This window comes from Niastella populi, assembly GCF_002078015.1.
GTDB classification, from domain to species: domain Bacteria; phylum Bacteroidota; class Bacteroidia; order Chitinophagales; family Chitinophagaceae; genus Niastella; species Niastella populi.
Genome location: NZ_LWBP01000197.1, coordinates 1 through 57,671, shown reverse-complemented (window position 1 = coordinate 57,671; position 57,671 = coordinate 1). Strand labels below are relative to the sequence as shown.

General features: G+C 47.9%; 34 protein-coding genes, 4 tRNA genes and 1 pseudogene (1 of these 39 running past the window's edge). 23 read left to right on the top strand and 16 right to left on the bottom strand.

Features of this window, described 5'->3' with window-relative positions:
* The 6 genes from A4R26_RS21475 to A4R26_RS21450 form a co-directional block, all read right to left on the bottom strand.
* Window positions 1-546: the beginning of a vWA domain-containing protein gene (locus A4R26_RS21475; RefSeq protein ID WP_081168282.1), read on the bottom strand. The gene continues 552 nt to the left of window position 1, outside the view; the window shows 546 of its 1,098 coding nt (coding positions 1-546); its start codon is at window positions 544-546; its stop codon lies beyond the left edge, outside the window.
* 244 nt (window positions 547-790) lie between these two features.
* Complete coding sequence (locus tag A4R26_RS21470) at window positions 791-4,189, bottom strand: protein O-mannosyl-transferase family (RefSeq protein WP_081168278.1); 3,399 nt, start codon at window positions 4,187-4,189, stop codon at window positions 791-793.
* 901 nt (window positions 4,190-5,090) lie between these two features.
* Window positions 5,091-5,163 (bottom strand) — tRNA-Lys (locus tag A4R26_RS21465).
* Between the two features lie 135 nt (window positions 5,164-5,298).
* Window positions 5,299-5,371, bottom strand: a tRNA-Lys gene (locus tag A4R26_RS21460).
* Between the two features lie 135 nt (window positions 5,372-5,506).
* Window positions 5,507-5,579: transfer RNA gene (locus A4R26_RS21455), tRNA-Lys, on the bottom strand.
* Window positions 5,580-5,714: 135 nt separating this feature from the next.
* A tRNA-Lys gene (locus A4R26_RS21450) sits at window positions 5,715-5,787 on the bottom strand.
* Between the two features lie 233 nt (window positions 5,788-6,020).
* On the opposite strand from A4R26_RS21450, the gene A4R26_RS21445 reads away from it, so the two are divergent.
* The 3 genes from A4R26_RS21445 to A4R26_RS21435 all read left to right on the top strand — a co-directional run bounded on the left by A4R26_RS21445 (window position 6,021) and on the right by A4R26_RS21435 (window position 9,533).
* Window positions 6,021-6,827: an SDR family oxidoreductase gene (locus A4R26_RS21445; RefSeq protein ID WP_081168274.1), complete on the top strand. Its 807-nt coding sequence runs from the start codon at window positions 6,021-6,023 to the stop codon at window positions 6,825-6,827.
* Between the two features lie 117 nt (window positions 6,828-6,944).
* Window positions 6,945-7,760 (top strand): SAM hydrolase/SAM-dependent halogenase family protein, encoded by an 816-nt coding sequence (locus A4R26_RS21440; protein ID WP_081168271.1) that lies wholly within the window; start codon window positions 6,945-6,947, stop codon window positions 7,758-7,760.
* A gap of 138 nt (window positions 7,761-7,898) precedes the next feature.
* Entirely contained in the window at window positions 7,899-9,533 is a 1,635-nt protein-coding gene (locus A4R26_RS21435) for an NADP-dependent glyceraldehyde-3-phosphate dehydrogenase (protein ID WP_081168268.1), read from the top strand.
* Window positions 9,534-9,582: 49 nt separating this feature from the next.
* On the opposite strand, the gene A4R26_RS21430 is transcribed toward A4R26_RS21435, so the two are convergent.
* Window positions 9,583-10,140: a YdeI/OmpD-associated family protein gene (locus A4R26_RS21430; RefSeq protein ID WP_081168264.1), complete on the bottom strand. Its 558-nt coding sequence runs from the start codon at window positions 10,138-10,140 to the stop codon at window positions 9,583-9,585.
* 257 nt (window positions 10,141-10,397) lie between these two features.
* On the opposite strand from A4R26_RS21430, the gene A4R26_RS21425 reads away from it, so the two are divergent.
* From A4R26_RS21425 to A4R26_RS21415, 3 genes are all read left to right on the top strand, one after another.
* Window positions 10,398-10,841 carry a hypothetical protein gene (locus A4R26_RS21425; RefSeq protein ID WP_207625797.1) on the top strand — a complete coding sequence of 148 codons (444 nt, stop codon included), beginning with the start codon at window positions 10,398-10,400 and terminating at the stop codon, window positions 10,839-10,841.
* Window positions 10,842-10,892: 51 nt separating this feature from the next.
* Window positions 10,893-11,381, top strand: a complete 489-nt coding sequence (locus A4R26_RS21420; RefSeq protein ID WP_081168260.1) for a BON domain-containing protein — start codon at window positions 10,893-10,895, stop codon at window positions 11,379-11,381.
* Between the two features lie 467 nt (window positions 11,382-11,848).
* Complete coding sequence (locus A4R26_RS21415; RefSeq protein ID WP_081168257.1) at window positions 11,849-12,874, top strand: AI-2E family transporter; 1,026 nt, start codon at window positions 11,849-11,851, stop codon at window positions 12,872-12,874.
* A gap of 116 nt (window positions 12,875-12,990) precedes the next feature.
* Here A4R26_RS21415 and A4R26_RS21410 read toward each other — a convergent pair whose 3' ends face one another.
* From A4R26_RS21410 to A4R26_RS21395, 4 genes are all read right to left on the bottom strand, one after another.
* A complete protein-coding gene (locus A4R26_RS21410) occupies window positions 12,991-15,339 on the bottom strand; it encodes an alpha-L-rhamnosidase-related protein (protein WP_081168253.1) in 2,349 nt (782 codons plus the stop codon).
* 43 nt (window positions 15,340-15,382) lie between these two features.
* Window positions 15,383-17,308 carry a DUF5005 domain-containing protein gene (locus A4R26_RS21405; RefSeq protein WP_081168249.1) on the bottom strand — a complete coding sequence of 642 codons (1,926 nt, stop codon included), beginning with the start codon at window positions 17,306-17,308 and terminating at the stop codon, window positions 15,383-15,385.
* Complete coding sequence (lnt, locus tag A4R26_RS21400; protein ID WP_081168246.1) at window positions 17,305-18,762, bottom strand: apolipoprotein N-acyltransferase; 1,458 nt, start codon at window positions 18,760-18,762, stop codon at window positions 17,305-17,307. Before lnt ends, A4R26_RS21405 begins: the two co-directional genes overlap by 4 nt.
* 84 nt (window positions 18,763-18,846) lie before the next feature.
* Complete coding sequence (locus tag A4R26_RS21395) at window positions 18,847-19,890, bottom strand: prolipoprotein diacylglyceryl transferase (protein ID WP_081168242.1); 1,044 nt, start codon at window positions 19,888-19,890, stop codon at window positions 18,847-18,849.
* A 494-nt stretch (window positions 19,891-20,384) separates the two neighbouring features.
* Between A4R26_RS21395 and A4R26_RS21390 the strand changes: the two genes are divergently transcribed.
* The 10 genes and pseudogenes from A4R26_RS21390 to A4R26_RS21350 all read left to right on the top strand — a co-directional run bounded on the left by A4R26_RS21390 (window position 20,385) and on the right by A4R26_RS21350 (window position 39,351).
* On the top strand, window positions 20,385-22,130 hold the full coding sequence (locus A4R26_RS21390) for a RagB/SusD family nutrient uptake outer membrane protein (RefSeq protein ID WP_081168331.1): 1,746 nt from the start codon (window positions 20,385-20,387) through the stop codon (window positions 22,128-22,130).
* Window positions 22,131-22,143: 13 nt separating this feature from the next.
* Window positions 22,144-22,566: a DUF5004 domain-containing protein gene (locus A4R26_RS21385; protein WP_081168239.1), complete on the top strand. Its 423-nt coding sequence runs from the start codon at window positions 22,144-22,146 to the stop codon at window positions 22,564-22,566.
* Window positions 22,567-23,571, top strand: a complete 1,005-nt coding sequence (locus tag A4R26_RS21380; protein ID WP_081168236.1) for a DUF4961 domain-containing protein — start codon at window positions 22,567-22,569, stop codon at window positions 23,569-23,571.
* A gap of 24 nt (window positions 23,572-23,595) precedes the next feature.
* Window positions 23,596-23,877, top strand: a pseudogene (locus tag A4R26_RS36250) (carboxypeptidase-like regulatory domain-containing protein); the annotation flags it as partial.
* A 111-nt stretch (window positions 23,878-23,988) separates the two neighbouring features.
* On the top strand, window positions 23,989-26,790 hold the full coding sequence (locus A4R26_RS21375; protein WP_439330560.1) for a SusC/RagA family TonB-linked outer membrane protein: 2,802 nt from the start codon (window positions 23,989-23,991) through the stop codon (window positions 26,788-26,790).
* Window positions 26,791-26,795: 5 nt separating this feature from the next.
* Window positions 26,796-28,544 (top strand): RagB/SusD family nutrient uptake outer membrane protein, encoded by a 1,749-nt coding sequence (locus A4R26_RS21370; RefSeq protein ID WP_081168231.1) that lies wholly within the window; start codon window positions 26,796-26,798, stop codon window positions 28,542-28,544.
* A gap of 34 nt (window positions 28,545-28,578) precedes the next feature.
* Window positions 28,579-31,665: a SusC/RagA family TonB-linked outer membrane protein gene (locus A4R26_RS21365; protein WP_081168228.1), complete on the top strand. Its 3,087-nt coding sequence runs from the start codon at window positions 28,579-28,581 to the stop codon at window positions 31,663-31,665.
* A 48-nt stretch (window positions 31,666-31,713) separates the two neighbouring features.
* On the top strand, window positions 31,714-35,529 hold the full coding sequence (locus A4R26_RS35685; RefSeq protein ID WP_242674979.1) for a GH92 family glycosyl hydrolase: 3,816 nt from the start codon (window positions 31,714-31,716) through the stop codon (window positions 35,527-35,529).
* Window positions 35,529-37,964 carry a glycoside hydrolase family 38 C-terminal domain-containing protein gene (locus A4R26_RS21355; protein WP_081168225.1) on the top strand — a complete coding sequence of 812 codons (2,436 nt, stop codon included), beginning with the start codon at window positions 35,529-35,531 and terminating at the stop codon, window positions 37,962-37,964. The genes A4R26_RS35685 and A4R26_RS21355 overlap by 1 nt, the downstream gene beginning before the upstream one ends.
* Window positions 37,957-39,351: an SGNH/GDSL hydrolase family protein gene (locus A4R26_RS21350; protein WP_081168221.1), complete on the top strand. Its 1,395-nt coding sequence runs from the start codon at window positions 37,957-37,959 to the stop codon at window positions 39,349-39,351. Before A4R26_RS21355 ends, A4R26_RS21350 begins: the two co-directional genes overlap by 8 nt.
* Here the strand turns inward: A4R26_RS21350 and A4R26_RS21345 are convergent.
* Window positions 39,348-40,232 (bottom strand): helix-turn-helix domain-containing protein, encoded by an 885-nt coding sequence (locus tag A4R26_RS21345; protein ID WP_081168218.1) that lies wholly within the window; start codon window positions 40,230-40,232, stop codon window positions 39,348-39,350. The genes A4R26_RS21350 and A4R26_RS21345 overlap by 4 nt on opposite strands.
* Before the next feature lie 135 nt (window positions 40,233-40,367).
* On the opposite strand from A4R26_RS21345, the gene A4R26_RS21340 reads away from it, so the two are divergent.
* Window positions 40,368-40,649 carry a hypothetical protein gene (locus tag A4R26_RS21340; RefSeq protein ID WP_081168214.1) on the top strand — a complete coding sequence of 94 codons (282 nt, stop codon included), beginning with the start codon at window positions 40,368-40,370 and terminating at the stop codon, window positions 40,647-40,649.
* A 79-nt stretch (window positions 40,650-40,728) separates the two neighbouring features.
* Here A4R26_RS21340 and A4R26_RS21335 read toward each other — a convergent pair whose 3' ends face one another.
* Window positions 40,729-43,521, bottom strand: a complete 2,793-nt coding sequence (locus A4R26_RS21335) for a hybrid sensor histidine kinase/response regulator transcription factor (RefSeq protein ID WP_081168328.1) — start codon at window positions 43,519-43,521, stop codon at window positions 40,729-40,731.
* Between the two features lie 296 nt (window positions 43,522-43,817).
* On the opposite strand from A4R26_RS21335, the gene A4R26_RS21330 reads away from it, so the two are divergent.
* The 5 genes from A4R26_RS21330 to A4R26_RS21310 all read left to right on the top strand — a co-directional run bounded on the left by A4R26_RS21330 (window position 43,818) and on the right by A4R26_RS21310 (window position 52,725).
* On the top strand, window positions 43,818-45,149 hold the full coding sequence (locus A4R26_RS21330; RefSeq protein ID WP_081168210.1) for a sugar porter family MFS transporter: 1,332 nt from the start codon (window positions 43,818-43,820) through the stop codon (window positions 45,147-45,149).
* Between the two features lie 152 nt (window positions 45,150-45,301).
* Complete coding sequence (locus A4R26_RS21325; RefSeq protein ID WP_081168206.1) at window positions 45,302-46,243, top strand: PfkB family carbohydrate kinase; 942 nt, start codon at window positions 45,302-45,304, stop codon at window positions 46,241-46,243.
* A gap of 62 nt (window positions 46,244-46,305) precedes the next feature.
* Entirely contained in the window at window positions 46,306-49,443 is a 3,138-nt protein-coding gene (locus A4R26_RS21320) for a SusC/RagA family TonB-linked outer membrane protein (protein ID WP_081168203.1), read from the top strand.
* Window positions 49,444-49,465: 22 nt separating this feature from the next.
* Complete coding sequence (locus A4R26_RS21315) at window positions 49,466-51,172, top strand: RagB/SusD family nutrient uptake outer membrane protein (RefSeq protein ID WP_081168200.1); 1,707 nt, start codon at window positions 49,466-49,468, stop codon at window positions 51,170-51,172.
* A 41-nt stretch (window positions 51,173-51,213) separates the two neighbouring features.
* Window positions 51,214-52,725 carry a glycoside hydrolase family 32 protein gene (locus A4R26_RS21310; protein WP_081168195.1) on the top strand — a complete coding sequence of 504 codons (1,512 nt, stop codon included), beginning with the start codon at window positions 51,214-51,216 and terminating at the stop codon, window positions 52,723-52,725.
* 46 nt (window positions 52,726-52,771) lie between these two features.
* On the opposite strand, the gene A4R26_RS21305 is transcribed toward A4R26_RS21310, so the two are convergent.
* Window positions 52,772-53,434, bottom strand: a complete 663-nt coding sequence (locus A4R26_RS21305; RefSeq protein ID WP_081168192.1) for a peroxiredoxin family protein — start codon at window positions 53,432-53,434, stop codon at window positions 52,772-52,774.
* Between the two features lie 255 nt (window positions 53,435-53,689).
* Between A4R26_RS21305 and A4R26_RS21300 the strand changes: the two genes are divergently transcribed.
* Complete coding sequence (locus A4R26_RS21300) at window positions 53,690-56,176, top strand: glycoside hydrolase family 95 protein (RefSeq protein WP_081168188.1); 2,487 nt, start codon at window positions 53,690-53,692, stop codon at window positions 56,174-56,176.
* A gap of 77 nt (window positions 56,177-56,253) precedes the next feature.
* On the opposite strand, the gene A4R26_RS21295 is transcribed toward A4R26_RS21300, so the two are convergent.
* Together A4R26_RS21295 and A4R26_RS21290 are read right to left on the bottom strand one after the other, a co-directional pair.
* On the bottom strand, window positions 56,254-56,886 hold the full coding sequence (locus A4R26_RS21295) for an RloB family protein (protein WP_081168185.1): 633 nt from the start codon (window positions 56,884-56,886) through the stop codon (window positions 56,254-56,256).
* On the bottom strand, window positions 56,879-57,671 hold a 793-nt coding region (locus tag A4R26_RS21290), incomplete at its 5' end, for an AAA family ATPase (RefSeq protein ID WP_133054747.1). The genes A4R26_RS21290 and A4R26_RS21295, both read right to left, overlap by 8 nt.

Genomic DNA, 57,671 nt, shown 5'->3' with positions numbered 1-57,671 from the left:
ATCGATCATCAGTACGGTAGAGGTTTGCGATTTGAAATCGGTTTCGCGAATGGCGAGGTCATCCTCCTGCATATTGAAACTTTCAATTCCGTGATTGATCTGTGCATTGAGGATGGAGGTGGTGAAATCGATCTGTTCAAGCGTATCGCCAAACTGGAACGGCCTGGTTTCGGGATTTACTTCATCGCCCGAACCGGGTTTAAAGGTATGGTGATCGCCCTGTTTTGTTTTCTTCAGCTTGCCGAAGATCTCTTCAAGCGAACGTTTGCGAATGCCCTGTTCGGTTTTGCTGGTGATCTTTATTTCACCGCTGATCTGGTTTTCCTGAATGTATCCTTTCTCTTTCAACTCATCAATGAAATCGCCCATGCCATATTCGTTGTTGGTAAGCTCATACTCTTTGTCGAGCTGGTTCATCCAGTTCAGTGCTTCGCTCACATCGCCATTGGTATAGGTAAGCAATTGCATGAAAACATCAAGCAACTGTTCGAATTTCGATTTGCCCTGTTGACGGGGATCGAATTTGGTAAAATGGTGTCCTATCACTGGTTACTTGTTTTATTTGCTGAATAACCGTGCCACAGTTCATTTGAGTCGCCCCAATAACAGCGGCACGCCTTACTTTTTTCGGGGACCTAACCCAATTTAAGCATTAATATTCATTCGGTGAGGTAAGTAATTAATGTTAACACTACAACAAAGAAGGGTAGGAATTGTTGAGTACGCCCTTAAAACAGCAGTGCCACGTCTTTGAGACGTGGCACTGCTGTACTGACTGGTTGATATATACTTATTTATTCACGGTATCTACCGCTTTCTGAGAGTCCGCTGCATTTTGCAGGTTGGCAGGGGCATTCTCAACAGGGCTTTGGCCTGCGCCGCCGCCAAACTGTTTTTCCCAATCGGCCATCTGCATCATCATCTGGTAGGAAGAAACGATGTCCTGTGCGAACACTTCCTGTTTTTCTGACAATATGCCGCCTTTGCCATTCATATAGTTCATGGCGTTCAGTGCCAGTGTTTCATTATTCGCACCTCCATCACCGAGCGAGCGGTAATATTTCATCTGCTGTTCCAGATCGGTTTTAACCGATTTGCCCACTTTTTTAGCCAGTTCCATATCGCCGCTGCGGTAAGCAGCATATAAATACGTCATGGTAACCCGGTTGTGGAAGTTGCCGCGGTTCGACGTCATGCCATAAGGAATATTTTCTTCCCGCACCTGGCTATCGTATTTGCGCAGTTCTTTGCGTGCCGAGTCGGTTTTACCGGCATCAACAAGCGCCATGCCCAGGAAGGCATGCGCCTGGCGAAGGCTGTTCAGGTGGCGGCGGTTCTCTTCGTCGAAGTAAACATTTGGTTTGCCGGCGTTGCCATATGCAAAATTTTCCATCACGTTTTTGTACGATACATCCAGCTGCACGTTGGTGCCTTCAACAGGTACAAGGCGGTAAGCAAGGCCTTCCATACGTACGTATTTCTCGAGGCCCAGGTCTTCCAGCTCCTGTGTAGAGGTGAAGTAAATCGGACGTTTCCATTTATTACCGGCAATAATGGCCAGCACAGCCAGGTCATTCTTTTGCAGGTAGCTTCGTTTAATGTCGAGTTTCAGTTCGCTTACCACGCTGTCGCCGGGATTGAGCGGGATATTCTTTTTCACCCATTCCACATCAACCGGAACGCTCACTTTGTTAACGGGCAGAATGTTCCCAAAATCCTCTTCATTCATTTGCATGGTGTATTTGGGGTCATCGCTGCCGGTAACGTTCTTCAGCAGGTCGTACAGGTCGTAGTATTTATTTTGATCGAACCCGGCCAGCGGAGCGTTATAACCCATGCGGCTGAGGTAAGATGCCGTGAACACCACATTCCTTTTATCGCCCTGAATTTGTTCGGGGGTGAAGATCACATCGGTTGGCGCGCTTTCATTCACTTTGTAACGCAGCTCATTGATGTACCAGTCGGTACCCAACAGGCTGTAGTTGATCACCCGCAGGTCGAGACGGTTTTTTTCCACTTCCTGCGCATACCAGAGGGGGTAGGTGTCGTTATCGCCAAATGAAATAAGGATACCTTCTTTGGCGCAGCTTTGGAGGTAATCTTTACCAATGTCGCGGGCCAGTGTTTTTTTGCTACGGTCATGGTCGTCCCATTCCTGTGAAGCCATCAGTACCGGTACTGCCAGTAAGCAAACGCCCAATGCCAGGTAATCGGTAACAGGCCCTTTGAGGTAACGGCTTAGTTGCTCGCGTACCCAAATTACGCCAAGGCCGATCCAAACGGCAAATGCATAGAACGAGCCCACATACGCATAATCACGTTCACGTGGTTGCTGGCCGCTTTGGTTCAGATAAATGACGATGGCCAAACCGGTAAAGAAGAATAACAGGAAGTTGATAAGCCAGTCGCGTTTGTTGCGGTTCAACTGGAATAAAAATCCTAATACGCCCAATATAAATGGCAGGAAGAATAATTTGTTATTGGCTTTGTTCTTTGAACCGGCCGTTTCGGGCAGTTCGGCAGGCGTGCTATGGCCGAATATGTTTTTATCGATAAAGTTGATGCCGCTGTTCCAGTTACCATCACGGCGGTTGCCAAAGCCCTGCAGGTCGTTTTGTTTACCGGCAAAATTCCACATGAAATAACGCCAGTACATCCAGCGGAACTGGTAATCGAGGAAGTACCGGATGTTGTTCATAAAGCCTGGTTGTTCATCGGCCGACAAACCACCAAAGGTGCGGTATACATACTCCTGGTTGCGCTCGTTGCCATTATCCCACATCCGCGGGAAAATGTGCGGGCCTATTTTATCTACATCCCAGTCGGGGTGTTGTTGTGCCAGCTGTTGTTTATCTTCTTCCGAAGGTTTGGCGCTGAAGTCCTGTTTACGGGTTTTACCGGCTACCACGTATTTGTCTTCTCCTTTTACATACAGGTCGCCGGTAGTTACGAAGGGCGAGCGGTAAACGAAGTCGGGTCCATATGCCACCGGCCAGTCGCCATATTGCTCACGGCTCAGGTAACCAACAAGGCTCACCGGGTTATCAACATTGTACATGTCTACCGAAGGGTTGGCCGATGACCGTACCAGGGTAGTGAAATAGGTTGAATAACCCAGGATGAGGAAGATGGCCGACCAGAGGCCGATCTTCAAAAATGAAATGATATTATCTTTTGAGTAGTAGCAAATAGCGATAAGTACACCCAGGCCCAATACCAGGGCAATAAAGGTGCCGGCTGAGTGAATGAAAGGGAAACAGAACAGCAATACGATGGCCGATAACCAAACAGGGAAGACGGTGAACTTCTTCACCTGGGCTTCGGTGAACCGGAGACCGAATATCAGCAAAATGGTCAGCAGTACAAAGTAGGTACCGAAACCAACAAAGAAGGGGGTACCCAGGCTGTTCACGAAGAAGATATCGAACTGACCGGCGCCCTTAATTGACCATTGAATGATGGCTACCTGTACCAGGCCGGTGATAACGCAGCCAAGTAAGAAGGCGGCAATGATACCCCGGCGGGTAACTTTATAACGTTTGAAATAATATACCATTACAATGGCGGGAATGGTCAACAGGTTCAATAAGTGCACCCCTATCGACAAACCCATCATATAAAATATAAATATCAACCAGCGGTCGGCGCGGGAAAATCTATGGCCGTCGGTTTTGCTTTCCTGGTCAACCTCGTGTTCCCATTTCAAAATGGCCCAGAAAACCACGGCGGTGAACAGGGACGACAGGGCGTACACCTCACCTTCTGCGGCGCTGTACCAGAAAGAATCGGAAAAAGTATAGGCCAGGGCGCCCACGGCGCCGGCACCCATAATGGTGATCAGTTGTTGTTGAGAATAGTCGGTTCCATCTATTTTTACCAGTTTGCGGGCAAAATGGGTGATGGTCCAGAAGAGGAACAATATGGTGAACCCACTGGCGATGGCGTTCATGAAATTCACGCCGAGTGCGGCATTGGCGGGATTGTCGCCAAAAAGGACGATGAAAAAGCGGCCCAGCAGGATAAAGAGCGGGGCGCCGGGCGGGTGGGGGATCTGGAGTTTATAGGCACTGCTGATAAATTCACCGCAGTCCCAGAAACTGCCGGTTGGTTCCATAGTGAGGACGTACACGCTACACGCAATCAGGCACACAATCCAACCCACTATGTTGTTCACTCGGTTAAAATTCATAAAGTGTTGGTTTAAAAGAATGGGCAAATATAAGTTCTATGTTTTAAGTTTCAGGGTCAAAGTTTAAGTTAACTGTTAGATTATTTGGGGGTTATACCCCTTAATACCCTAAAGGGGAGCGTAATTTGGCAGGGTGGAGCCGGAGGGGAAGATATTTTTTGAAGAAAGACGCCCGTGAAGTAGAGGATTATGCCCGTAACGACTACATGGTGAACAGGTTGCATGGTGAAAACAGCGGGGATTGGGGTGCCCTGTTGAGATGGTAAGGGCACCAACCCGGAAGCTGGTGCAATTGCAAAATTTTAATACTTAAGGCAGGTATCCAATTCAGGAATACAGCCTTTTTTAAAAATAGGCAATTACTGTCCTAATGTAATGGCAAAAGCAGTTGCGTTTGTTGTACCGGTGGTCAGCGTAACGGGCGGATTTCATCACGATAAGGTTATTTGGTCTCAGTGTAACGTTTACAGGTACGAGTTACACTTTTTGCAAATGAACGAAAATTAAAGTTGAAAATGGTGTAATTAAAAAATAAGAAATTTTGTGACTTAATTGATGTTGGTAACGACGATGTATAGTTGGATTTATAGGTGAGGAATTATTGGTACGGAAAATTTTCCAGATAATTTCCTTCCGGTGTTTTTTCCTCAATCTGTAAGGGTATTGTTGATGTACTTTTATGATTTGCTATGTTCCGTCTATACCTTCGTACGGTCGAAAACCTTTGGCGATGTAAGAAGGATGGTGGTTCACGATGGGCACAAAGGACCCAAAGAGATTACATTATCATGGTGCGAATACCGGAAGCTGCTAAAAGATCGGCAAAGGAAAGTCAGGAGCAGTTGAAGAGATACCATTTAATGAAAAAAGCTACCATTTCTGATAGCTTTTTAATTTTCTGTGAACCCGCTGGGACTCGAACCCAGGACCCCTACATTAAAAGTGTAATGCTCTACCAACTGAGCTACGAGTTCAATTTTATGAATAACTTACGCCTATCGTTTAAGAACTTTCCGAACCCACGCCCCGATAGCCATCGAAAGGAGCTGCCGGCTATTTTAACTTTAAAAAAAAGAGGCTACCGGTTTTGATAGCCTCTGCATTTTTTGTGAACCCGCTGGGACTCGAACCCAGGACCCCTACATTAAAAGTGTAATGCTCTACCAACTGAGCTACGAGTTCAATTTTATGAATAACTTACGCCTATCGTTTAAGAACTTTCCGAACCCACGCCCCGATAGCCATCGAAAGGAGCTGCCGGCTATTTTAACTTTAAAAAAAAGAGGCTACCGGTTTTGATAGCCTCTGCATTTTTTGTGAACCCGCTGGGACTCGAACCCAGGACCCCTACATTAAAAGTGTAATGCTCTACCAACTGAGCTACGAGTTCAATTTTATGAATAACTTACGCCTATCGTTTAAGAACTTTCCGAACCCACGCCCCGATAGCCATCGAAAGGAGCTGCCGGCTATTTTAACTTTAAAAAAAAGAGGCTACCGGTTTTGATAGCCTCTGCATTTTTTGTGAACCCGCTGGGACTCGAACCCAGGACCCCTACATTAAAAGTGTAATGCTCTACCAACTGAGCTACGAGTTCAACCTTATAAAGTTTTTAAATATTCCAAGAGCTTTTTCCCAAATTTAACCCCCCAACTCCTTCATTCTCTTACTTTTGCCGCTTTCGTAGCGTTGCGTTTATTTTGGGAGTGCAAAAATAGGGGAAATTCAAATCACACCAAATTTTTTGAAAAAAAATCCTGAACTATTTCTTCAACTTGTATTTTTTCAGCGGGTTAACTCCGCTATTTTTGTACCTACAAAAGTAACGCTATGTCATTTTTAAAAGATAAGGTTGTAGCTATAACGGGTGGAAGCGAAGGAATAGGAAAGGCGCTGGTCGACGCATGCATTGCCGCAGGTGCAAAAGTGGCTACCTGCGCTCGTAATTATGACAAACTGTACACACTGCAACTGCAGCACGCCAATGTAATGCTGCATACCATCACCTGCGATGTGAGTAAAGAAGCCGACTGTAAACGCTTTATTGAATCTACCATCAAAACCTTCGGTGGTATCGATATCCTTATCAACAACGCCGGCATCAGCATGCGGGCTTTATTCAACGATGCCGATATAGAGGTGATCAAAAAAGTGATGGATGTAAACTTTTTCGGTTCCGTGTATTGCACCAAATACGCCTTACCTTCCATTCTCGAACGTAAAGGCACCATAGTGGGGGTTTCTTCCATTGCCGGCTACAGGGGATTGCCTGGCCGCGCCGCTTATTCTGCATCAAAATTTGCCCTGCAGGGCTGGCTCGAAGCCATCCGTACCGAATTATTACATTCAGGCGTGCATGTTATGTGGGTTTGTCCGGGCTTTACGGCTTCCAATATCCGCAACGTAGCATTGAATGAACAGGGTAAGCCCCAGGGTGAATCGCCGCTCGATGAAGCCACACTCATGTCTGCTGAAGCATGTTCACGTGAGATCCTGAAAGCCATCGAACATCGTAAGCGTACGCTTGTTCTTACCTTTAATGGTAAAAGAACGATCTTTATGAACAAACTCTTTCCCTCGCTGACAGACAAGCTGGTGTATAAATTCTTTTTTAAAGGAGATCAGCTTTCGAAATAAATGACTAATGAGAAATGAAAAATTAAAAATGAAAAAGGATTTTTCATTTCTCATCTTACTGATTGTACTTTACCTTTCTCATTTCTCATTCTTAATTTTTAATTCTTAATTTCTTAAATGCCTTTACTAACCCTCACTTCTGATTTCGGTATGCAAGACTACCTGGTGGGTGCAGTAAAAGGCCGGCTATTGCAGATCGATCCGTCGTTTAACCTGATAGATGTATCGCATAGCATTTCCCCGTTCAATTATCCGCAGGCAGCCTATATCTGCCGTAATACCATAAAACAGTTCCCTTCCCATACATTTCACCTGCTGCTGATAAACCTGTTTGAAAAAAGGCCCGAGCAGCTATTACTAGCCTGGCACCGCGAACAATATATTTTATGCGCCGATAACGGGTTGCTCACGATGATCCTGGAAGAGAAACCCGAAATGATCATCGGTTTACCGCTCGATCCCAAGGCTATAAAAAATACCCTGTATTTAACCCAGGTGATGGGAGAGGCAGTTCAGCAACTGCATACCGGGGCCGGATTGCAGGATATTGGCATGCCCGATGTTCCTTTTATCGAAAAGAACCATTTACGCCCGCTATTTGGCGAGAACTGGATGGAGGGACAGATCATCTTCATCGATCATTTCGAGAATATAGTGGTCAATATCACCCGCGAACAGTTTGAAGAGCATCGCAAGGGCCGCCGCTTCAGGATCGTGTTTAAGCGAAATGAAGTGATCGATAAAATTGCCGAAACCTATGCCGATGTGCCTGAAGGCGAAAAGCTCGCACTCTTCAACGCCGCCGGCTATCTGGAGATCGCTATCAATAAGGGCAATGCCGCCGGACTGTTCGGCTTGCAGGGCTTCACCGAGCAGGCGCAACAACACCAGAGCCGCCTCTTCTATCAAACGGTGAAGATCCATTTTGGATAAACCGTGAACAATACGTTATACAAAATGTTTCTTCCTTCTTCATGAATACCCTGACAAAAAATAATACACAAATTGTCACTGAGCATCATGGCTTCTTATATTTAAAGTAATTTTATTGCATCAGTAAATCATCATTTCATGCACCAACCGATTTCAAACCGGGGTTCCTTTCCCGTAATATTTAAAGAAGAAACCAGCATACCCGACACTTACAGGATCGCCGAGATCCATCAGCGGGAATATTTATTGAACGGTGCGCTGGTGCCGTGGAACGGACCGGTCACCAATGTTTATTCCCCCGTTTGCATACCCACTCCCAACGGATTGACCAAAAAACTGCTTGGCAGCATACCCAATACTACCGCAAAAGAAACCATGGAAGCGTTGGACGCAGCTGTGGCTGCCTATGATAATGGATTGGGCGAATGGCCTACCATGCCGGTAGAAGCACGAATAAAATGTATGCAACAGTTTGTATACCTTATGATCCAGCAACGCGAGGTGGTGATCAGACTGCTGATGTGGGAAATAGGAAAAACGCTGGCCGATGCCACCAAGGAGTTCGATCGTACGGTTGACTACATCAACGATACTATCGGCGCATTGAAAGACCTCGACCGCGAATCGTCGCGTTTTCAACAGGCGGAAGGCACCATTGCCCAGATCAGAAGAGCACCGCTGGGCGTTGTACTGAGCATGGGACCGTTCAATTACCCGTTGAACGAGATCTTCACCACGCTTATTCCCGCCCTCATTATGGGCAATACCATACTTTTCAAATTACCCAAACACGGCGTGCTGGCGCATTATCCCTTATTGAATGCGTTCAAGGAAGCCTTCCCGAAGGGAACGGTAAATACGTTGTACGGTAAAGGTTCGGAGATCATTTCGCCCATTATGGAAAGCGGCAAAGTGAATGTGCTGGCGTTTATCGGTTCAAGCAAGGTGGCAAACGGGTTGAAAAAACTGCATCCCAAAGTAAACCGCTTACGCGCCATCCTGAGCCTCGATGCTAAAAATGCCGCTATTGTTACAAAACATGCCAATATCGACGTGGCGGTGAACGAATGTATTTTAGGGGCGCTTAGTTTTAACGGACAACGATGCACCGCCCTGAAGCTGATCTTTGTGCAAAAAGAAGTAGCAGCTGAATTTACTGAAAAGCTGTCTGCTGCCGTGGCTGCCCTTAAACCCGGCCTGCCCTGGGAAAACGGGGTAAGAATAACGCCGCTGCCTGAAGATAATAAACCCGCTTATCTGAAAGCATGTATCGATGATGCTGTTTCCAAAGGCGCTAAAGTGCTTAATGAGAACGGTGGTTTTCAGGAAGCGTCCTTCGTATTCCCGGCAGTAGTGTATCCGGTAAATGAACAAATGAAATTGTATCACGAAGAACAATTCGGTCCCATTGTACCGGTAGTGCCGTTTGAATCTATCGACGAACCGATAAACTACCAGGTGAACGCTTCACATGGAATGCAGGTAAGTATTTTCAGTGAGGAACCTGCCGAGGTAGCGAAACTGATCGACTCGTTTGTAAACCTCGTTAGCCGGGTTAACATCAACTGCCAGGCGCAGCGCTCACCCGATGTTTTTCCATTCACGGGAAGAAAGGACAGCGCAGAGGGAACACTTTCCGTATTCGATGCGCTTCGCTCATTCTCCATCCGCTCACTGGTGGCGGCAAAGGTTACAGAATCAACAAAAACCCTGTTCAATACTATTGTGCGCGACCATGAGTCGAATTTCCTGAGCACTGATTATATCTTCTGATACAAACAGGTAAAATGCCGCTTCGGGTTTACAGGAGCGGCATTTTTGTTCACGAACCGGCAAGGTTCACTATTGTTTCAATCCGCTTCGCGCGCGTCTCAGGCCGTTTGGCAAGTACAAGCTGCGCCAGGTAAAACTTTCTTACGGATTTGCTCAGGCTTAAAAAATGTTTTTTGGAACCGGGCCGTAACTTAAATGCTTTCTCCAGGTCCTTCGGTATTAATAATTCTTCCACATCGTCTAGTATAGTCCAGGAGCCATTTCGTTTTGCCCGCTCTATACAATCCAAGCCCGCTTTTGTCATTAGCCCCTTTTCAATCAACTGCTTCACCTTTTCTTTATTGATCTTCGACCAGGTGCTGCCTGGTTTTCGCCGGCTGAACAGCTGTTTGAATTTCTCATTTTCGAGCGGTCTTCTCGTACTGTCAATCCAGCCAAAACACAAAGCCTCATCTACCGCTTCACTCCAACTGATCGTGGGCATGTTACTTTCTTTTTTATACATGATCAGGTTGACCGACTGCTTTTTTGCGTGGTTAGCTTTTAACCACCGGCGCCATTCCTGCCGGCTGGCAGGGTAAAAAGTTTCTATTTCTTTAACGGGCATGGGAAAGTTTGTACTACAAACTTAAGACAGGGGAGTGACAGCCCTATGTCAGGATATAAACGTTTGTCGGGTTTTCTGTTGTTGCGAACCTTAGGCCGGGTGGTATTTGTGTTTCCCCGGCTGCCCTTTTTCATTTTTTGAAAGAATTGTGTGTATCTATCTGCGCATTTAATGTCCATCCGTTCCCGCCTCGTTATTGCTGGTGACTTTACATGCCGGGCGGTGTAATTATTGCAACAACTGTAAATAAAGATGTAATGATGAATACAATATTATCTACAAAGGGAGGGTTTTTTCGGTGTGCTGCAGCATTGTTCGTTGTTTGTGTTTTAGTTGGATCCTGCGCCCGGAAGATCCGTTTTGATACGTCCAGTGTGGTGCCGGCAGCCCAGGGAACTGTAAAGATGAAGAAGGATAACAATGGTAACCATTCTATCAAGATTGATATCAAACACCTGGCTGACCCTGCCCGCCTGCAGCCGCCAAAGTCGGTGTATGTTGTATGGATTGAGACAGCTGGGAAAGGAACTCAAAACCTGGGACAGCTAAAAACATCCAGTGGTATGTTTTCAAACACGCTCAAAGCATCTATGGAAGCGGTTTCGCCATTCAAACCTACCCGCATTTTCATAACAGCGGAAGACAGGGCCAATATCGAGTATCCCGGCTCTTATGTTGTATTGAACACACATTCGCTCTGAATGTATGGTATATGTTAATCCACAACTTTTTAAATAATTAAAATATCAGGTATGAGACCCAGATACACGCAATACAGATCAGGTTGGACGCTACCGTTATTGACTTGTTTTCTTCTGGCGGCATGCTCAAACAGTCAAAGCGATGAGCAGATACAAAAGAATTTGTCCGAAAAAATGTCTGAAACGGAAAGCAGTAAAAAGTATCCGAAAATTAATCCGGTTGTCAAAGATGGCGTAGTGACCCTGAACGGCGAATGCCAGGGTGAGAACTGCGCCGACAGTGCGGCTGCCCTTGTTCGCAACATTGCAGGGGTAAAGGATGTTGTAAATAATGTCAGGGAAGTAGCTGATGAAACGGATTACACTTTGCGAAGCTCCGTTCAGGAAACCATAAGTAAGTACGCCGGTGTGCAGGCCGATGTAGCTGCCGGTGTGATAGTATTAAGAGGGCAAATTGAACGGGCGCAACTACAACCCCTGATGAACGAGTTAAGCGCCTTAAACGCGAAAAAAATTGATAATCAGTTGGTAGTTAAATAATCGTTTAATTTTCTGTCTCATGGTATCGGTTTTTGGGTGTGTTTTTAAATTAAAAACTTCTTGCGTCTTTCCCGTATATGTCGAAATATGAACATTTTCAAGGGGATTTTTACCGTAGCGGCAACAGCTCAACGATATGCTGAATTTTTTGCACCTGTAGCCAAAATTCCCCTATTTTTTTTATTTGGGTTTGTATGAACTGCGTGGGAGGAAGCATTTACAGATTACCTTATGACCGCTGCAAAACACTTGCGCCAAAGGCGGGCATGGTTTATTTAGCCAAAAAACAAGGTAGTCCTGCGAGGCCACAGGTTTGCATGTCGTTAAAATTACACAATATTCAAAGCTGTACGTTAAACGCGAATGCACCGCCCGGTACATGTGACGGATCGCCATGAATAGTAATGGCAGATGCGTAATGAGAAATTTGACGGGTAAAAACCTGTCAATACCGATAACCGAAGTATATGATAAAAGAGCCACCAGACAACCTACTGCAATTTAAACAAAAAGCATGGACAGTCGTTGTCATTGGGGCTTTTGTAGTTGTGCTGTTATGGATCATAAAAGTCACCTTCAATGTGTTGTTGCTGATCCTGGCCGGAGCCTTGATTGCTCTTTATTTCCATGGATTGAGCGGGTTGATCCATAGGAAGTTGCATATTGCAAAAAAGTGGAGTTTGCTACTTGCGGTTGTAATATCGTTTCTTTTGCTGACGCTATTTTTTGCTTTTGCGGGTAATAAGGTCGGGCAGCAAATTGATGAACTGACCAAAACTTTGCCCGCAACCATTGATAACGTAAAGCAATATCTCAATAATAGCTCAATTGGCAGGCAAATAATACAAAGAGTTTCCTCCGAAGACAATATGCAAAAGATGTCGTTATTAATCAAGTCATTTTTCAGGAGCACATTTGGTGTTTTAGGTGACATGTATGTGGTTTTATTTCTGGGATTATTTTTTACGGCATCTCCAACCCCATACCTGTCAGGCTTTTTAAAGTTGATGCCTTCAAGTGCAAAACCCGGCGCTGAACACATTCTCAATTTGGTTGGTTTTCGCCTTACCAAGTGGTTGAAAGGGAAATTGCTGGCTATGCTTGTTGTAGCCATCCTAACGCTTGTTGGATTACTGATAATTGGGATGCCCATGGCCTTTGCACTTGCTTTAATAGCGGGCCTTCTAAATTTCATACCGAATTTTGGTCCTTTAATTGCCCTGATCCCGGCCGTACTTGTGGGCTTTACGCAAGGCCCCGTGACTGCTGCGTTGGTAGCAGGACTGTACATTCTGGTGCAGGTGCTCGAAAGCAATTTCATTACCCCGCAGATTCAAAAACGATTGATCAGTATTCCGCCCGCACTCATTATAATTGCGCAGCTAATGATGGGCGTTCTTACCGGAGGATGGGGGCTGATTGTGGCAACTCCTTTAATACTTATTCTAATGACAGTGATAGGGGAATTATACGTTAAAAAACAGGACAAATGACCCAATTTAATTTCGACAGTAGGGAAAGCATTCTCCGCATCTAAGCTGCAGCCCGCAAAGTTAATAGTGCAACCGGAGACGGGCGCCTTTTTTTACACTTCTGCCCGGCTTTGATTTCAAATCATTAATTTATTTTCCCCCGCCTCCAGCGCATACACTTTTCCTTTCCAGATAAATTTGCCCGATGTGCGGGCCGGCAATTGAATGCGCATCGTCCATTTACCATTTTCCAACTGGTAACTTACAACGATCTTTCCATTGGGATGCGGCATTTCACCGGCCAGCTTCGTGAGTTTTCCAGGGTGCGGTTCTATCCTGATTGTACCAAAACCCGGCGCATCGCTGTCTATACCCAATACCGTTCTGAAGAACTCGATGTTCGGACTACTGCCCCAGGCATGGCAATCACTTCGGGTATAGTCAATATTACTGTCCTCCGTCCAGGTGGTTAAACCGGCCGCTATGTTCTTATACCAGATATCTAACCAGTTCATATACCCGTTGCCCAAACCTGCCTTCACCAGCGCCTGGTGCTGGTAATATTTAAAGTAGATGGTGCATTGTGTCAACGTTGTGTCGGCCAGCGTGCGTTTGGCCAACGTGCTCATGCCATCTTTATTTATCACGCCGGTAAGAATGGCCAGTGAATTGGCATGCTGCGAAAAACTGTTCTGTTCCCTGGTATCGGCATACATTCCACGCCGCACATTCCAGTATTTACGCTGGATGGTTTGTTTTAGCTGCGCTGCTTTTTTCAGATAAGAGTTGCTGTAGTATTCCAGTCCCATTTTGCTTTCCAAAGCAGCGGCCCATTGGTAAGCCCACAACAGCTGCAGGTCGAGAATAGCTGAACTGCCATCTGTTCCTTTGGGTGGTGAACCTACTGACCAGTTGGGTCCATTGGCCCAGTCGACAAAGGTCCAGTACGGCGTATTTTTTAATGAGCCATCGGCTTCCTGGTATTTGCCGAAGAAATCAAGAATGGCTCTTGCGCCCGGTAGCTTGTCGGCGATGAACGCGCTGTCGCCGCGGTACCACCAGTAGTCGTGCAACATGCCAATATACCATAACGAAAAGGTAGAAATGATCTGCGTGCCTTTCGATGGGTAACGGCTAAGCGTAACGCCGTCTGGCAACCGCGAATGGTCAATGAGTTCAATAGCGTTACGGGGCAACCGGTTATCACTGCTGTTGTAATAGGTGATCATCGCCTGTACCCGCGTATCGCCAATGTATTGCAGCTGCTCGTAATAGGGGCAGTCCATATACGTCTCCCACGCATTTAAGCGGGCCGTGCGCCAGCCAATGTCAAGGATCTTGTCGATGCCCGTATCACCGGTAACAAAACGGGCCGGCTCCTGAAAAGGATATCCCGTAAAGGTGCCATAGAGATCATCGATGGTAAGCGGTTCGTTTTGCGTTTGCACCAGCAACTGAATATACCGGAAGGTGCGGAAGTTCAGGTTGGTATAAACCTGGTCATTGGTGCCGTCGGATACCAGGCTGTCTTTTCGCCCCGAAAAGAGCTTTCCTTCAATCTCATTCCTGTTGCCCTTCCGGGCGCCGTATTGGTTGAATTCAACCACCATCGATTCTGCATAACGCAAAGAGATACCTGCATTTTTCCCTTTGCTGAAACGCATCGTTACATAGGCATTCGTCAAAAACGTTTGATCGAGTAGTAAAGTGGCCGTTGTATTTGCAGGTATGGTCACCACGGTTTTTACTGCCGGGAAGCCTGCAGGAATTGGTATGCCGGTGACCTTCCGTACAACCGGGATCCGCTGGTACGTCATTTCCCGGGGCGGCAAAGGTGAAGGCACCAGCATCCACCCAAACCCATCCGATAAACCTTTGGGCTGGCCATCGATCAGTTTATTCGCAAGCGGCCATGCACTGTCATCAAAGCCGGCGGCTGTCCAGTGATTGACCGTTTTGTTTCTGTCAACCAGTTCACCAACGCTTGCTGCAAAAAATCCGCCTATAGGCTGGTAAGCGAGGTCGCGTTTGCATTTCCAGCTGTTGTTGGTGTTGAGTTTTTCTTCTGCGCCAGCGTTGCCCTGTATAATAAACGCCGTACGGAAACTCATCTGGGCTTCGGGCCGGTGACTGGCTTCATTCCATACAATGGCTGCTACTATATTTTTTCCTGCCAATAAAAAGGGCGCCAGGTCAACCGTTTCATAATTCCAGTTATACAGGTCGCCTCTTGTTGGACCAAGCGAAACCAGGCTATCGTTTACATATAATTTATACCTGTTGTCGGCCGAAACATGAACGATGAAACTGGCCGGCCTGGCTGCCAGCTCAAGCTGTTTTCGAAAATAATATACGCCGTATTCCCGTCCGTCATCACCCGGCGCAGCAATCCAGCTGGCATTCCAGCTGGCGGGCAGGGGTGTGGCCTTACCGGTTGGGTTAAAAAAAAGGGTTACGAATGTGATGATGGAGAACAGGCGGTTCATTTATTTAATTTAATGTTCGGGATCTATGTTTGTTATTGGTAGTTCATTGAAGCAATACTTTGGTAACCTGGTGGTATTCTTCGTTACTTACCTGCAGCACATATGTGCCTTGCGGTAATCCTTTGGGTACATTGATATTTATAGTGGAAGAATGGCTGATAGCCATCCTGTTTGTATAAACTACCTGGCCCCTTGTATTACGCAAAATCACATTTGCCTGCCGCCCCCTGAACCCTTCCAGCGCTGCAGTGATTCGGGAACGCACCGGGTTGGGATAAACCAGTAACCTGCAGCGATTGGCGTGGAACCGGTTATACGATCCGGTTACAGCAATGCCTGAATCGATCAGTTGCAAGGGCACTCTGATGCCGCGCGGGCGATAGTAATCGGGGTTGAACCCGTTGTTGATGCAATGGGGCAGGCAGTTACTATAGGTATTGATATCGTACGTGATAAGGATCTCGTTATTTGAATTGATATACTCAGGGTGAAGGGCCGGCGCATAAAAGAAAGGCGTATGCCCTAATTCGTTATCCGGTATGGTATATAATACTTTTTTATTGGTGAACGGCCCCGTAATGCTGTTGCTCGTTGCCACATAAATACGGGTGCCGGCATCGCAGTTCACACTGAATTCGGTGCTAAGCGCCACATATTTATTACGTACTTTGGCTACATAAACGCCATTGCTGGCGCCTGTGGTAATGGGCGCAATATGTGAAACGGCAGTATCCCAGACCGCGCCGTTCCAGAATTGCCAGGGGGCACGGGGATTGTTTTTGGGAAAACGCGCCACTACAATATTGCTGGTAATAAACGCACCCTGTATGCCCCAGGTATAAATATAATTCCCCGGTTCGGTGGTATGAAAACCTACTCCAAACGTGATATCGTTGAAATCTGGCAGGGCGTCGAAGCCGGTTACATTTAAACCGGGCATTACCATTTTACCAATGAAGTCGTTACCGCCCCTGGTAAAACCAAGTCCTTCGTTTGAGTTTTTGATATTGCTGTTGTACACATACACCGTATCGCCCCATTGATAACCTCCGGTTGGCCACAACAGGTAGTTGTCATCGGTATTGTTCTTGAACAGGCTCGGTATGCCCGGCGCGCTGCCAATGCGGGTGCTGGTAGCTGTCCAGTTCCAGTTTCCCAGCGGTTGAACAAGCGCCGCATTGCGTACCTGGAAAAGACAGGGAATGGTACCGGCCACCGTATCGAGGTGATCGATATAACTATCGTTCATGGCCCAAAGCACACGTCCGTCTGAGAGCGGAATGGTGAGTGCGCCATCACTGGCGATCCAGCCGCTTTTTCTGTCGAAGAAAGCGGTTACCTGCGGATCTTTATAAATACCCGCATTACCGGGAATGGTGGTGTTGGCGCGGTACATCATTACAGGTACCGGCGAAACATACTCCAATGCATCCTGGGTACCGGTAAATGTCAGCCGAAACTGATACGTACTGTCTCTCGATAGGGAATTAGTGGGTTTAATGCACCATTCATATTCTTTTCGGGTGCCTGCATTGATGGTATCGGTAAATTGCCAGGTACTTACCAGCACCTTTCCGCCCGTAAAAGTGCCTGCGCCGTCATCGCGGATCTGTAAAGTGGTAGGCTGTTTGTCCGTTACAAACGGGCTGGAACCTGCTATTACAAAATCCCTGCCGGCACTGGTGTTGCTAATAGTGGTCCAGCCGCCACTGCCCCGCTGGTATTGCAGGTTCACCACGCCGGTCTCGGTATTGCCCAGACTGTTATATACCTCCAAACGAAGGCGTATCGGCTCTCCCGCAACAAAAGGCAGGGTAGAGGGGAAGTCCTGCGGACTAAGCCAGGTAGCATTTTTTTCTGAGGCGTTGTCTTTACGCCAGCGCCAGTGCGCCTGGCTAAAGCTGGCAGTAACCTGGCTGCTGATGGCAAACAGCAACACACATAAGGCAAGTAATCGTTTTGATCTCATGTTAATTTGGTTTTCTGGTTTATGACTATGGTAAAGAGTAAACTGAGTATACAAATACAGGCTGGCAGCAGCGGGTAACGCACGGCAACGGGTTGAACGGTATTGGGGCGAATCCTAACAAGCGTTTCTTCGCTGATGCGGCCCGATGCGCTTACCAGACCGCTTCGTCCATTATTGCTATTGATGGCAAGGTCTTTCCGGGTTTCCACTGCCCGCAACCGTGCATTATAAAAATGACTGTTCACCAGCCAGGTATCTCTGAACCAGCCGTCGTTGCTTAAGTTCAACAGGAATTGCGCGCCCTGCCGAACTGTGGCAGCTGCCGCAGCCGGCAGGGCCGATTCATTACAAATAAGGACACCCGCTTTTCCATAAGGCGTTGCAAGCGGCAGGTTGTTTTTGCCGGGTTGTACCGAATAACCGTTGGCCGAAAAGAAAGGCAGCAGCCAGCCCTGCCAGGGTTGTTCTATAAACAGCAATGGGGTTGTTTTATCATAACGGCCGGCGGCCCGGCCACCGGGTAGTAAACAATAAGCAGAATTACAAACAACATCACCGGTAATAGCGGTATTCATCCCCAGTATATGCGAAATGTTGGCCGGCGCTGAGTTGTGCATCAGTTCTTTTATAAGATCGTCATCGGGCGAATACGTCCAGGGGATGGCCGATTCAGACCACAGGATCATATTGGGTTGTTGGGCTATGCACTGCCGTTCCTGTTGCAGCAGTTGTTGCACCAGCGCATTGCCATTGGTTTGGTTCCACTGTATTTCGGGCGGAATGTTTTGTTGCAGAATGGCCAGTTTAAATGGCTGCTGCGGGTGGTTGTTTTCTGAGCGCTCAAATAAATACAACAGCAGCCAGCCCCAGCATAAATAGCCAATGAACAGGGCGCCGGGAAGCCATAATTGTTTGTAGCTGCGACCGGCTATTGCCTTTGCAATAAGCGCGTTCACCCATACTATCACAAAGCTGAGGCCTGCAACGCCTGTTACAGCTGCCGGCTGAATGGCATACAGGTTGGCCGACACCGCATTGCCGGCATGCAAAAGAAACCACGGCAACCCGCCGGCCGCCCATTGCAAGGCCATTTCTGCCAGCGTCCATCCGGCTGCAATAAATAAAGGATGTGGTATCCTGAACGACAGCCATAACACCACCGCACAACCGCCGGCAAACAACACTGCACATAAAAGGAAAAGCGCTATGCCATAACCCGATGCTAACCCGGTAAAAGCATGAATGCCCGCGATCATCCAGGCAAAAGCAAGGCAGGCAATTGTTCCGCCCAAGAACAAACCGGCACGAAAAGGCGTAAGCGAAGAACGATTGAACAAAGGGATCAATACCGGAACCAACGCCAGCCAGGCCAGGAAAAACACCGTGTACTGCATGGCTATAAACAGGCACAGGCCCGAAGCAATGGCTCCCCATATTGGTGTGTAACGGTTCATAAGCAGGCAATCAGCGGTGAAGTATACGCTAAAAGTAAGTGCTTAACCTGGAATTGAATACTTTTTTATCAACGGGAATTTGAGCTATGGTAAAATAGTACTACTGTTTTTCCGTTGGAAAAGCAGGAGCACGGTAAGGCCGGTTAACATCCAGCCTACTGCGATAATCTGTGCCTGGCTTAGATTCCAGGGGCCGATAGCATAGCGGGGATTGACGCGGATAAATTCTATCGCAAATCGTTCAACACCGTTGAGGATGGCAAAATATGCAAAAAGATTTCCTGGTATTTTTATTGAACGGCGCAGTTTCCACAGCAGTAAAAACAGGCCGAAACATATAATGGCCTCATATAATGGGGTCGGGTAAACAGGTTCAGGCAGTATGGTGCAGTTACTGCCGGTGCAGCCGGGAATATAAATACCCTGATGCGCACTGTTATGCGCATAACGCGAAGTCCATAACCAGGCAGGTAACCACACGGGCTTCGTTTGTTCATTTACAATACCCCAGTCGCCGTCACCGGCCACATGACAACCTATCCGGCCAACCGCATAGGCCAGCATCATACCGGGGCTGCCGATATCCGCAGCAATGGCGGCTCGAATGCCATACCGTTTGTTGATGTATAAATAAGTGAGCGCCCCCGCTATAAGCCCGCCATAATAATTAAGTCCGTTGAAGGCAACGATCGATCTATGTGCAGCCGCATCTTCGAGTTTGGCAAAAAGAACTGCCCCGGCAAAACCAAACAACCCGCAATACAACAACAGCCGATCCATCAACTGGTAGGGATGCACTACTTCGGTCACTGTTTTGGGCGATGACCGCCGTTTGGCTATCAGCCACACCGCCAGGCCACACACCAGGCCTGCAATAAGGTTGCCCCGGAGAGAGAAGATAAAATCCTGCGGGGTGCCAATATACTGGTAGCGATGCTGCCACCAGTAAACGAGTTTGGCGCCGGCAATAAAACCCGCCAGCCCCCACAAAAGCGGATGCACGATACGGGTTGGCGCCGCAAAAGGTTTGATAATACCTTCAGCTTCCTTTCGCCGGTACTCGAGCCTGAAAGTAACGTAAGCAGCCACAAAACCCAGTAAAAGGAAAAGTCCGAAAGGTGTAATCATTTGTACTATTATAACATTGCTTGTTTTTGCTCAGGCAGAAAAGTATATAAAAAATGGTTTTTCTTTCTACATTTATTCAGGCTACAACGATATGCCTTTTATAAAAAGCCAATATCAAAAGCGCCTGATCACATTCATTTTTAAATGCTAATTGCTTGTATATGAGATTGCAATCATCATTCTGCCACTACCGGGGCATCAATCGGAATCACTTTTCGCAACACTTTCTTACCCCTCTCTGCGGGTATTGCCACCCGGATCATTTTTTAAGTCGGTTGATCAATTCAACACCTGCAATCAGGTCTTTTTCTACCTCAATTCAAAAAAACTTTCTGCAAAACCGGGCTAAAAACCTGTACAATTTTACCATACTCCAGGCTTAAACATGCTAAATAATGAAACGTCCATGGCAAAATTTTCATTAACACACACAGGGGAATGAAAATTTTGCCATGGTAAGTTCCATCTGGCCAACATTCAATAAATATTTTCAGATGAAAAAACTAGCTATTGCTGCACTGCTGTTTTCCGGGTTGGCGGCTATTCTTTCTTCCTGTAAGAAAACGAGTTTTCTCGATCAGACGGTAACCACCAGTCTCGATGAGAACACCACTTTCTCCGACAGCTCGAACGCCATGCAGTTCCTTAATAATATTTATGTAAATATCGGGTTCGCTACCGACCCGCGCCGGTTTGCGGGCAACGGCTATGCGGCCGGGCTGGAAGCAGCCAGTGATGAAGCCGAAGGCCCCAATGCCGCAAGCACCAACGGTTTTATACAGTTTGCCACCGGGTCGGTGAACCCCACCATTGTTCCCAACGATGCGTGGCGCATCTGTTATTCCAATATCCGCGCGGTAAACCAGTTCCTGAAACATATACCCGTCATCCCTTTTAACAGCGCCCTGAAAACCCAGGTTACCGCTGAGGCCCGTTTTCTCCGTGCCTGGTATTATACCATGCTGTTGCAACACTATGGCGGTGTACCGCTGATAGGCGATACTATTTATACATCGGCCGATAACATCAATGTAAAACGCAACACCTTTCGCGAATGTGTAGACTATGTATTGGCTGAGCTCGATGCGGCCGGCGCAGTGCTGCCGGTTACGTGGAGTGGTTCGCAGTATGGCCGGGTAAGCAGAGGCGCCTGTATGGCGGTAAAGTGCCGGTTGTTATTGTTTGCCGCAAGCCCCTTATTTAATAATGGCGGCCTTGCCGGCGGCAATGCTGATTTGGCGCCCGTTGTTGCCTATCCCGATGCCGATCTCAACCGCTGGAAACTGGCAGCCGATGCCGCCAGGGCGGTAATTGCGCTCAATGCCTACCAGTTGTATGTTGACTCTACTTCAAAGCCCGGTGAGCTGGGTTTTGGTTTCCAGGCATTGTTCACCAAACGCTATAACACCGAGTATATCCTGAACCGCATGATGGGCGACAACAAATACCTCGAGTCGTTGTGGGATGTGCCTTCGCGTGGCGGCTCGGGCGGTTCTTTCCCTTACCAGGAAATGGTTGATGCTTTTCCCATGAGCAATGGGTTGAACATTACCGACCCGGGTTCGGGGTACGACCCCAATAATCCATACCTCAACCGCGATCCCCGGCTGGGATATTCTATCATTCACGACTCCACGCTGCGGGTAACTTTTGGCAGCAACCAGCCTTCTCCGGTACAACTTTACATCAACACCTCGGTTACCCCGGCTGTGGCCAGCAGCGGCGATGCGGTGTATAAAGGCACGCCCACCGGGTTGTACATCTATAAAATGGTTGATCCCAACGTAATCAATAACAGTGTTGGTAATACCCTCAGGGTGCTGCCGCTTATCAGGTACGCAGAAGTGGTGTTGAATTTCGCTGAAGCTACCAACGAGTTTGCGGGGCCTACGGCAGAAGTATACCAATCGATAGAAGCCATCAGGCAACGCGCGGGCTTACGCCCCTTTCAATTACCGGTTGGGTTGAACCGTGAGCAGATGCGCGCCATAATTCAGCATGAAAGAAGGCTGGAACTGGCCTTTGAAGGCTTCCGGTTTTGGGATGTGCGCCGCTGGATGATCGCCGAACAAACCGATAACGCCACCATGCATGGGATGGAAGTGAATCGCGGACCGGGGGTTGTATATAAACCATTTCCGGTAAGAAAACACAATTTTACCAAAGCCATGTATCTGTGGCCCCTGCCTTTATCTGAAATAGCCAAATCACCCGAACTGTTACAGAATCCTTTATACTAACAGCGATAGTCATATGAAATACATACTTTTTTTCCTTGCACTGTGTTCCACCGGCTTTTATGCCTGTAAACCCGAAATGCTTATTGCGCCGTCTGAGCCCCGTAAAGATATTTCAGGGAACTGGCAGATCATTAAAGCCACGCGTAACGGTACCGACCTCACTACGCGGTTCGATTTTTCGCCGTTCAGGATCCGCTTTACCGATAGCACCTATACTATCGACAACCCGGTGCCCTTTATCGTGAGCCGTAATGGGAAATGGGCCTTTGATGATCCTGCGTACCCGTTTACCCTCAGCTTTCAGGCTGCAGACAGCGGCGCGAAAACATCGCCATTGCTGTTTCCCGTTACCGGCGGACAGCGTAACCTCATCATCACTTTCAGTTCGGGCTGTAGTTTGAACACCTATCAATACACCCTTCAAAAAGCGAATTAAATGCAACACCAACCTGTACAACATAAACCATCGGGCAAACGAAAAATTTCAGCCGGTGTCATCTGGAAGGTCATCGGCGCCCTGCTGTTGCTCATCATTGCGAGTTGTTCCATCACCATCGATAGCGTGGTGCAGCCTTCCGGTGTGAACGGCGGCGATATTTTACCGGTAACCCTTAACGTAACCATCGAAACCAACGACAACCAGACCTCCAACTTTATGGTGGCCGTGCTGGTGCCAAAGGTGTGGAAGGCAGCGCAAAATGCCACCATCACTTTTACCAGCGACATTACCTCGGGCGATCAAAGCATGTCGGTAATACCGGCCGGAACGCCGGCGCCGCAGGGCGGGGGGCTCGACTGGCCAACACTGCTCGCAACCAAAATAGGCAATGGCGGCAACCTGCTGCCCGATTACGAATGGGTGGCGTTCTATTCCAACGCCAGCTATTCGGTGGTGGCCAATGCTACCATCCACGCCACCGTGAGTATAAAGATCAAAACAACTACCGATAACCTCCTGTTCAAACCGGGGTATTGTGTTGCCAACAGTACCGATGGCCTAAGCAGCTCTGACCGGTATGCCGCGTCGTTCACCGGTTGTTTGCAGGTAAACGGACAGGGCGATCTGATCGATTTCTGTAATCCGCAGATATCAACTGTTGACCCGCGCACTTCGCTCGACAATGACATTGTAACGCTCACATTCGACGGCGGTGTACAGTCAACCGGGCTCGACAATGCCTCAGAGGTATACCTGTGTATTGCGGGCATTACTACAACCGGCGACAGCCTTACGGTTTGTACACAAACCGATGCAACGAAGATGACTTCGCTGGGTTTGAGTAAATGGCAAAAAGATATCTGGCCGCGGAAACTGTTCAACCTGGCCGATAACCAGCATCTTACCCGGCTGCGTTATTTTTTCACCGATGCCACTGGTGGCACCAGGGTAGGGTATGCCGGCGGATCAACGCCATTTATGTATACGTTCAAATGCCAATAACAACTAACTGCTTAATCTATAATTATGGTCTTCTCCATATATAAACACATTGTAAAACCAGGCGGCGTGCTAATGGTAGTGCTATGTTTCATGGCACTGCCGAACACCTGCCTGGCACAAACTTCCATCAGGGGAACCGTGGTCGATGATTACGGTTATCCCGTGCAGGGAGCTCTCGTGCATCTCAAAGGCGAAAAAAACGGTTTGCTCACCAACAAAGAAGGCGTTTTTGAATTACCGGCCACACCCGGCGCCGTACTGGTAATTGAATATCCCGGTTATAACACTACCGAGGTAAAAGCGAAAAACAGCCAGCCGCTGTTCGTACGCCTGGCGCACCGGCATCTGCGGCAAACGCCTGCCCCGCACAGCAACACAACAACTACAGGTGATACCATTTATATACAGGATAAAGCGGTGCCCGCATTAAATGTATTGTATGGTACAACCAGCGCCAGTTCATTTCTGGGCTCCATTGCAACGGCAGGGGCCGGTGAGCTGCACACAACACCCGCATCATCCTATACCTATGCATTGCCCGGCCGGCTGGCAGGATTGAATGTGATCCAGACCAGTGGTTTTTATAAACCGTTAACGGGAAGTTTGACTTCGCGCGACATCTTTGTAGGTAATATCCCTAATAATAACAGCGGGGCCGGACCAACCGACAACACCGAATTCAATCTTCAGCTCAGGGGGCACAATGCGAGTTTAGGCCAGCACCCCATTGTGGTTATCGACGGCGTACAACGCGAGTTTTATTCGCTCGACCCCGAAAGCATTGGTTCGGTAAGCGTATTGAAAGATGCGTTGTCGACCATTATGCTGGGGCAGAACAGCGCCCGCGGCGCCCTGATAGTTACTACCCGGCAGCCGGTAGTGGGCGCCCCACGCGTTTCCTTTACCGCAGAAACGGGCGTGCAAACACCTTTGCAACTGCCCAAACCATTGCCGGCTTACCAGTACGCTTACCTGCTGAACGAGGCGTTGCTGAACGACGGGAAAACGCCTGCCTATACCGCGGCGGACTTTACGGCTTATCGTAATCAAAACGATCCCGCAGGGCATCCCGATGTAAACTGGTATAATACCATTCTGCGCGATCATTCAAGCCTTAACCGCTACAACCTGCACGTTACCGGCGGTGGTAACACCGCCCGCTATGTTGTGGGCCTGAACTATATGAACCAGAACGGTATGTTCGTAAGCGATGATGCCAACCCATACAACACCAATGCGCAACTGAAACGCTATATGATCAATTCCAGGATCGAAATAGACGTTAACAGGAATTTCAATGTAGGCTTACAACTCTTCGGGCGTTTACAGGATGGCACCCAGCCCGGGGCAACTACGGCAGCCATATTGCAGGGGCTGTTGACCACCCCCAACAATGCGTACCCCGTTTACAATGCAAACAAGTCTTTTGGCGGAACTTCCAATTATACACAGAACCTGCTGGCGCAAACCATTGCTTCCGGTTATATGACCGATCACCAGCGCGATGTGATGGTTAACCTCGATCTCGGTTACAAACTCGATAACTGGGTAAAAGGCTGGTGGGTAAAAGCAAAAGGCAATGTATCGGTACAAACAGCCAGCAACCAGGACCGCAGCAAACAGGCGCCGGTATTTTCGCAATCCATTTCGGCTTCAGGCGATACGGCGTATCACCGGTATGGCAGTACCATTAACCAGGTAAATAATTTCACCGGTACATCCTGGGCCAGGTACCGTTTTGTGCAACTGTCAACAGGTTATAACCGGCAGTTCGGCGATCACAACGTGGGCGGTATGCTGTTGTTCGATCAAAAGAATGTATTGCTGAACTACGATATCCCTTCTTCGCTTACCAATTTTGCAGCGAAGGCTACTTATAGTTATGCAGAAAAATATTTTGCGGAAGGCGCTGTGAACTACAGCGGCTACGACCGGTTTGCCCCCGGTAACCGGTATGGGCTTTTTTATGCCGGCGGCCTTGGCTGGAACATGGCAAAAGAAAACTGGATGCAATCGCTTTCAGGTTGGCTGAACCAGTTGAAATGGCGGGTTACCTATGGCCGTACGGGGAATGCCAATATAGATATTTACGGGTATTACATGTGGCGCCAGTACTTTACCCAGGTGGCCGGTACTTATCCTATTGGCAACAATTATCCCAATGGAGCCGGTTTGGCTGAACAGGGTGTGCCGGGCAGCCAGGTGCTTGCCAACGTAAGCGCTACCTGGGAAAAGGCCGATAAACTGAATGCCGGGGTTGATATGGCATTCCTTAACAACCGCCTGTTGCTGACGGCAGATTATTATCACGAACGCTATTCCGATGTGATGCAAACGAGAGGCCGCAGCATTGCGCTGATCGGTTCATCTTACCCGGTAGAAAACATCGGCATCAATTTATATGAAGGCGGCGAGTTAACGCTTACGTGGCAGGACCGGATCGGCGCCCTCAATTATTTTTTCACCGGTAATGGTGCTGTACAGCAGTCTAAAGTGATCTTCATGGATGAGCAGCTTCAACCCAATTCATGGAATGTACGTACCGGCCACCCCGTTGGGCAGCGGTATGGCCTGGTTGCCGACGGGCTTTTTCAAACGGGAGCTGAAGCCGCCAGCGCACCTACTATTGCAGGTTATACGCCGCATGCAGGTGACATTCGCTATAAAGACCTTACCGGCGACGGCGTTATCGATCAGTTCGATATAGCGCCCATGGGCAAAGAACGGCCCATGATCTATTATGGGTTTACGGCGGGCTTCCATTTCAAAGGCATCGAGGCCAGCATCCTGCTGCAGGGTGTTGCCAACCGCGAACAATATGTAGGGAACAATTATACCGATGCTGGTTTTCAGGCACAGAACAACGGTTATTCACAGGCGTATGAACCGGCGCTGGGCCGCTGGATCCCCGAGAATGGTGCAACAGCTACCTATCCGCGGCTGACGGCCGGTGGCAGCGGGTACAATTATTCCCCGCTGTTTCAGTCGAGCTCGTATTTTCTTCGCAATGGCAATTATCTCCGGGTAAAAAATGTGGCTATAGGATATAATCTTCCCTATACCTGGTTAAGGAAAATAAAACTGCGGGGGATAAAGATCTTTGCCAATGCGCAAAACCTGTTTACGCATGCGGCTTATGATGGCGTCGATCCTGAAGTGCCGTTCCCGAATTATCCCATGCAAAAAGTCATCAATACCGGTATCACTGTAAAACTGTAACCAACATGAAGCAACTTCTTTATAAAATGATCGTATGGTGTTTTGTTGGCTGCCTGTTTGGTGCCTGCCGCAAAGCCTATGAATCTGTTCCGCTGGGACAACAGATAACGCTCGACCTGGCTTTTGATCCCCGCGACTCGCTGGGCAAACAAGCCATGACCTACCTGCTCACTACCTACCAGCAAACTTTTTATAACGGCCATAACAGAATTGGCGGTAATTACCTCGATGCTGCATCTGATGATGCAGTTGCTTCGGCTTCCGGCATTCCCGCGGTGCAGGCAATGGCAACGGGCGCCTATTCGGCTACAATGAACAATGCCGATGATATGTGGGCGCGTAATTATACCGCCATTCGCAATGCCACCGTTTTTATCGTATACATCAACCGCGTGCCAATGATCGAAAAGTTGCCCAATGGGCAGCCGGCGCGCGCAGCCTACCGCAGCGAAGCCCGCTTTTTAAGGGCCTGGTTATATTTTCAGCTGGTAAAGCGCTATGGCGGTGTTCCGCTGCTGGGTGATGCCATTCGCCAGATAACAGATGAGGTACAACTGCCACGCAACAGTTTTAGCGAATGTGTGAATTATATAGTGAGCGAATGCGATAATATAAAAGACAGCCTGCGTACAGCCGCCATGGTTACCCCCAATACCTATGGTCGCATTACACAGGGCGCCGCCATGGCCCTCAAAGCCGAAGTGTTGTTGTATGCTGCCAGTCCCTTGTTCAACGGCGGCAATATTGACCCCGCCAATACATTGACCGGATATACCAGTTATGATCCCAATCGCTGGAAGCTGGCAGCCGATGCGGCCAAAGCCATCATCGATAAAGACGATTATAAACTCATGCCCAACTTCAACGAGGTGTTTACCACGCAGGCGGCGCCCGTTGGTTCCAATACAGAGATCATCTGCTGGATGCAAACCGGTACGCCGGCCAATGGGGTAGAATCGGCGAATGCGCCGGTTGGCTATACCTCTGCCGGCGGAAATGGCAATACCAGCCCTACCCAAAACCTGGTAGATGCTTTTGCTTCCGATTCAGGTTATGCCATCACCGACCCCGCAGCGCATTATAATCCCAACGATCCCTATGCGCACCGCGACCCCAGGTTATCGCTGACGGTTTTTCACAATGGTTCTTTGTGGTTGAACCGGGCAGTGCAAACCTATGCCCGCGGGCTCGACAGGCCCGGTGGTACCGTACAGCAAACAAAAACATCCTACTACATGCGCAAATTCATGGGGGCATTTGAAAGCGTGAGCAACAACCCGCCTTCTTATTCGGGTACGTACCACGACTGGGTGTATTACCGCTATGCGGGTGTGCTGCTGAATTATGCCGAAGCGCTCAATGAATTTTCCGGTCCATCAGCCGATGTGTACAATGTTTTGTATGCATTGCGAAAAAGAGCCGGCATTTTAACCGATGCCAGCAATACGTATGGCGTGCCGCAGGGGATGAGCCAGCAGGACATGCGCAATTTCATTCGCAATGAACGCCGGGTTGAGATGGCGTTTGAAGAACAGCGTTACTGGGATCTCCGGCGCTGGAAAATAGCGGCGGAGGTATATAACAACGCGCCGTTGCGCGGGCTCGATCTGCAGTTGTCGAGCAGCGGGCAACTTTTTTATAATCCCATCCAGGTGCTCAAAACGGTTTTCCGCGATCCGCAAATGTACCTGTATCCCGTTCCTTACAGCGAAGTGATAAAGAACAACCAAATGAAACAAAATCCCCTTTGGTAATAATTCTCCAATACTAACAATCTAATTTTTTTATATGAACAAGCTTATCGTTCTTTTTTCAATAGCTGTTCTCTTACTGCCCGGGCTGGTCTTTGCACAGGAAAGAGTGATAACGGGTACGGTGAAAGACGCCAATGGTCCATTGGCGGGGGCAACGGTTACCGAAAAACAGCAGTCGCGAAATGCAGTGGCGGCCGATAACCGCGGCCACTTCAGGATTGTATTACGCGGTACTTCCGGTGTATTGGTGATCTCTTACCTGAATTACCAGCAACAGGAAGTGAACGTGAAAAAAGATGACCATGTAGAAGTGATCATGCAGCCAGCGGTACAGGGCATGGAAGAACTGGTAGTAGTGGGTTTTGGTAAAAAGAAACGGATCACCAATACGGGTTCTGTAAGTTCCATCAATGCCGATGAGATCCGCGACGTACCAACCTCCAGTGTACAGAATGCACTGGCAGGTAAGCTGCCGGGCTTCTTTACACAGCAGCGTTCGGGCCAGCCGGGTAAAGATGCTTCCGATTATTTTATCCGGGGGGTGAGCTCATTGAACCCCGATGGTAACCAGCCGCTGATAGTTGTAGACGATATTCAATATACCTACGCGCAGCTGGCGCAGATAAACGTAAATGAAATAGAAAGCATTTCCATTTTAAAAGACGCCAGCACTACGGCTATCTATGGCATCAAAGGCGCCAATGGGGTATTGGTGGTAACTACCCGCAGGGGCATAGCGGGCAAACCAAAATTCAATGTACGGCTGGAAGGCGGTGCGCAGGCGCCGGTAAGAACACCGAAGTTCCTCGACTCTTATCATACGGCGTTACTGGTGAACGAGGCTTATACCAATGACGGCCTTACCCCTGTCTTCAGTCAGGCCGATCTGGATGCGTTTAAAACCGGCAGCGATCCGTACGGTCATCCCAATGTAAACTGGTATGATGCCATCAACCGGCCTTATTCTTTACAGGCGAATTCAAACCTCGATATCTCCGGCGGTACCAGCCATATAAAGTATTTTATCTCCGGCGGCGCATTCACCCAAAACGGCAGCATCCGCGATTTCTCCACCAATTCAGAAGGGGTGAACAGCAATTATTTTTACCGGCGGTATAATGCGCGTTCCAATCTGGATATTCAGGCAACCAGGAACCTCAGTATTCGTCTCGACGCTACCGTTCGTTTTGGCGATATCAACCAGCCATACGCCATGAATGTGATCAGCAATATTTACGATTTCTCCAAAATACATCCCTATTCCGCCCCGTTGATAAACCCCGACGGTAGCTGGGCTTATGCATACGATACGCAAAACCAGTTACCCACCATCAACGCGCAGCTGGCAACGCAGGGGTATAAACGCGACCGGCGTACAGACTATAATGTATTATTGGGTTTTACTGAAAAGCTCGATGACATCACCCGCGGTTTATCGCTTATTGGCCGTATAGCCTACGCCAATGTGCAGCAAAACAATTTGACATTGTTCCGCGGTTTTCCGCCAACCTACCGGTACGATCCGCGCGATGAAAGCTATCATCTGAATACCGGCGTAAGCACCGGTGGTTATACCTATGCTACTTACCGCACACTGGGTAATACAGATTTAGACAACCAGCGCACCAATGTGCAGGTTTACCTGAACTATGATCGCGTGTTTGATGCCGATCACCATTTTTCCGGTTTGTTTTTGTGGAACCAGGAAAGCTACCGCATAGATATGGATCAAACAGGTATTTTTCCTGTAGTGGGACAGGTGCCGCATAAATACCGCGGGTATTCATTAAAGATAGGGTACGACTACAAACAAAAATACCTGATCGATTTCAATGGCGCATTCAATGGGTCAGACCGTTTTCAGGCCAGCAAAAGAAACGGCTTTTTTCCCGCGGTGGGTATTGGCTGGAACATGGCAAAAGAAGAATTCTTCGGCAAACTGTTCCCGGCTGTAGGCCTGTTTAAGTTGCGTGCCACTTATGGTATAGTGGGTTCAGATGTGGCGCCGGGAAACCAATATCTCTATAACCAGGTATACTACCAGGGTGGGGGATACAGCTTCGGGCAAACCAACCAGGGCGCAGGAACTATTTATGAAGGCGCACTTGGCAACAATAACGTTACCTGGGAAAAGGCAAAGAAATTCGATGTGGGGCTGGATGTGAATTTGTTCAATGATAAACTAACATTGTCGGCCGATTATTTTCATGAGCGCCGGTACGATCAGCTGGTGGCGCCCGGCAATACACCGTTTATTCTCGGTATAGGCGTTTCGCCAACCAATGTGGGTATCACCTTGAACAGGGGATGGGAAGAAACATTTAATTTCCACGACAAGATCGGGAATGTACATTATAGTGTGGGGCTGGTTTGGTCGTATGCAAAAAATAAGATCCTGTATATGGCGGAAGCATCGCCGCGGTATCCCTGGCTGGCGGCAACCGGTCATTCCATCAACCAGCCATTCGGGTACCAGTTCATGGGTTTCTACAGCGAAGAAGATGTAAACGATCCTAAAGTGGCCAAACCCGTTGGTGCGGTAGCTATTCAACCCGGTGACCTGAAATATAAAGATCAGAATGGCGACGGCGTTATCGATCAGAACGACATTACCACCATTGGCAGGCCCAATTTACCTAATACCACAGTAGGTTTACCGATAAAGATCGGTTACAAGGGTTTTGATGCAAGCGTGCTTTTCCAGGGTGCGTTCGGGTATAGCCTCGGTTTAACGGGTACGGCCATAGAGCCGTTCAAAGGGCAGTTTCAACCGCTGCATGAAAAACGGTGGACGCCGGCAACGGCAGGCGCTGCGGAGTTTCCGCGGCTTACCAGCAATCCCACTACCATCAATAGCCCCGGTGCATACAATTCCGATTTCTGGGTGATCGATGCACACTATGTTCGGCTGAAAACCGTGGAGTTGAGTTATATTTTACCACGCCGCTGGCTGCCGTTAAAAATGAATAACGGCCGCATATACCTGAGCGCGTACAATCTCGTTACGTGGAGTAACGTCAGCAAAAAATACCAGGCCGACCCTGAGGTGGCCAGCAATACAGCGGGCGATGCCTACCTGTCGCAGCGCGTGATCAATATCGGTTTACAGGTAGGGTTATAAAAAAGAAAGGCTGGAAAAGCCTGCGAAGGAAAAAATTGTATGATCAAAATGAAAAGATTTTTAATGGCGTCCCTGTTGTTAACCACCTTATCCGGGGCCGGTCAGTTATCACGGCAGGCAGTAACATATGTAAATCCTTTTATTGGCGCCAGCACCAATGTTGATAAAGCAGGCGCCAGTCATGGGTTGGGCAAAACATTTCCCGGCGCTACAACACCCTATGGCATGGTGCAGGTTAGTCCAAATACCATAACGGGCGGTGACAATGGCTCGGGGTATAGCTATGAACATACTTCCATCGAAGGTTTTGCCTTTACCCAGCTAAGCGGTATCGGCTGGTATGGCGATTTGGGAAATTTCCTGGTCATGCCTTCCACCGGACCGTTAAAAACCTCGGCTGGCCGTGCCGGTCATGAAGAAGAAGGGTACCGTTCCGCTTTTGCCAAACAAACGGAGGCGGCAAGCCCGGGTTATTACAAAGTAACCTTGGGGAAATACCGCGTAACGGCCGAAATGACGGCGGCGCCGCACAGCGGTATGATGCGTTTTACTTTTCCGGCCAATAACCGTTCCCGTATTCAGATCGATCTGGCAAGAAGGGTAGGTGGTACTTCTACCGAACAATATGTGCGCGTGGTAGATGATCACACCATTGAAGGGTGGATGAAGTGTACACCCGACGGCGGCGGCTGGGGCAATGGCGAAGGTCTGGCCGATTATACCGTATACTTCTATGCGCAGTTCAGCAAACCATTGAAACAATATGGGGTGTGGAGCGCTGCTATTCCTGACAACTGGAAACGGAAACGGGAAGACATTGAAAGCCGGCGTTACCAGCAGCGGATTGCAGAAGCTGCAATAAATGGTGTAACCAAACAACCGCGTGAGCAGCAGGGAAAACACCTTGGCTTTTATACGGAGTTTGCTACAGCGCCAAATGAGCAGGTGCTGATGAAAACAGGTATTTCCTTCACCGATGTAGCGCATGCCAAAATGAACCTTGAAGCCGAGATCACCGGCTGGGATTTTGACAAAGTACATGCTAACGCGCGAACATTATGGAACCAGGCGCTGAATAAAATAAAAATTGATGGGGGCACCGAAGAAGAGAAAACCGTTTTCTATACGGCACTGTATCATACGATGATCGACCCACGTATTGTGTCTGATGTGGATGGCGCTTTTACCGGTGGCGATGGAAAGCTCCATAATGGAACTGCCGGCCAAACCCGCAGAACGGTATTTAGCGGATGGGATGTATTCCGCAGCCAGATGCCGCTGCAAACGATCATCAATCCCTCGGTTGTAAACGACCTGCTTGGTTCATTGACCGATCTGGCCGGGGAAACCGGTAAACAGTATTTTGAACGCTGGGAATTGTTGAATGCGTATTCAGGTTGTATGATCGGCAACCCGGCGGTATCGGTGCTGGCAGATGCGTATGCAAAAGGTATAAGAGGGTACGATCTGGCAAAAGCATATACCTATGCCCGTAATACCTGTGAACGGTTTGGGAATGGCGATAAAGGGTGGACCTACACCTGCGAACCCATCGATCGCCGCCGGAACTCCTATGGTAATTCACCGTTCCCAATCTCGAATACACTTGAAAACGCTTATTCCGAATGGTGCCTGTCGCAACTGGCGGCCGCAATGGGAAAAAAGGAAGATGAAAAGACGTTTGCACAAAGGGCGCTGAGTTATCAGAATATTTTCGACAAAACCCAAAAATGGTTCCGCCCAAAAAAAGAAGATGGCAGCTGGGAAGAATGGCCAAAAGAGGGAAGACTGAAACATTTCTATGGAACCGTTGAAAGCAATCCCTACCAGCAGGGCTGGTTTGTACCCCACGATGTGCCGGGAATGGTAAAGCTCATGGGCGGGCGCGACAGTGTAATTACCGATCTGCTCCATTTCTTTAACCATACACCGGCCAGTCTTTTGTGGAACGATTATTACAACCACGCCAACGAACCGGTACATCATGTTCCTTTTCTGTTCAACCGCCTTGGCGCGCCCTGGTTAACGCAGGAGTGGAGCCGGAGGATTTGCGCAAGAGCGTATCATAATAAAGTAGAGGGACTGGTAGGTAATGAAGATGTAGGGCAGATGTCGGCCTGGTATGTACTGGCTGCATCGGGTATTCACCCGGTTTGCCCGGGCGATACGCGGTATGAGATCACCAGCCCGGTCTTCTCAAAAATTGTATTGCAGTTAGATCCGCAATATGCAAAAGGCAACAGCTTTACGGTAATAGCAAAAAACAACTCCGCAAAGAACGTATATATCCAGCGTGCATGGCTGAACGGCAAACCCTGGGATAAATGTTTTATCGATCATGCCGCCATTGCATCCGGTGGTGTGCTGGAGCTCGAAATGGGACCTGCACCCAATAAAAGCTGGGGCGCACAGGCTGATGCGTTAGTACGTACCGATGCCGGCAGTTTGCAGTTTGGCAGCGGTCTGCAGGATAGTATGGTGGTTCAGCAAAACCGGCCATTGACCATCTGGGGAACTGCGCCGGCCGGTAGTGAAGTGGCTATCCGGGCCGACTGGATGCCGGCACCGGTAACGGTAATGGCGAATGCCGATGGACAATTTTCCGGCATCGTCGCAGTTCCTGCGGTTCAGTCCGGCGATTATACTTCGCATAGCATCGAAATAAGCGATGGCCTGTCGGCAGTTACTTTGAACAATGTATTGATCGGCGAATTATGGCTTTGCAGCGGCCAGTCGAATATGCAGTTTAGTTTGAAAGAAGTGGTAGATGCTGCGAATGAAGTAGCGGCAGCCAATCACCCCAACATCAGGTTGTTGAATGTAGGGTTGAATTTCAGCGCTACGCCTGTTGAGTCTTTCTCGGGTAAATGGGTGAGCTGCCGTTCTGCCACCGCAAAAGATTTCAGCGCCGTTGGTTATTATTTCGGGCGCGGGTTACAGCAAACGCTGAATGTTCCGGTGGGCATTATCTTTTCGGGTATTGGCGCATCGGCTGCACAGGCCTATGTGCCGCAGCCGGTGCTGGCTGCCGATACGATGCTGAACCGCGTGTACCTGCAGCCTTATCTCAATAGTGCAAAGTCGAAAGAACCTATCGACGGGGGCTTTAGTTTTGAAAAAGTTACCCGGCCGTTCTTATTATACAACGCCATTATTCATCCCCTGCGGCATTTCTCCATCAGGGGTGTTTGCTGGTACCAGGGCGAAGCCAACCGCAAAGAGCGGGAAAGTTATACCCGGCTTACGCAGGCCCTTATTACGAGCTGGCGAAAGGCATTTGGGCAAAATGACTTACCTTTTTACTATGTACAGGTAGCGCCTTACTGGCTCGAGATGGACAATCCTACGCTGGCCGATTATGCATTTTTTCGCGAAGCGCAGGAAAAGGTTTCCACGCTTGCCAATACGGCAATGATCACTACCGTCGATGTAGGCGAGGCAAAGGATCTGCACCCGCATAACAAAAAGCCCATTGGCATCAGGCTGGCGAACACCGCGCTCAACCGAACCTATGGACAATTGAATGTGGTTTGGCGCGGACCGCAATACCAGCATCTGGAAGTGAGCGGCAAAAAGGCAATCATTCATTTTGAGCCCGGTACCACTACGGGTGGTTTGCATACAACGGATGGCGGTGCGCCGCGGTTCTTTACCATTGCCGGCGCCGATCAGCAATTCTATCCTGCCAATGCGGTTATCGATGGCGATAAGATCATTGTATCGAACAACAAAGTGAAAAAGCCGGTAGCTGTACGTTATGCATTCACCAATTACGCGGTTACTACCTTATGTAACGGCGAAGGATGGCCTGTAATTCCTTTTCGTACGGATGATTGGGTAGAACCAACCCCAAAAACAAATTAATGAAGCGGTTACTGATTGTTATATTACTGTTTATCGTGTTGAAGGGTGGTGCGCAAACCGCCTGGTTTATCGATGGCTACCACGGCGGTATCTATGGTCATCTTCCGCCATGGCAAACGAAGTTCATGGTAGAGAAGCTGGCACAGTATCCCAACTGGAAGATCAACCTCGAACTGGAGCCCGAGTCGTGGGACAGTATTGCATTACACGATCCGGAAAACTATAGGGCCTTTAAAAAATTATTTGCTGATCAAACAGCCGATGCCCGTATTGAATATGTAAACCCGGCGTATGGCCAGGCCTATATGTACAATATCTCCGGCGAAAGCGTGATCAGGCAGTTTTATTATGGAATGAAAAAAATGCGGCAGCATTTTCCCGGGGTGCGGTTTACCACCTATTCATCGGAGGAGCCCTGTTTTACCAGCGCCTTGCCGCAAATACTGAAATCGTACGGATTCAAATATGCATCGCTTAAAAACCCCAATACCTGCTGGGGTGGTTATACGCGCGCCTTTGGCGGGGAGCTGGTAAACTGGACCGGTGCCGATGGCAGTGCCATGCTCACTTCGCCGCGATATGAAGTGGAAGCGTTCAAACCAAATTCCATCTGGGAAACCATTGCATCGGGTAACAGTAAGGAATATGTACAGAAGTCTTTTGCCTATGGCATTAAACATCCCGTTGGCATGTGCCTGCAGGATGCCGGCTGGTCATTTGGTCCCTGGTTACGGGGCGCGAACGAAACCGGCAACAACGGCGTATACGCGCCAACGAAATACACTACATGGAGAGGGTATTTTGAAAAGATCGCAAACGGCGGTGCGCGTAAGGACTGGCGCTTCTCCCAGGAAGATGTGCTGGTAGCGCTGATGTGGGGTGCGCAGGTGTTACAACGGATAGCGCAGTCGGTAAGGCATTCGGAGAACAACATAATACAGGCAGAGAAACTGGCGGCCATGGCCGCCGTTTGGAAGGGCGCCGCCTGGCCGGAAAATCATTTCGGTGAAGCCTGGCGCACCTTGTTGTTATCGCAGCACCATGACTGCTGGATCGTGCCCTACAACGGTAAAAAAGGCGATACCTGGGCCGATAAAGTAGTCAGGTGGACGGGCTTTACGAATCGGGTAAGCGACAGCATAACGAAAAGCGTGACGCAACAGCTTTCCGGCAATGCAGGTGAATATGTGCGCGTGTTCAACACAACGGCGGTTGAACGCGATGAGTGGGTGCGTTTTGGCGATCGGTTGTTCCGCGCAAAAGTGCCAGCCATGGGTTACGCCAGTTATAAATTAAATGCGCTGCCATCGGGAAAAGGCGCGGCGGCAACCCGGCTCGGTAACGGTCTGGTGCAGGTGGAAACCGACCTGTACCGGATGGTGGTCGATCCGGCAAAAGGAGGCGCAATTACAAGCTGGGTGGCAAAACAGTTGGGCGATAAAGAGTTTGTGGAAAAAGGAAAATTGTTCAATGAGCTGCGCGGTAATTTCTATAATAATGGGGGTATGCAGTCCAGTACAGATACAAAGGCGGAAGTAGAGATCATTGAAAACGGCGGGGCCGAAGTAAAACTGGCGATCAAAGGGGAGATAGCAGGGCATCCGTTCACACAGGTGTTGACCGTACAGCAGGGACAACCGCGTGTAGATTGTCATTTGAAGATCGACTGGAAAGGCAACCCCGCTATCGGTGAGTATCACGATGAGCCCAAAGATACACAGGTAAGAAAAGCGTATTACGACGACCGTTTCAAACTGCTGGCCCTGTTCCCGGTAAACCTTTCTTCCCAAAAAATTTATAAGAACGCGCCCTACGATGTAACCAAAAGCAAACTCAAAAACACCTTTTTCAATCGCTGGGATAGTATCAAGAACAATGTGTTGCTGAACTGGGTTGATGTGAAAGATGAGAACGGTGAATATGGGATGGCTTTGTTCAGCGATCATACCACCAGTTATACGCATGGAGAGCGTTTCCCTTTGGGTTTAACGCTGCAGTATTCGGGCAACGGCATCTTCTACCGCAACTACACCATTGACGGGCCTACAGAAGTAAATTATGCATTATTGCCACACAGGGGAAAATGGGACCAGGCCGGTCTTTGGGCAGAAGGCGCCAGATGGAGCGAACCGCTGATCACCGCTGCTGCGGATAGTGAAGGGCAGCGCTCCTTACTGCAGCCGGAAAAGGGAATAGAAATATCATCAGTTACAGTTTCAGATAAAGCACTGCAGGTGCGATTGTTCAATGCAGCGGCAAAAACGCCCACGGTGAAAGTTTATCTTGGTTTTACCGCCGCTACAGCTGTTGTAGTGGAGCTGGACGAACGAAAAATAACAACCTTACCTGTGCATACCGATAAAACAGGCCGTAAGTGGATAGAAGTATCCATACCCCGATTCGGAATAAGAACCATAAAATTCGAACATGTTTAAGAAGATCTTTTTTTCATTATCATTTATAGCAGGCTTATCAACGTTCAGTCAGGCACAGGTGCAGCCGCTGGCGCCCTTTCAACCGGGCGAACGCGCCTGTTTTGCAGGCAACAGTATAACAGAGCAGGGATATTACGGATCGTATATATGGCTGTACTACATGTTGCATTTTCCCGGCCGCAGAATAACCGTATACAACTGCGGTATCGGCGGCGACAGGGCCAAAAACATCTGGGGCAGGTTAGATGCCGATGTGCTGGCAAAAAAGCCCACTACTGTTTGTATGACCTTTGGCATGAATGACAGCGGGTATTTTGAATTTCTGCAGGCGAATGCCGATTCAACTGCGAAAGAAAGAGTGAATGAATCACGGCGCTATTTTGACAGCATTACGCAAAAGCTAAAAGCGTATCCGGCCGCAAAGAAAATAATCATCACTTCGCCGTTGTACGATGAAACCATGAAAAACCCGAAGAATTATTTTCCCGGTAAGAGCAAGGCGATAGAAGCCATTGCAGCTTTCCAGGAAAAGGCGGCAAAGGACAACCGCTGGGGCTTTGTCGATCTTTTGCATCCTATGACTGAGATAACATTGCGCGGGCAACGCAAAGATTCTACGTTTACGCTTACCGGTTCAGACCGGATCCATCCCGGTAATGCCGGGCATTTTGTTATGGCCTGGTTGTTTTTAAAACAGCAGGGGCTGGCTGGTAAACCAGTTGCCGATATGGTGATCGATGCCGGTACGCGTAAAGTGCAGAAGGCAGAAAATTGTCAGCTTTCGGCATTGACGGTAACACCCGGCGATGTGCGTGTTGAGTACCTGGCTGCTTCACTACCATTTCCGCAGGATACGGTTTCAAGAATATGGGACAATCCGCAGCGGCAGGCCGACGCGTTGAAGGTGATTCCCTTTAACGAAGAGATGAACCGCGAAATGCTCACCGTACACGGATTGGCCAATGGAAATTATTCACTCACTATCGATGGCAGGCCTATTGGTAAATATACAGGTGAGCAGTTGGGCGCCGGAATCAACCTGGCGCTGTTGACCAATACGCCACAATATGAACAGGCCATGGCGGTGCTGTGGCTGAATGAGGAACGCATGGCGCTTGAATCGAAACTGCGTCAGTATTACTGGCTGCAGTTCAATTACCTGAAAGATATCGGCCTGCAATTCAACGATAGCCGGGTGGCAATGGATTCAGTGGCATCGCGATCGGCGCGGGATTGGTTTGTAGGGTCGAAGAAAGACAACTATCGTGCGGCGCGGTATGCGGCTGTAAGGGCAGCATGGCAGCGGCAAATGGATGTGCTGGTAGAGGAGATCTACAGGATCAACCAACCTCGCAAACATACCATCCGGATAGTGAAAGCGAACTAAAAAAAGAGGCGTTCACCCACATTGCCGTGTTTCGAGCGGAAGTCTTTTGGCGTCAATCCTTTCTGGCGTTTGAATGTTCTGTTGAAATTAGAGATATTGGTAAAACCGCAGGCGGCGGCAATTTCGGCAATAGAGTCCTTGGTGTCTATCAGTAACCGTGCGGCATGGCCGAGGCGGATGTCGTTCAGGAAATCGACAAAGTTCACCCCCGTTTTTGTTTTAAAAAAACGGCTAAACGCGGTCTCGGCCATATTTACCAGCGAGGCCGCTTCTGCCAGCCGCACCGGGCGGCTGAAATTGGCGTTCATGAATTCGATCAGTTTTTCCATTCGCACGCTATCCATATAAATGTAATCCGCATTGTAGATCTTCTCACCGGAAAGATAGCGGGAGTCCTTTGCTGCAGATAATTCGTTCAGGATGATCATCAGTTCTATCACCGAATCGAAACCCGTTTTGTGCTCCAGCGCTTTAAGCCGGGGCGCCAGTTGTTGAATGGTTTCTTTTGAGAACAGGATGCCTTTGATGGAGTGCTCGAACAATTCCCTTATAGAACTCAATTGCGTTCTTTTCAACAGGGTTTCATGAAAAAGGTCGCGGTGAAATTGAATGGTGACCTCGAATATTTTATCACTCTGGCATTTGTGCGTGAACCACGCGTGCGGAATATTGGGGCCAACCAATACAAGCTCCAGATCGTCAATTTCTTCCATGCTATCGCCCACAACCCGTTTAACTCCCCTGGCATTTTCAATAAAGTTCAATTCGTATTCTTCATGAAAGTGCAGGGGGAAATCAAATTCAGTTTTATACCTGGCAAACAATGAGAAGCAATCCGACTTGGTTAAGGGGGGCGCTTCCTTCAGGATCGATCTGGACATAGGTACTAAGTTAAACTAAATTTATATTTTTTAAAAGGGTTTAAATGACCCGGATCAGCCGCGGTTATGACGCCTGTTAGCCTCAGATAATCAATCCGAAAATATCTTTGATATACTGAAAAATCCTGAATTACAATGGAAACGCATACCCCCATAAAACGCAGTAAGGCGTTCGTGCAATTTTCAAGAGAACATCATTTCGGCTTATTGCAGGCCTGGCAGATCCGGCATGATCTTGCCATAGAAGTACCTGCTGAACTGATCAGCAGGTATGTACTTGATTTCTTTGAAAAAGACCTGCGCGGGCACTTCAAAAAAGAGGAAAAATATTTGTTCGGCAAATTGCCGGTGGGTGATCCGTTGCGTGAACAGGCTGAAAAGGAGCATCAACAGTTGTATGCACTTACAATACTATAAGGCTTGTACACAGCAATTAACATTAATCTCCTGATCTATCCTGCTATTTTATCATTCTTAAATCGGGAGAATGTTAACCCTACTTCTCCCTAAACTCCTTTGGCGTCATTCCCACCTTCGTCTTAAACACACTCGAAAAATAGGCCGACGATGAAAAGCCGGTTTTACTGGCAACCTCGCCAATGGCGAAGGTCTCGTTCTTTAACAGGTATTTGGCCTTTTGCAGCCTGGTGTTTAAAATATAATCATTCACATTGATGTCGAGCAGGGCCTTTACCTTACGGTACAGCTGCACCCTCGAAATACCCATCTGTTTACAGATAGTATCAACCGTTAGTTCTTCATTGGAAAGATTGCTTTCTACAAATGCAGAAAACTCATTGATGAATTTCCGATCGCTTTTTCCTATTGTTTGGGTTTTTAAATTGGTGGGCAGCTCGCCGGTAAAATGTTCCTTCAGCCGCGCGCGGTTGCTTAACAGGCTCTTTATTGTCTGCTGCAGAAAGGTAATGTTGAATGGTTTCGTTATGTACGTATCGGCCAGATTTTTCATGCCTTCTATCTGCTGCTCCATGGCTGTTTTGGCTGTCAGCAGCACAATGGGAATATGCGAAGTGCGGAAATCATTTTTGAATATGGAGGTAAGCGCCATGCCGTCTTTACCGGGTATTACCACATCGCAAATGATGAGGTCGGGAATGTTATCGAATGCCTGTTGTAACGCCGATTGCCCGTTGTCGGCCTGGAGTATTTCGTATTGCGTACTTAATTTCCCAACAAGAAATTGTCGCAGGTCGGCATTGTCTTCTATGATCAAGATGGAATATTCTTTCTCAATAGATGTTTCTTCTGTCGCTTGACTGACTGCCGTTTCGGTAGTAAGATCGGCGGTGTAAATTTTTTCATGCTCATACAGTACAGCCTGTTTGGTTTCCGCCTGTTCTTCCACTATTTCACCGGCTGCAAGGTGGGCGGTACCGAGGGGCAGCCGAATCTCGAAGCTGGTGCCTTTCCATTTTTCGCTCGTTACCCTGATCGTGCCTTTATGCAGGGTGATCAACTCCTTCGATAATGCAAGTCCCAACCCCGACCCCTTGTAATTTTCATATTCACCCTGGTAAAATACATCAAAGGCATGTGCAATGGCGTCTGCCGACATACCTACACCATTGTCCTCGATCTTAATAATGGCATTGTTGTCGGCCCTGCTTATATAAATATGTATATACCCATTGTCTTTCGTAAACTTGAAAGCATTCGACAACAAATTAAAGATCACTTTATCCATCATGTTCACATCTATCCACACCGGTAACTGTCTTTCTTTGGTGATCAACCGGAGATCGATACTCCGTTTTTGCGCAATGCTTTTATAGGATTGTATTATGTCGGCAACGAAAGTGATCAAATCGTTCTCCGATGCCTTTAACCGCATTTTGTCCACCTCAATTTTCCTGAAATCCATCAACTGGTTCATCAGTCGTAAAAGTCGCAATACGTTTTTCTGAATTAAGGTAAGGGTCTGGCCGGTACTGTAATTATTCCTGCTGTTCGCCAGCAGTTCTTCCAGCGGCCCCAGTATCAACGTGAGCGGTGTCCTGAATTCGTGTGAGATATTTGTAAAGAAATTCACTTTGGCTTCGTTGGCGGCTTTTGCTTTGGCCGACATTGCTACCAACTGCGCCTGGTGATCGAGGATCTCCTGGTTCTGCTGTTGCAGTTGCGTACTGATCTTCCGGTTCTCGCGCAGCGAATAAAATGCCAGTCCACCCAGGATGATCGACAGCACCAGCGAGGTAACGAGGATATAAACAAAGGTGCGCTGGTTGTTATAGATCCGTTTTTGTTCGGCCAGCATCGTCTGCTGCCGTTCTATCTGTTGCTGCTGGCTGAGCGTTTTAGCGGCCTGTAGCTGCATAATACGCACATTGGTGGAGTCGATCACGGTTGTTTGCAGTAGGTTCTCTTTTACAACATGTTGTTTGTTCAGGATCTTCACCGCTATTCGTATGGCTTCTTCGCCGCCGGTAGGGTACAGCATGGTAGCGGTAATTTTTTTGTCCGATACAAATAACATCCCCGCATTGGGCAGTCCGTCAACCCCGATGATGGCCGGTTGCGGCTGCTTACTATTTTTATATACTTCGTAAATACCATGCGCCATCATATCGTTGTGTGCAAATACCAGTTGCACATCGGGGTACTGCGACGCGATCTTTGCAAACTCGCTTTTCGCGGTCTGGTTCAACCATTCGCCATTTACCATGTGTATAAGCTGCAGGCCGGGGTAATTTTTAATAGCATCGGAAAAGCCTTTATGGCGTTCAATGGCGGGTGATGATTTTGGCAGTCCGGTTACTTCAATGATCTTCCCTTTACCTTTTAATGCGTTCACGGCATACTGACCGGCCATTTTACCGATCTCGTAATTGTCACCCCCAACATACGCGGTATACAGGGGCGAGGAGATCTTTCTGTCCACAACAATAACCGGAATGCCTTTTGAAAACGCCTCCTCCACCACCGGGGTCAAAGGGTCGGCCTCGTTGGGCGAAATGATCAGCAGGTCGATCTTTTTTTGCAGCAGCTCCTTTACCTGGCTCACCTGTTTCCGGCTATCGCCTTCCGCCTGCCGGTAAATAAAATTGATATTGGGATGAAAAGCCAGTTCCCTTTTCATGTTTTCGAGCATGGTCTTCCGCCAGGCATCCGATTCCACACATTGCGAAAACCCGATGGTAAAAACGGGGGGCGTCTTTTGGCCGGTACAGCCGCAAAGACATAAAAGCGCCAGCACCGCCGGTATAAACAAACGGGTAATACTACGGCAGGGCAATCGCAAAGAAAAACAAGTCGAAAATGATCGTATCATATTATGGCCGGCAATAAAAATCAAAAATTTCGTGCGCTTATATAAATATATGCAATGATGAACCGCTTTGAATTTTTTGAGAAAATCGTACGCTGCGAACAGGAAACAATATCTATAAACCGGGATACAAAATCTAAAAACCGCCTACGGATAAAGGGGTAAAAGCATTTGTTCTTTATTGAAATTTAACGATTTATCTGCTTCAGGCATTTTTTTTTCATAAATAATTCTTTGAAACGGTATTGCTACGCCACCGGGGCTCCGGTACGATATGTTTACACAAAATTGCTTGTCGTATGAACAAAAGAAAAGTCTTTTTGTGGAGTATCGTTGTTGCGTTGGGCGGGTTTTTATTTGGATTTGATACAGCAGTGATCTCCGGCGCTGAGCAATCCATTCAGGACTATTGGTCGCTTTCTTCCATTGAACATGGCCTCACCGTTTCCATTGCTTTAATTGGTACCGTCATTGGCTCCCTCGTCGGCAGTATTCCCTGCGAACGGATCGGGAGAAGAAATACCTTATTACTGATCGCGGCTATTTACCTCGTCTCTTCATTGGGCACTGCTTTTGCCACCAACTGGCATGTGTTTTTGCTTTTCCGTTTCCTTGGCGGCCTGGGTGTTGGCGCTTCTTCGGTAACCGCCCCGGTGTATATTTCCGAGATCGCCCCGGCCGAAAAAAGAGGCCGGCTGGTTGCCCTGTTCCAGTTCAATATCGTGTTGGGGATCTTGCTTTCTTATTTTTCCAATTACCTCATCGGGCAGGAGGGGGAAACCGCCTGGCGATGGATGCTGGGGGTGCAGGCTTTTCCATCGTTATTGTTTCTCATCCTGCTTCAGCTGGTGCCCGAAAGCCCCAGATGGCTCATACTCCGGAAAGGTAAAGTGGAAGAAGCTACCGCTGTTTTAAAGATAATAATGCCTGTTGGATATGAAGAAGAAATAGCACAGATCAAAAACAGTACGCAGGCTCAAAACGGCGCCGGTGATGTAAACCAGTTGCTCACCCGCAAATACAGGGTGCCGGTTTTTCTCGCCATCGCCTTTGCCGTTTTTAACCAGGTATCGGGCATCAATGCCATCATTTATTATGCGCCCCGCATTTTTGAAATGACCGGTCTCGGCCGCGCCTCTTCTTTGCTTTCCACGGTAGGCATCGGTATCGTCAATTTTATCTTCACCCTTATAGCCATCAATTTTATTGATAAAATAGGCCGCAAAACGTTGATGCTGATCGGTTCTATCGGGTTGATCTCAACGCTCGGCCTCGTAGCGCAGGCATTCTATACACAAAATTTCAACGGTTGGGCAGTTACCATTTACCTGTTGGTATATATCGCTTTTTTCGCCTTCAGCCAGGGCGCCGTCATCTGGGTGTTCATTGCCGAAATATTTCCCAACCAGGTAAGGGCAAAAGGTCAAACGCTGGGCAGTTTTACCCACTGGATCATGGCCGCCATCATTGCGTTTTCGTTTCCCATGCTGGCGGAAAGACTGGGCGGCGGTAATACCTTTTTGTTCTTTTCCGTGATGATGGTATTGCAACTGCTGTTCGTATGGAAACTGATGCCCGAAACAAAGGGTCAATCGCTGGAACAAATAGAAAAGACACTGATAATTCATTAATACTGCTTAACGCTAAACGCTTAATGCTTAACGCCGGCTCGCGATAAACGTTATTTACGATTAAATGCCGGCATTTCGAATTCCGGGGTTCCGCGTTCAGCGTTCCGCCTTCAGCCTTCAGCCTTATGCCTTTAGCCTAAAATAATTTCATTATGAGCGATCACACAATTTCAAAAAAACTGGTTTGTTATGGCGAGCTCCTTTGGGATCTTTTGCCGGCAGGCGAATGGCCGGGCGGCGCGCCAATGAATGTGGCTTATCATTTACATAAACTCAAATGTGATACCACCCTGATCTCCCGTGTGGGAAAGGACAAGCATGGAGCCGGCCTGATAGCGTTATTATCACAATGGGGCATGAGCACTGATTATATAAGCACCAACAGGTATCATCCTACCGGTATTGTATACGCACATGCCGGTGATGGCCATGAAATGAAATACGATATCGTATTTCCTTCCGCCTGGGATCATATCATCTGGGATGAACGATTCACATCCCTTATGCAGGATTCGGAATACCTGGTTTTTGGAAGCCTTGCCTGCCGAAATCATACCTCCGCCAATACGCTGTTCGCTTTGCTTGAAGCCGCAAAGACCAAAGTGCTGGATATAAATCTACGGCCCCCGCATTTCAGCTACCAGGTCGTTGAACAATTACTTCACAAAGCAAACATCTTAAAACTGAATCTCGAAGAACTGGAACTGATCGCAGGCCGGTATGCAGCGTTACATACGGTTGCTGATAAGGTACAGTTGCTGCAGGACCGCTTTGGCATCGGCACCATTGTGGTTACCCTCGGGGCATCAGGCGCCATGTTGAATATGGATGGAAATATTTACCGCCACCCCGGTTACCGGATACAGGTAGCCGATACCGTTGGCAGCGGCGATGCATTCCTGGCCGGTATGTTGTCAAAACTGATCGATGCGGCGCCGCCGGCCGCCATGCTCGACTTTGCCTGCGCCATGGGCGCGCTCATTGCCTCGTATACCGGCGCCTGTCCGAATTATCATGCCGGTGAGATCGAAAAAGTTAAAAACTTTTCCCGGGCCGAAGCATTGTTCACGCAGCAGCCTATTTCGGGAACTTAAAACTTAAAACTTACAACTTAGCACTTACAACTTATAACTTTCTTCAACCCAAAATTAACACTATGCAACGATTGCTTTTGATCACTGCCGCTTTACTAATGTCGGCAATGGTCTACGCCCAGAAAAAAACGATTACGGGGGAGGTTGTCAATAAGATCAGCCGCACACCCCTTTCAGGAGCTACCGTGGCCGTTAATGGTAAAATGGTAGTTACCGATGCCAATGGGAAATTCAGCATCGAGGCCGCACCCGGCGACCTGGTTACCGTTTCATTTGTTGGAATGAAAACCACGGCGATCAAAATTCCCGCCAATGCACAGGCGCTCTCCATCGATGTCGAAGAAGGTGAAAAAGAACTGGAACAATTTGTAGTGATAGGTTATCAAACGCAGCGGAAAAAAGACCTTACCGGCGCAGTTGCCGTGGTAGACCTAACGCCGGTGAAAAATAACTGCTCCGGCAATACCATGCAGGCGCTGCAGGGCCGCGTGGCCGGTTTGTATATTGAAAAGAACGGCGGTTCGCCCAATGGCTCCAATTCGCGCATCCTCATCAGGGGATCGAATACCCTGGGTGTTAACGACCCGTTGTATATTATCGACGGTATTCCCACTACCAGGCCGGAAGTGTTTCAAAATCTCGATCCCGCGGTTATTGCTTCGGTGCAGGTGTTGAAAGACGCATCCGCGGCTTCCGTTTACGGTTCCCGTGCTTCAAACGGCGTTATTATCGTTACAACGAAAAACGGCGGCAATACCAATGGAAAAGTAAATTTTCAACTGAATTCCAGTTTATCGGCACAGTCAGAAAGATCTGTCAGGTTTAAGATGCTGAATGCGGTTGACCGCGGTAAGGCCTTATGGCAGGCGTCTGTGAACGATAAACAGGACCCGGCTTCCGCTTACGGCGAAATATATGATTTCGACTGGAACAACGACTTCAACAACCCCATACTGAATGGCGTAACCGTTAAACCTTTTGTTGGCGGTGATCCGGCTACGCCCGCGGGTAATACTAACTGGCAGGATGTGATGTATAAGACCGGCCTCGTCAGCAATAACAGTTTAACCGTTTCGGCCGGTAATAAAAATTCATCGCTCGAAGTGAACCTCGGCTATTTGAAAAATACCGGCATGTTGCGGTATACCGGTTACGAGCGCATGAGCGGCAGCATCAATGCCATAACCAGGGCTTTTGATAATAAAGCTACGTTTGGTGTAAACGTTCGCGTAGCCAATTCGAACGAAACACTTACCGCGCGCGATATCGGCGGCGCTGCTACCACGTTCCTCGCGGTTACGCTGGCGCCAACGATTCCCGTGTATCAAAGCGATGGCGCCACCTTTGCCGGTGCATCGGGTGGGGGATACTCCGACCGCAATAATCCCCTGCACATGCAGTTTTTGTCAAGATGGGATAACGCCAACCGCCTCTCTACCTTCGGAAGTGTCTTTGTAGAACTGCAACCCGTCAAAAACCTTTTTTTCAGGTCAACGATGGGCGCTGATTATGCTACGTATCTCAATAAAACAATTCTGCCCACATTTACCGAAGGTGCGTTCAACAGAACCACCAACAGTCTTGCCCTCGATCAGAACAAATACCTCAGTTATACTTTCTCCAATACGGTGCGGTATAACTGGAATATCAATGACCGGCATAATGTAAAATTCCTCGCCGGGACCGAATTCATCAAAACCGATCTCAATTTCCAGTATACGAAAAAAGAGGGTTTTGCCATTCAAACCGAAGAATATTTCACGCTGAGCGCCGGTACCGGTAATACCATCGTTTCAGGCGGCTCAACCGGTAACCGGTTGTATTCATTGTTCGGCCGCATCGATTACAATTTCTCCGATAAATACCTCGCCGCACTCACGATCCGGCGTGACGGCTCGTCCCGTTTTGGCGCCAATAACCGCTACGGCGTTTTTCCCGCTGCTTCCATTGGCTGGCGGTTAGACAGGGAAAGTTTCATGGAGTTTCAGCAATTATTTTCTGAGATCAAATTACGCGCCGGTATCGGCCGGGTAGGTAACCAGCAGATTGGCGACCTGGCCCGCTTTGGCCTTTTCGATACCAGATATGGTACCACGCAGAACCAGCTTACCGCAGGTTTCTGGGAACAATATATGAATATCGGCACCGCATATTCGCTTTCCGGCGCCAATACCGGCACGCTGCCTTCGGGTTTTGTGCAAACGCAGGCGCAGAATGCCGATCTTAAATGGGAAACAACGTATGAAATAAATGCGGGTATCGATTTTACATTGTGGAAGAACAGGATCTATGGTTCGTTCGATTATTTTTCCCGCAAAACCACTGGCATCTTAATTACGCCGCCGGTTGCATCGGCCCTGGGCGAAGGGCAGCAAAAAGCGGTGAACGGCGCTTCAAAAACCAATAAAGGCTGGGAACTGGTAGTAGGTTACCACGGCGAAAGAACGGGCGATTTTAGTTATGATGTACGATTGAACTTTGCGCACTTCAGGGATAAAATAACCGAGTTGCCCGAAAGTGTTCGTCCGGCCTATGCAGGCAACCTCATCAACACCATCATCGGTCATTCGCAGTTCGATATTTTCGGTTATAAAACCAATGGCATTTTTCAGTCACAGGATGAAGTGAATAAAGCGCCCACACAGATCGGGGCGGGGCCGGGCAGAATTCGTTATGTAGATGTGAACAACGACGGACTTATCAGCGACCTCGACAGAACCTGGATCGGTACTACTTTGCCGGCTCTGGAATATGGCTTGCGGATTGATCTTACTTATAAGAAGTTCGACCTCTCGATCTTCGGCTCAGGCGTTGCGGGTAGAAAAGGGTTCGACGTATATACCTTATTCAACAACCTTATGAAAAGCCGCGAAAATGTTGGTCCCGGTGTTTTCAGCGCCTGGACGCCGCAAAACACAAATTCCCGCATTCCGGCGCTTACTCTCAAAGACAATAACAACGAAGGCCGCACTTCCGATTACTTTATGGTGAGCACATCCTATTTCAAAATGCGTAATCTGCAACTGGGATACAATGTGAAACCAAAGTCCATCTTTACGGCGTTACGGTTGTTTGCCATGGCCGAGAACCTGTTCTGGTTTAAGAACAAAAAGTACCAGAGCCCCGATCCCGAAAGGATCGATCTCGATCCCATACCCGTACCCAAAACTTTCACCTTCGGTGTTAATGCATCTTTTTAATTAACCACAAATCAGTATTGAAATGAAACATCAATATATAACAGCCTGTATCGCCGGCGCCGTGTTGTTTTTCGGTTCCTGCAAAAAGCAACTGGAGTATACCCCAACCGGCGTATTGTCGTCGTCGGCCCTTACTTCACCAACAGCCGTTGATGGACTGGTAACCGCGGCCTACGCTTCTATCGGTAATGGCGATATGATCGGCCCCATCTACAGCATGTGGGCATATGGCAGTGTGCGTTCCGATGATGCCTACAAAGGCGGCGGCGGCACCGGTGATGTGGGCGAGGTAGATGCCATGGAACATTATAACCTGGTAACCCCCACGATGGAATCATTCGTGTCACGCACCTGGAAGAATTTATTCAAATCCATTTCCCGCGCAAACGTGGCCTTGCGTGCAGTGAACGACCTCACTGAAGCCAGCTTCCCGCAAAAGAGATCGAGACTGGCTGAACTGCGGTTTTTACGGGCGCATAGTTATTTTCAAATGAAGATCCTGTATAAGAACATTCCGCAGTTCGATGAAAATGCCACGTCGGAAGATATTTTGACCGTGTCGAACGATCTTTCATGGGAAGCAAGCTGGAATAAGATAGCCGATGATCTGCAGTTTGCGGTTGATAATTTACCCGAAAACCAAAGCGATAAGGCAAGGCCAAACAAATACACTGCCCAGGCCTACCTTGCGAAACTCCGGCTCTTCCAGGCCTATGAACAGAATGAGCAACATAAGGTGATCAGCATCAACCAGACCAGGCTGCAGGAAGTGGTTGACTTATGCCAGTCGGTTATTGCATCGGGCAAATACGCATTAAGCGCCGATATTGCCGATAACTTTTTACCCGAAACCGAGAACGGGCCCGAGTCGGTATTTGCCATTCAGTTTACGATCAATGATGGCACTACCGCGGGAAGATTGAATTATGAAGACGGACTGAACTATCCGCATGGCGCTCCCCAGTATGGCTGCTGCGGTTTTCATGCGGCCAGCCAGAACCTCGTTAATGCCTATACAACCGATGCGGGCGGTTTGCCTAAATTCAATTCTTTCAACTCCACCATCCCCGATCTGAACACAGCAACTGTAGATGTACGCATCGATCATACCGTGGGTATCGACGGGCATGTGTACAAATACGACAACACAAAACTCTTCAGCAACAGCTGGGTGCGCGACCCCGGCGTTTATGGCTATTTTCATACGATGCGGAACCAGCAGTTGGCTACCAGTTCGTCTTATTTCAAAAACGGCCCGTTCATGGGCGTTGCGAAAAACTATGATGTGATCCGGTACGACGATGTGTTGCTGATGCAGGCGGAAGCATATATTGAACTGGGGCAACCTGGTAATGCCTTGCCCCTTATAAACCAGATCAGGGCCCGGGCGGCAGCCAGTACAGCAAGATTGAAGAAAATGGATGGTACCTTTGCATCGAATTACAATATGCAGCCTTATCCTGCTGCGGGTTTTACCCAGTCGTATGCGCGTACCGCCCTGCAATGGGAACGGCGGCTGGAATTTGCTACCGAAGGCCAGCGTTTCTTCGACCTGGTAAGATGGGGCACTGCGGCACAGGTGTTGAATGATTATATAAGCGCTGAAAAAAGCAGGCGTACATTTTTGGCTACCGCTGTATTTACAGCCGGCCGCGATGAATACCTGCCCATTCCGCAATCGGAGATCACGTTTACGAAAGGACTATATAAACAAAACCCGGGCTACTGAGAACAAAGCATAAGTCACCGGCTTTTTCTAAAACTTGTTATATGATTAAAACGAAAGTATTTTTTTCACTGGTGAGCATAATGATCGCCAGCGGCAGTTCATCAAAAGCGCAGCAGCTCTATCATGAACGGCACCGGCCGCAGATCCATTTTTCGCCTAAACAAAAATGGACCAACGATCCCAATGGAATGGTATATCATAACGGTACCTGGCATTTGTTTTTTCAACATTATCCCGACAGCACCATATGGGGCCCAATGCACTGGGGGCATGCCACCAGTAAAGACCTGGTTCACTGGCAGGAGCAGCCTATAGCCCTGTATCCCGACAGCCTGGGTTATATTTTCAGCGGCAGTGCGGTGGTTGATAAGAATAATACGGCTGGTTTTGGCAAAAACGCCCTCGTGGCCATCTTTACTCATCACGATCCGCAAGGAGAAAAAGAGAAGCGGAATAACTTCCAGAACCAAAGTATTGCCTATAGTACCGATGAGGGCAGAACCTGGACGAAATATGCCGGCAACCCGGTGCTGAAAAATCCTGGTATTACCGACTTCCGCGATCCCAAAGTGTGCTGGTACGAGCCGCAAAAAAAATGGATCATGACGCTGGCCACCAAAGACCGCATTACGTTTTATTCATCACCCGATCTGAAAGGCTGGACGAAAGAAAGCGAGTTTGGCAAAGAGCTGGGCGCGCATGGCGGTGTGTGGGAATGCCCCGATCTGTTTCAACTCGATGACGACAATGGGAAAAAAGTTTGGGTGCTCATCGTTAGTATCAATCCCGGCGGACCGAACGGCGGTTCTGCCACGCAGTATTTTCTAGGCGATTTCGACGGCAGCCGGTTTGCACCCGTAGATACCAATACAAGGTGGATCGATTACGGGCCCGATAATTATGCCGGTATAACGTGGAGCAATACCGGTAACCGTAAAATATTTTTAGGTTGGATGAGCAATTGGCTTTATGCGAATATAGTGCCCGCTACCACCTGGCGAAACGCAATGACCATCGCCCGCGAGTTAAAACTGAAACGAACAGGTAATGAAATGTATGTGGCGTCGGAGCCGGTTGCAGAATTGAAGAAGATCCAGTCAAAACCGGTTGTGCTGCACAATATACAGGTGCAAAAATCTTTTGATGTGGCTTCAAAGGCAGGCAAAATAACATTCCCGGCCCGTTTGGATCTGAACTTCGAAAAGAACAGCGATTATTCGATCGTTCTGTCGAATGATGCCGGTGAAGAAGTGGCCATAGGATATAATAAAGCGCAGCAGCAATATTATATCGACCGCAGTAGGTCGGGGCAAACCAATTTTCAGAAAGACTTTCCGGCCAGGCATGTAGCCCCGCGTTTGAGTAAAGCCGGCAGTATGGATCTTTCATTGATCCTGGATGTGAATTCGGTTGAAATGTTTGCCGATAGCGGCTTAACGGTCATGACGTCTATTTATTTTCCAACCAAACCATTCACGCACATCCGTATTGAATCGCCGGAGAATGTAACAATAAAAAAGTTAACGGTAAGTAGTTTGAAAAGTATCTGGTAAGCGTAACAGGTGTGGCACACTTTGAAAGTGTGCCACACCTGTATAATCACATTTCATTCAAAACAACCTTTGCAACCGCCTTTAACAGGTCGGAACTGATGCGTTGTTTGAAATCTACATTTATATATTCAAACCTGATAACCCCTTTTTTGCTGATAAAGAAAACAGAAGGTACCGGTAATAACTTATCCTGGTTCTTTCCGCCTGAAGATACGGGCAACAACTTATCGTAAGCGGCAGGTGCCTGGTAGGCAAGCCCAAACTGCTTCGATATGCTGAGGTCGGCATCTGATAACAGCGTATACGCCAGTTTATTTTTTGTAAGTGACGATTTCAAATTGTCGGGGCTGTCCGTGCTTATGGCAATGATCTGGTAACCCAAACTTTTTAATTCGGCCTCTATTTCCTGAATACCCGAAAGCTGCTTGTTGCAGTAAGGGCACCATCCGCCCCGGTAAAATATCAATATGGTTGGTTGCTTTGCAATAGCGGCGTTCAGGTCGAAATTATTTCCATTAGCGTCCGGTGTTTGTATTACTGGTATTTTTTCACCGATCAGCAGCGGACTTATATCCTCGGGTTTTGCCGGGTTGCCGGCAGCCGTTTGTGCATTTATTCGTATACTGCTGCAAATAAAAACAAAGAGCAGGGTTGCAACTGCCAGGCCGGATAAATTACTCCTTCTGAAAGTGATTGTCATTTTTTGCATAATTTTTTTATAAAAGCGCAATATATACTCTACAAAATCAAATAAATGTCGGCTGGCTTACATATTCAATGGTAAAAGAAGCATTTGCCGGTATTGATTGCCATTACCCTAATGCATACCTCCATGAACATGCCTGAAAGGTCGGATTTGTGCAAAATATAATCTTTTTCGTTGAATGATGGAAATGCCTGCGCCTTTAACTTTGACTATATACTACAGATCGGACTAACTTCCTTTCTTCTTTAATATTGCCATATGAATAAAAAGTTGAATGCTTTGCTGGTTATTTGTTTTCTTCTGGGGGTAATTCCATTTGCGGGGATCGCACAGGATCATAATGAAAAACTCTGGTATGCAGCGCCGGCCCGTGAATGGACGGAAGCCCTGCCCGTAGGCAATGGCCGCCTCGGCGGCATGGTGTTTGGCCGCGTGGGTGAAGAGTTGATCCAGTTGAATGAAAGCACGTTATGGTCTGGCGGACCGGTGCCGGAAGTCATCAACCCCGATGCAGTTAATCATTTGCCTGAATTAAGAAAGGTTTTGCTGGATGGCGATTTTGAAAAGGCGAACGCGCTGGCAAAAAAGATCCAGGGTCTGTTCACTGAATCGTACATGCCATTGGGCGATCTGCTCATTAAACAACAACTCAGCGATACCAATACAACGGCGTATTACCGCGATCTCGATCTGAAAAATGCAATAAGCACCACCAGGTTTACTGCTGGCGGCGTAACCTACACACGCCAGGTGTTTTCATCGGCCCCCGACCAGGTGATCGTTGTGCGGTTGTCAGCCAGCAAACCAGGTATGTTGAACCTGACAGTAGGCGCCCAAAGCCAGTTGATGCCCGTGATCGGCACTGTGGGAAAGAATGAACTGGTGATGAAAGGGTACGCACCCGCACATGCCGATCCCAGCTATTATAATAAGAATAAAAATCCCATCATCTGGAAAGACAGTACCGGCGAACAATGCAGCGGCATGCGGTATGAAATGATCGTAAAAGCCGTCAATACCGGTGGAACGGTAACCGCTGATGCCGGTGGTATGTTCATAAAAAATGCCAGCGAAGTGGTATTGTATCTTTCTGCGGCCACCAGTTTTAACGGGTTTGATAAATGTCCGGATAAAGACGGAAAAAATGAACACCAGCTGGCAAAAGGATATTTGGGTAAAGCGCTCAAACAGTCATTCGCTTCCCTGTTAGCCCGCCATGCGGCCGATTACCAGCGTTTTTACAAACGGGTTTCGTTTAAGATAAAAGACACTACAAACGCCAACAAAAATACATCGCTGCCCAGCGATAAACGGCTTGAACAATATTCAGGCGGTGCATACGATCCCGGTGTTGAGGAATTGTATTTCAATTATGGCCGTTACCTGTTGTTGTCCAGTTCACGGCCCGGCGGTACGCCAGCCAATTTACAGGGCATCTGGAATAAAGAGCTGCGCGCACCGTGGAGCTCCAACTATACCATCAACATCAATACGCAAATGAATTACTGGCCGGCGGAGGTAACGAATTTATCTGAAACGCATCTGCCGCTGTTTGACCTGATGAAAGACCTTGCCGTTACGGGCAAACGCACGGCGAAGGAGTTTTATGGCATGAACGGCTGGGTAGCGCATCACAATACCGATATATGGGCAACCAGTAATCCCGTAGGAAATAAAGGCGATGGCGATCCCAAATGGGCCAACTGGCCGCAGGGCGGTAACTGGTTGTGCCAGCATTTGTGGGAACATTACAGTTTTACCCGCGATACCCCATTCTTAAAAAATGTAGCTTATCCTCTGATGAAAGGCGCGGCGGCATTTTGTCTGGACTGGCTGGTTGAAAAAGACGGTTACCTCATTATGGTGCCATCTACTTCGCCTGAAAATGATTTCAAATACGGCGAGGGTAAGACGTCAGGTATTGGCGTTGCGACTACTATGGATATGTCAATCATCTGGGACCTGTTCACCAACCTGATAGAAGCAGGCGAAGTGCTGGGTATAGATAAAGATTTCCGCGAAACGCTGATTGCGAAAAAAGCGAAATTATATCCCTTGCATATAGGTGCTAAGGGCAATTTGCAGGAGTGGGATAAGGATTATGAAGATGTTGACCCGAACCACCGCCATGTATCGCATTTGTTTGGGTTGCATCCCGGCCGGCAGATAGCGCCGGTATCGACCCCCGGACTTGCGGCCGCGGCCCGCAAAACGCTCGAGATAAGAGGGGATGAGGGTACGGGGTGGAGCAAGGCCTGGAAGATCAATTTCTGGGCACGGTTGCTCGATGGCAATCATGCCTACTCGCTGGTGCGGCAGTTATTGTATTATACGGGCAATTCAGGCACCGGTTTCAAAAGGGGCGGCACCTATGCGAATTTCTTCGATGCGCATCCGCCATTCCAGATCGATGGCAATTTTGGTGGCACCGCCGGTATGGCCGAAATGCTGCTGCAAAGTCATTTAGGCGAACTGCATTTGTTACCTGCCATACCCGACGCCTGGAAAGAAGGATCGGTAAGCGGCTTAAAAGCACGCGGTAATTTTGAAGTGGCCATGAACTGGAAAGACCATAAACTGACGACAGCGGCAATAACGTCAAAAGTGGGCGGGGTTTGTAAGGTAAGAACCGCCGCACCGGTTACCATAAGATCATTGAACATCAAATCGAAGAAAGACGATCATGGGTATGTGTTGGTGTTTCCGGCGGGGAAGGGGCAAAAATATGTGGTGACGGCGTTATGATCGTACTTTAGAAATGTAAAGCGGGGCTGCAGCCTCATTTTACTTTCTGCCTGTTTTGATTGATGATTTTGATTATTTTATGTGGCTTCTTTCAGGCCAAGAAGTTCAAATAGAATTTGCATTTGCGTCACGCCTTTATATGGATTGTTTATATCGAAGGCTTCGAGTTTTTCGGCATGTTCAAAGGCCGTGTTTAACCGGTCTTTTAACTTTAAATAAATGTCATTGTTTTTATTGGTAAAGTATTTTTGAGACTTTTCATAGTCTTTTAGATGCTTTTTTAATTGTTTGTTTGCATCCTCGCAATTAGAAAAGTACTTTGACGTCATTTCGAAGTGTAACAAAAACCAATATTCCAGACAAGGAACATTTACAATTACAGAAACGGTATCTAAACTTTTTAGTGCTCCAAGATATGATTTGAATTCATTTAGTGGTGTGTTTGCACCTCTTTTTGCTTTAAGCGTCTCATTATTTATTACATCAAAGTCAACGATCCAGATAACTTTGTCATAGTACCGGGAAAGTTCAAGTACCCTTTCGTATTGATCCTTTAATTTTTTCTTCTGTGGTATTTCCGGCTTAATGTCTACTTTAATCGACTGCTCATTTCGTTTTATCATGCTCATATACCATGATTCACAATCTCCATCAACGACAATTGCGTAAACTGGCTTGCTTGTAAAAGGATTTTTTTTGGTTCTACTCATTACCCAGGTCTAAATAATAATCTTGCAAATGAGGAACACCTCCAAGTTTACCGATTTTGTAAGCATTATAAACGTTACTTGTGTCTCTGATTATTGAAGAGTCGAAGTCTGCAAGTGAATACAGTTTTGTTGAACAGTTTTCTGTCTTATCTGTAAACCATATAGCGTCGTTTCTGAAAATATCTTTGTTATTCAGGATTTCTCTATTGTGTGTAGTGCCTAATATTTGGGAAAATTTAGCGTTTGTTAAAAAGGATAAAATGAAATGCATATAGAGATCGGGATGCAATGAGGACTCGAGCTCATCGATAGGGATAAAGGTTGGATGATATAATAACAGGCTTAATAAGCCTGCAAAGCCAAAATATCTTTGTGTTCCCTGTGACTCCAGATTAAAAGGAAGGAAATACTTACTGTTATTAATAGTATGTTCGAATTGTAATTTTTTTAAAGGAGCGCTTTTTAATCTTTCCACCACATCATTGGAGATGTCAAATGCTTCGAATACTTTAATTATTTTGTCGGATATTGCTACAGTATCATCTTCTATAATTATGTCAGAAATATTAAGATCGGCTTTCTTTAGTATTTCAATTATTGTAGTTTTATTTATTTCCCCTTTATCTATTCCTACTGTAATATAACTTTCTAATTCAGTTCTGGAAAAAACTAAAGGTCTCAAATATGATGAGAACCATTCCGTAACCTCCTTTAATTCATTATTTTCAATATTGGTTTTAAGAAAACCTCCTAAAACTGTATTGTTCCAGATGGTATTCGCCTCC

Bases quoted from the DNA above. Each gene is read 5' to 3' on its own strand.
- A4R26_RS21320 (WP_081168203.1), top strand. From the start codon at position 46,306: ATGCAACGATTGCTTTTGATCACTGCCGCTTTACTAATGTCGGCAATG.
- A4R26_RS21295 (WP_081168185.1), bottom strand. From the start codon at position 56,886: ATGAGTAGAACCAAAAAAAATCCTTTTACAAGCAAGCCAGTTTACGCA.
- A4R26_RS21385 (WP_081168239.1), top strand. From the start codon at position 22,144: ATGAAATACATACTTTTTTTCCTTGCACTGTGTTCCACCGGCTTTTAT.
- A4R26_RS21415 (WP_081168257.1), top strand. From the start codon at position 11,849: ATGATAAAAGAGCCACCAGACAACCTACTGCAATTTAAACAAAAAGCA.
- A4R26_RS21440 (WP_081168271.1), top strand. From the start codon at position 6,945: ATGCCTTTACTAACCCTCACTTCTGATTTCGGTATGCAAGACTACCTG.
- A4R26_RS21350 (WP_081168221.1), top strand. From the start codon at position 37,957: ATGTTTAAGAAGATCTTTTTTTCATTATCATTTATAGCAGGCTTATCA.
- A4R26_RS21340 (WP_081168214.1), top strand. From the start codon at position 40,368: ATGGAAACGCATACCCCCATAAAACGCAGTAAGGCGTTCGTGCAATTT.
- A4R26_RS21300 (WP_081168188.1), top strand. From the start codon at position 53,690: ATGAATAAAAAGTTGAATGCTTTGCTGGTTATTTGTTTTCTTCTGGGG.
- A4R26_RS21425 (WP_207625797.1), top strand. From the start codon at position 10,398: ATGATGAATACAATATTATCTACAAAGGGAGGGTTTTTTCGGTGTGCT.
- A4R26_RS21370 (WP_081168231.1), top strand. From the start codon at position 26,796: ATGAAGCAACTTCTTTATAAAATGATCGTATGGTGTTTTGTTGGCTGC.
- A4R26_RS21395 (WP_081168242.1), bottom strand. From the start codon at position 19,890: ATGATTACACCTTTCGGACTTTTCCTTTTACTGGGTTTTGTGGCTGCT.
- A4R26_RS21445 (WP_081168274.1), top strand. From the start codon at position 6,021: ATGTCATTTTTAAAAGATAAGGTTGTAGCTATAACGGGTGGAAGCGAA.
- A4R26_RS21355 (WP_081168225.1), top strand. From the start codon at position 35,529: ATGAAGCGGTTACTGATTGTTATATTACTGTTTATCGTGTTGAAGGGT.
- A4R26_RS21410 (WP_081168253.1), bottom strand. From the start codon at position 15,339: ATGAACCGCCTGTTCTCCATCATCACATTCGTAACCCTTTTTTTTAAC.
- A4R26_RS21390 (WP_081168331.1), top strand. From the start codon at position 20,385: ATGAAAAAACTAGCTATTGCTGCACTGCTGTTTTCCGGGTTGGCGGCT.
- A4R26_RS21420 (WP_081168260.1), top strand. From the start codon at position 10,893: ATGAGACCCAGATACACGCAATACAGATCAGGTTGGACGCTACCGTTA.
- A4R26_RS21330 (WP_081168210.1), top strand. From the start codon at position 43,818: ATGAACAAAAGAAAAGTCTTTTTGTGGAGTATCGTTGTTGCGTTGGGC.
- A4R26_RS21325 (WP_081168206.1), top strand. From the start codon at position 45,302: ATGAGCGATCACACAATTTCAAAAAAACTGGTTTGTTATGGCGAGCTC.
- A4R26_RS21380 (WP_081168236.1), top strand. From the start codon at position 22,567: ATGCAACACCAACCTGTACAACATAAACCATCGGGCAAACGAAAAATT.
- A4R26_RS21335 (WP_081168328.1), bottom strand. From the start codon at position 43,521: ATGATACGATCATTTTCGACTTGTTTTTCTTTGCGATTGCCCTGCCGT.
- A4R26_RS21365 (WP_081168228.1), top strand. From the start codon at position 28,579: ATGAACAAGCTTATCGTTCTTTTTTCAATAGCTGTTCTCTTACTGCCC.
- A4R26_RS21305 (WP_081168192.1), bottom strand. From the start codon at position 53,434: ATGCAAAAAATGACAATCACTTTCAGAAGGAGTAATTTATCCGGCCTG.
- A4R26_RS21435 (WP_081168268.1), top strand. From the start codon at position 7,899: ATGCACCAACCGATTTCAAACCGGGGTTCCTTTCCCGTAATATTTAAA.
- A4R26_RS35685 (WP_242674979.1), top strand. From the start codon at position 31,714: ATGAAAAGATTTTTAATGGCGTCCCTGTTGTTAACCACCTTATCCGGG.
- A4R26_RS21470 (WP_081168278.1), bottom strand. From the start codon at position 4,189: ATGAATTTTAACCGAGTGAACAACATAGTGGGTTGGATTGTGTGCCTG.
- A4R26_RS21315 (WP_081168200.1), top strand. From the start codon at position 49,466: ATGAAACATCAATATATAACAGCCTGTATCGCCGGCGCCGTGTTGTTT.
- A4R26_RS21310 (WP_081168195.1), top strand. From the start codon at position 51,214: ATGATTAAAACGAAAGTATTTTTTTCACTGGTGAGCATAATGATCGCC.
- A4R26_RS21345 (WP_081168218.1), bottom strand. From the start codon at position 40,232: ATGTCCAGATCGATCCTGAAGGAAGCGCCCCCCTTAACCAAGTCGGAT.
- A4R26_RS21430 (WP_081168264.1), bottom strand. From the start codon at position 10,140: ATGCCCGTTAAAGAAATAGAAACTTTTTACCCTGCCAGCCGGCAGGAA.
- A4R26_RS21405 (WP_081168249.1), bottom strand. From the start codon at position 17,308: ATGAGATCAAAACGATTACTTGCCTTATGTGTGTTGCTGTTTGCCATC.
- lnt (WP_081168246.1), bottom strand. From the start codon at position 18,762: ATGAACCGTTACACACCAATATGGGGAGCCATTGCTTCGGGCCTGTGC.